The organism is Halorubrum distributum JCM 10118, assembly GCF_000337335.1.
In the GTDB taxonomy this organism is placed as follows: domain Archaea; phylum Halobacteriota; class Halobacteria; order Halobacteriales; family Haloferacaceae; genus Halorubrum; species Halorubrum distributum.
Map to the genome: position 1 here is coordinate 111,255 of NZ_AOJN01000047.1, position 51,381 is coordinate 162,635.

The 51,381-nt window shown below is 70.4% G+C and carries 53 protein-coding genes (1 of these 53 cut by a window edge); 24 read left to right on the forward strand and 29 right to left on the reverse strand.

The window, feature by feature from the left end; translation table 11 throughout:
- The 4 genes from C466_RS07885 to C466_RS07900 all read right to left on the reverse strand — a co-directional run.
- Positions 1-290: the 5' end (the start) of an endonuclease V gene (locus C466_RS07885; protein ID WP_004596494.1), read on the reverse strand. 580 nt of this gene lie to the left of the window's left edge; the window shows 290 of its 870 coding nt (coding positions 1-290); the start codon lies at positions 288-290; its stop codon lies off the left edge, out of view.
- Positions 290-1,276 carry a rhomboid family intramembrane serine protease gene (locus tag C466_RS07890; protein ID WP_004596493.1) on the reverse strand — a complete coding sequence of 329 codons (987 nt, stop codon included), beginning with the start codon at positions 1,274-1,276 and terminating at the stop codon, positions 290-292. The genes C466_RS07885 and C466_RS07890 overlap by 1 nt, the downstream gene beginning before the upstream one ends.
- Positions 1,277-1,698: 422 nt before the next feature.
- Positions 1,699-2,406 (reverse strand): type I 3-dehydroquinate dehydratase, encoded by a 708-nt coding sequence (locus tag C466_RS07895; protein ID WP_004596491.1) that lies wholly within the window; start codon positions 2,404-2,406, stop codon positions 1,699-1,701.
- Between the two features lie 98 nt (positions 2,407-2,504).
- Positions 2,505-3,479, reverse strand: coding sequence for a transcription initiation factor IIB (locus tag C466_RS07900; RefSeq protein WP_004596489.1), 975 nt, complete (start codon positions 3,477-3,479; stop codon positions 2,505-2,507).
- Positions 3,480-3,687: 208 nt separating this feature from the next.
- On the opposite strand from C466_RS07900, the gene C466_RS07905 reads away from it, so the two are divergent.
- The 3 genes from C466_RS07905 to C466_RS07915 all read left to right on the forward strand — a co-directional run bounded on the left by C466_RS07905 (position 3,688) and on the right by C466_RS07915 (position 5,490).
- Positions 3,688-4,485, forward strand: a complete 798-nt coding sequence (locus C466_RS07905; protein ID WP_004596487.1) for a cobalamin-binding protein — start codon at positions 3,688-3,690, stop codon at positions 4,483-4,485.
- Positions 4,482-5,069 carry a DUF84 family protein gene (locus C466_RS07910; RefSeq protein WP_004596486.1) on the forward strand — a complete coding sequence of 196 codons (588 nt, stop codon included), beginning with the start codon at positions 4,482-4,484 and terminating at the stop codon, positions 5,067-5,069. Before C466_RS07905 ends, C466_RS07910 begins: the two co-directional genes overlap by 4 nt.
- A 166-nt stretch (positions 5,070-5,235) precedes the next feature.
- Positions 5,236-5,490 (forward strand): DUF7123 family protein, encoded by a 255-nt coding sequence (locus tag C466_RS07915; RefSeq protein WP_004596485.1) that lies wholly within the window; start codon positions 5,236-5,238, stop codon positions 5,488-5,490.
- 26 nt (positions 5,491-5,516) lie between these two features.
- On the opposite strand, the gene C466_RS07920 is transcribed toward C466_RS07915, so the two are convergent.
- The 4 genes from C466_RS07920 to C466_RS07935 form a co-directional block, all read right to left on the reverse strand.
- Positions 5,517-6,125, reverse strand: a complete 609-nt coding sequence (locus tag C466_RS07920; protein ID WP_004596484.1) for a winged helix-turn-helix transcriptional regulator — start codon at positions 6,123-6,125, stop codon at positions 5,517-5,519.
- An 89-nt stretch (positions 6,126-6,214) separates the two neighbouring features.
- Complete coding sequence (locus C466_RS07925) at positions 6,215-7,351, reverse strand: SPFH domain-containing protein (protein ID WP_004596483.1); 1,137 nt, start codon at positions 7,349-7,351, stop codon at positions 6,215-6,217.
- 115 nt (positions 7,352-7,466) lie between these two features.
- A complete protein-coding gene (locus tag C466_RS07930; RefSeq protein ID WP_004596481.1) occupies positions 7,467-7,958 on the reverse strand; it encodes an SRPBCC family protein in 492 nt (163 codons plus the stop codon).
- 34 nt (positions 7,959-7,992) lie between these two features.
- Positions 7,993-9,996 (reverse strand): bacterio-opsin activator domain-containing protein, encoded by a 2,004-nt coding sequence (locus tag C466_RS07935; protein WP_004596479.1) that lies wholly within the window; start codon positions 9,994-9,996, stop codon positions 7,993-7,995.
- A 205-nt stretch (positions 9,997-10,201) separates the two neighbouring features.
- On the opposite strand from C466_RS07935, the gene C466_RS07940 reads away from it, so the two are divergent.
- Entirely contained in the window at positions 10,202-12,286 is a 2,085-nt protein-coding gene (locus C466_RS07940) for an AAA family ATPase (protein ID WP_004596478.1), read from the forward strand.
- A gap of 43 nt (positions 12,287-12,329) precedes the next feature.
- Here the strand turns inward: C466_RS07940 and C466_RS07945 are convergent, their stop codons facing one another.
- Together C466_RS07945 and C466_RS07950 are read right to left on the reverse strand one after the other, a co-directional pair.
- Entirely contained in the window at positions 12,330-12,554 is a 225-nt protein-coding gene (locus tag C466_RS07945; protein ID WP_004596476.1) for a hypothetical protein, read from the reverse strand.
- 65 nt (positions 12,555-12,619) lie between these two features.
- Entirely contained in the window at positions 12,620-13,396 is a 777-nt protein-coding gene (locus C466_RS07950; protein WP_080505974.1) for a bacteriorhodopsin, read from the reverse strand.
- A 178-nt stretch (positions 13,397-13,574) separates the two neighbouring features.
- On the opposite strand from C466_RS07950, the gene C466_RS07955 reads away from it, so the two are divergent.
- From C466_RS07955 to C466_RS07965, 3 genes are all read left to right on the forward strand, one after another.
- Complete coding sequence (locus C466_RS07955; RefSeq protein ID WP_004596472.1) at positions 13,575-13,955, forward strand: SlyX family protein; 381 nt, start codon at positions 13,575-13,577, stop codon at positions 13,953-13,955.
- Between the two features lie 656 nt (positions 13,956-14,611).
- Complete coding sequence (locus C466_RS07960) at positions 14,612-15,664, forward strand: Brp/Blh family beta-carotene 15,15'-dioxygenase (protein ID WP_004596470.1); 1,053 nt, start codon at positions 14,612-14,614, stop codon at positions 15,662-15,664.
- 102 nt (positions 15,665-15,766) lie between these two features.
- On the forward strand, positions 15,767-16,507 hold the full coding sequence (locus C466_RS07965) for a protein sorting system archaetidylserine synthase (protein ID WP_004596469.1): 741 nt from the start codon (positions 15,767-15,769) through the stop codon (positions 16,505-16,507).
- Between the two features lie 123 nt (positions 16,508-16,630).
- Here the strand turns inward: C466_RS07965 and psmB are convergent, their stop codons facing one another.
- Positions 16,631-17,362 (reverse strand): archaeal proteasome endopeptidase complex subunit beta, encoded by a 732-nt coding sequence (gene psmB, locus C466_RS07970; RefSeq protein WP_004596468.1) that lies wholly within the window; start codon positions 17,360-17,362, stop codon positions 16,631-16,633.
- 220 nt (positions 17,363-17,582) lie between these two features.
- On the reverse strand, positions 17,583-17,759 hold the full coding sequence (locus C466_RS16975) for a hypothetical protein (protein ID WP_004596467.1): 177 nt from the start codon (positions 17,757-17,759) through the stop codon (positions 17,583-17,585).
- Positions 17,760-18,073: 314 nt separating this feature from the next.
- On the opposite strand from C466_RS16975, the gene C466_RS07975 reads away from it, so the two are divergent.
- Positions 18,074-18,754, forward strand: coding sequence for a uracil-DNA glycosylase family protein (locus tag C466_RS07975; protein ID WP_004599710.1), 681 nt, complete (start codon positions 18,074-18,076; stop codon positions 18,752-18,754).
- 258 nt (positions 18,755-19,012) lie between these two features.
- Here the strand turns inward: C466_RS07975 and C466_RS07980 are convergent, their stop codons facing one another.
- The 4 genes from C466_RS07980 to C466_RS07995 all read right to left on the reverse strand — a co-directional run bounded on the left by C466_RS07980 (position 19,013) and on the right by C466_RS07995 (position 23,227).
- The gene (locus C466_RS07980; protein ID WP_004596462.1) at positions 19,013-20,278 is read right to left on the reverse strand and encodes an asparagine synthase C-terminal domain-containing protein; all 1,266 of its coding nucleotides are present in this window, start codon (positions 20,276-20,278) and stop codon (positions 19,013-19,015) included.
- A gap of 5 nt (positions 20,279-20,283) precedes the next feature.
- A complete protein-coding gene (locus C466_RS07985) occupies positions 20,284-20,967 on the reverse strand; it encodes a PHP domain-containing protein (protein WP_004596461.1) in 684 nt (227 codons plus the stop codon).
- A 437-nt stretch (positions 20,968-21,404) separates the two neighbouring features.
- On the reverse strand, positions 21,405-21,671 hold the full coding sequence (locus tag C466_RS07990) for a DUF7513 family protein (protein WP_004596460.1): 267 nt from the start codon (positions 21,669-21,671) through the stop codon (positions 21,405-21,407).
- Positions 21,668-23,227 carry a Na+/H+ antiporter NhaC family protein gene (locus C466_RS07995; RefSeq protein WP_004596459.1) on the reverse strand — a complete coding sequence of 520 codons (1,560 nt, stop codon included), beginning with the start codon at positions 23,225-23,227 and terminating at the stop codon, positions 21,668-21,670. Before C466_RS07995 ends, C466_RS07990 begins: the two co-directional genes overlap by 4 nt.
- Before the next feature lie 386 nt (positions 23,228-23,613).
- Here C466_RS07995 and C466_RS08000 point away from each other — a divergent pair, with 386 nt between their 5' ends.
- Genes C466_RS08000 through C466_RS08015 form a run of 4 tightly spaced genes read left to right on the forward strand, consistent with a single transcriptional unit; the run spans position 23,614 to position 26,328 of the window.
- The gene (locus C466_RS08000) at positions 23,614-24,081 is read left to right on the forward strand and encodes a 30S ribosomal protein S15 (protein ID WP_004596458.1); all 468 of its coding nucleotides are present in this window, start codon (positions 23,614-23,616) and stop codon (positions 24,079-24,081) included.
- A gap of 39 nt (positions 24,082-24,120) precedes the next feature.
- Positions 24,121-25,341, forward strand: coding sequence for a hypothetical protein (locus tag C466_RS08005; RefSeq protein WP_004596457.1), 1,221 nt, complete (start codon positions 24,121-24,123; stop codon positions 25,339-25,341).
- A gap of 1 nt (position 25,342) precedes the next feature.
- Positions 25,343-25,684, forward strand: a complete 342-nt coding sequence (locus tag C466_RS08010; RefSeq protein WP_004596456.1) for a KEOPS complex subunit Pcc1 — start codon at positions 25,343-25,345, stop codon at positions 25,682-25,684.
- Positions 25,681-26,328: a 30S ribosomal protein S3ae gene (locus tag C466_RS08015; RefSeq protein ID WP_004596455.1), complete on the forward strand. Its 648-nt coding sequence runs from the start codon at positions 25,681-25,683 to the stop codon at positions 26,326-26,328. The genes C466_RS08010 and C466_RS08015 overlap by 4 nt, the downstream gene beginning before the upstream one ends.
- A gap of 483 nt (positions 26,329-26,811) precedes the next feature.
- Here the strand turns inward: C466_RS08015 and C466_RS08020 are convergent, their stop codons facing one another.
- A complete protein-coding gene (locus C466_RS08020; RefSeq protein ID WP_004596454.1) occupies positions 26,812-27,399 on the reverse strand; it encodes a GNAT family N-acetyltransferase in 588 nt (195 codons plus the stop codon).
- A gap of 113 nt (positions 27,400-27,512) precedes the next feature.
- On the opposite strand from C466_RS08020, the gene C466_RS08025 reads away from it, so the two are divergent.
- Both C466_RS08025 and C466_RS08030 read left to right on the forward strand, forming a co-directional pair.
- Complete coding sequence (locus C466_RS08025) at positions 27,513-27,791, forward strand: DNA-directed RNA polymerase subunit L (RefSeq protein WP_004596453.1); 279 nt, start codon at positions 27,513-27,515, stop codon at positions 27,789-27,791.
- Between the two features lie 189 nt (positions 27,792-27,980).
- Entirely contained in the window at positions 27,981-29,009 is a 1,029-nt protein-coding gene (locus tag C466_RS08030; protein WP_004596452.1) for a glycosyltransferase family 4 protein, read from the forward strand.
- Positions 29,010-29,036: 27 nt separating this feature from the next.
- On the opposite strand, the gene C466_RS08035 is transcribed toward C466_RS08030, so the two are convergent.
- On the reverse strand, positions 29,037-29,360 hold the full coding sequence (locus tag C466_RS08035) for a DUF7510 family protein (protein ID WP_004596451.1): 324 nt from the start codon (positions 29,358-29,360) through the stop codon (positions 29,037-29,039).
- A gap of 137 nt (positions 29,361-29,497) precedes the next feature.
- Between C466_RS08035 and C466_RS08040 the strand changes: the two genes are divergently transcribed.
- The 4 genes from C466_RS08040 (at position 29,498) to C466_RS08055 (ending at position 33,871) form a co-directional block, all read left to right on the forward strand.
- A complete protein-coding gene (locus C466_RS08040; RefSeq protein WP_004596450.1) occupies positions 29,498-30,772 on the forward strand; it encodes a Single-stranded DNA binding protein in 1,275 nt (424 codons plus the stop codon).
- Positions 30,769-32,406 carry a hypothetical protein gene (locus tag C466_RS08045; RefSeq protein WP_004596449.1) on the forward strand — a complete coding sequence of 546 codons (1,638 nt, stop codon included), beginning with the start codon at positions 30,769-30,771 and terminating at the stop codon, positions 32,404-32,406. Before C466_RS08040 ends, C466_RS08045 begins: the two co-directional genes overlap by 4 nt.
- Positions 32,406-33,191 carry a metallophosphoesterase gene (locus C466_RS08050; RefSeq protein ID WP_004596448.1) on the forward strand — a complete coding sequence of 262 codons (786 nt, stop codon included), beginning with the start codon at positions 32,406-32,408 and terminating at the stop codon, positions 33,189-33,191. Before C466_RS08045 ends, C466_RS08050 begins: the two co-directional genes overlap by 1 nt.
- A 74-nt stretch (positions 33,192-33,265) precedes the next feature.
- Positions 33,266-33,871: a putative phosphothreonine lyase domain-containing protein gene (locus C466_RS08055; protein WP_004596447.1), complete on the forward strand. Its 606-nt coding sequence runs from the start codon at positions 33,266-33,268 to the stop codon at positions 33,869-33,871.
- A 25-nt stretch (positions 33,872-33,896) separates the two neighbouring features.
- Here the strand turns inward: C466_RS08055 and C466_RS08060 are convergent, their stop codons facing one another.
- The 4 genes from C466_RS08060 to C466_RS08075 all read right to left on the reverse strand — a co-directional run bounded on the left by C466_RS08060 (position 33,897) and on the right by C466_RS08075 (position 39,643).
- Positions 33,897-34,379, reverse strand: coding sequence for a hypothetical protein (locus C466_RS08060; protein ID WP_004596446.1), 483 nt, complete (start codon positions 34,377-34,379; stop codon positions 33,897-33,899).
- Positions 34,376-35,536, reverse strand: coding sequence for a thiolase family protein (locus C466_RS08065; protein ID WP_004596445.1), 1,161 nt, complete (start codon positions 35,534-35,536; stop codon positions 34,376-34,378). The genes C466_RS08060 and C466_RS08065 overlap by 4 nt, the downstream gene beginning before the upstream one ends.
- A 74-nt stretch (positions 35,537-35,610) precedes the next feature.
- Complete coding sequence (gene mutL / locus C466_RS08070; protein WP_004596444.1) at positions 35,611-37,914, reverse strand: DNA mismatch repair endonuclease MutL; 2,304 nt, start codon at positions 37,912-37,914, stop codon at positions 35,611-35,613.
- Positions 37,915-38,509: 595 nt separating this feature from the next.
- Complete coding sequence (locus tag C466_RS08075; RefSeq protein WP_004596443.1) at positions 38,510-39,643, reverse strand: ABC transporter ATP-binding protein; 1,134 nt, start codon at positions 39,641-39,643, stop codon at positions 38,510-38,512.
- Between the two features lie 204 nt (positions 39,644-39,847).
- Between C466_RS08075 and C466_RS08080 the strand changes: the two genes are divergently transcribed.
- Genes C466_RS08080 through C466_RS08090 form a run of 3 tightly spaced genes read left to right on the forward strand, consistent with a single transcriptional unit; the run spans position 39,848 to position 43,236 of the window.
- Positions 39,848-41,125: an extracellular solute-binding protein gene (locus C466_RS08080; RefSeq protein WP_238992079.1), complete on the forward strand. Its 1,278-nt coding sequence runs from the start codon at positions 39,848-39,850 to the stop codon at positions 41,123-41,125.
- A 15-nt stretch (positions 41,126-41,140) separates the two neighbouring features.
- Complete coding sequence (locus C466_RS08085; protein WP_004596441.1) at positions 41,141-42,136, forward strand: carbohydrate ABC transporter permease; 996 nt, start codon at positions 41,141-41,143, stop codon at positions 42,134-42,136.
- Complete coding sequence (locus C466_RS08090) at positions 42,133-43,236, forward strand: sugar ABC transporter permease (protein WP_004596440.1); 1,104 nt, start codon at positions 42,133-42,135, stop codon at positions 43,234-43,236. The genes C466_RS08085 and C466_RS08090 overlap by 4 nt, the downstream gene beginning before the upstream one ends.
- A 285-nt stretch (positions 43,237-43,521) precedes the next feature.
- On the opposite strand, the gene C466_RS08095 is transcribed toward C466_RS08090, so the two are convergent.
- Positions 43,522-44,553 (reverse strand): glutathione S-transferase family protein, encoded by a 1,032-nt coding sequence (locus tag C466_RS08095; protein ID WP_004596439.1) that lies wholly within the window; start codon positions 44,551-44,553, stop codon positions 43,522-43,524.
- Positions 44,554-44,646: 93 nt separating this feature from the next.
- A complete protein-coding gene (locus tag C466_RS08100) occupies positions 44,647-45,438 on the reverse strand; it encodes a PHP-associated domain-containing protein (protein WP_004596438.1) in 792 nt (263 codons plus the stop codon).
- Between the two features lie 134 nt (positions 45,439-45,572).
- Between C466_RS08100 and C466_RS08105 the strand changes: the two genes are divergently transcribed.
- On the forward strand, positions 45,573-45,872 hold the full coding sequence (locus tag C466_RS08105; RefSeq protein WP_004596437.1) for a DUF7565 family protein: 300 nt from the start codon (positions 45,573-45,575) through the stop codon (positions 45,870-45,872).
- A gap of 112 nt (positions 45,873-45,984) precedes the next feature.
- On the opposite strand, the gene rocF is transcribed toward C466_RS08105, so the two are convergent.
- Positions 45,985-46,890, reverse strand: a complete 906-nt coding sequence (gene rocF / locus C466_RS08110; RefSeq protein WP_004596436.1) for an arginase — start codon at positions 46,888-46,890, stop codon at positions 45,985-45,987.
- A 152-nt stretch (positions 46,891-47,042) separates the two neighbouring features.
- Here rocF and C466_RS08115 point away from each other — a divergent pair, with 152 nt between their 5' ends.
- Positions 47,043-47,261 (forward strand): hypothetical protein, encoded by a 219-nt coding sequence (locus C466_RS08115; RefSeq protein ID WP_004596435.1) that lies wholly within the window; start codon positions 47,043-47,045, stop codon positions 47,259-47,261.
- A gap of 107 nt (positions 47,262-47,368) precedes the next feature.
- Positions 47,369-47,902 (forward strand): Rrf2 family transcriptional regulator, encoded by a 534-nt coding sequence (locus tag C466_RS08120; RefSeq protein ID WP_004596434.1) that lies wholly within the window; start codon positions 47,369-47,371, stop codon positions 47,900-47,902.
- Positions 47,903-48,031: 129 nt separating this feature from the next.
- On the opposite strand, the gene C466_RS08125 is transcribed toward C466_RS08120, so the two are convergent.
- The 4 genes from C466_RS08125 to C466_RS16565 all read right to left on the reverse strand — a co-directional run bounded on the left by C466_RS08125 (position 48,032) and on the right by C466_RS16565 (position 51,309).
- Positions 48,032-49,213, reverse strand: coding sequence for an NAD(P)/FAD-dependent oxidoreductase (locus tag C466_RS08125; protein WP_004596433.1), 1,182 nt, complete (start codon positions 49,211-49,213; stop codon positions 48,032-48,034).
- A 103-nt stretch (positions 49,214-49,316) separates the two neighbouring features.
- Positions 49,317-50,135, reverse strand: a complete 819-nt coding sequence (locus tag C466_RS08130) for a nucleoside phosphorylase (protein ID WP_004596432.1) — start codon at positions 50,133-50,135, stop codon at positions 49,317-49,319.
- 84 nt (positions 50,136-50,219) lie between these two features.
- Entirely contained in the window at positions 50,220-50,678 is a 459-nt protein-coding gene (gene cdd, locus C466_RS08135) for a cytidine deaminase (protein WP_323749061.1), read from the reverse strand.
- Between the two features lie 28 nt (positions 50,679-50,706).
- Positions 50,707-51,309, reverse strand: coding sequence for an FYVE zinc finger domain-containing protein (locus C466_RS16565; protein WP_152418564.1), 603 nt, complete (start codon positions 51,307-51,309; stop codon positions 50,707-50,709).
- Positions 51,310-51,381 lie beyond the last annotated feature (72 nt).

Here is a 51,381-nt window from a genome sequence, read left to right on the forward strand (position 1 = left end):
TCGCGGTCGGTGAGGAACGCCTGGTCGACGCCGACGACGGTCGGACCGTCCGGATCGGGCGTCGTGTCGGCGCTGCCCTCGTCGCCGGTGCCCAACCGCTCCTGCGCGCCGTCGCGCGCCGGCGGGAGGCCGTCCGCGAGCGAGGTCGCCTCCTCGACCGCGACGGCGGCCGGGTCGAGCCCGTGGTCGTCCTCAAACGTCGCGGCCGCCGCGATGTCGCGCTGGAGACCCTCCATCTCCGCGCGGGACAGCGACGGGTCCGGCCGGAGGTCGGGCCGCGCGAGGCCCATCAGAACCGCCCGCCGGGGCCGCCGGGGCCGCCCGGTCCGCGCGGGCCGCGCGCGCCCCCCATCGAGACGCCGCCCGCCCCGCCCGCGGAGCGCGCGAGCCCCTCGTTGCGCTTACCGAACGCGAGGCCGATCGCGAAGCCGATCAGGTGCGCGAGGTGCGCGATGCCGCCGGCGCTGCCGGCGCCGCCGGCCTGGAGGCTCTGGACGACGAGGACCGCCGAGACGAGCGCGATCCCCCACGTGAGGTACTTGATCTTCATCGGGATGACGAAGAAGAGGAGGACCTGCATGTTCGGCCGCCAGACGGTGAGGACGCCGAGTATCGCGAAGCCCGCGCCGCTGGCGCCGAGGACGCCGGTCGGCGGCCCGCCGGTCGCGATCGCGAACAGGACGTGGCCGAGGCCGGCGAGGATCCCCGAGAGGAGGAAGAACCCGACGAACCGCTTCGACCCAACCGCCCGCTCGACGAGGGGGCCGAAGAACAGGATGACGATGCTGTTGCCGATGATGTGGTACAGCAGTCCGGGAGAGTGCGAGAACACGGACGTCACCCAGGTCCACACGTTGGCGAGCTCGTCCGACTGGAGCACGAACAGCGTGTTGTGAAGGGACTGCCCGCCGAAGTACAGCACCGCCAACTGCGCGACGAAGGTGACCCACATCGCCAACAGCAGGGCGTACGTCGCGTTGTTGCGGAAGTACCCCAGGATGCCGCCGGTGCCGGTTTCGCGGTCTATCCGGCGCTTGACTCGGTCGACGACGCCTGCGGACGCGCCGCTCCGGGCATCGGTGGTGCCGCTCCCCGACCCGCCCTCGACGCTCTCGTCGAACCCGCTGTCGAAGACGCCCCCGGGGTCGTCCCACTCGGCGAGGCCCGGGCAGTCGTGGTTCTCGGGCAGTCGGTGTTCGGCACAGAACGTCTGGCCGCACCGCTTACACTGGTACGGGAGGTTCTCGTACTCCCCACACACGTCGCACGTCGCCATTGACGTGTGTTACGGGGGCGGTCGTAAAGCGGTTTGGCTCTATACGTGGTTTCTTCTGCGACGGATGGCGGCCCTAGTAATGATTTATAAGTGGTAGTTGATGGCATCACGGTGACGGATTCCTACAAAGCCCCAGCCGCGAGGACTCGCGCGGCTCGCTGCGCTCCTCGGTCGCTCACTTCGTTCGCTTCCTCCGGTGCTTGCGTCGCCGTGCTTCGCCCTCGCGGTTGCCCCTTTGAGTCCCGCCCCGCACCGCAACCGCAGCCTCACGCCTCCCCAGCCTCGCCGCTCACGCCCTTCGGGCGTTCGCGGCGTCCCTCGCGCGTGCGACTCGCGCCCTGCGGGCGCTCGTCGGCACGCGCCACCGCACCGTATTTATTTATAAATAGTCGCCGCAGGCGTGGTTAATCACTTGTAAATAGTCACCCGTCCGCTCCGCCCTCTCTCAGCCCGTCGACGAGCTCTCTGAGCGTCGCGAGCGGATACTGGCCCGGCGCGGTCGCGTTCGCGGGGTCGACCGGCGCGTAGCCGATCTTCGAGCCGTACACGGGCGTGACGGCGCGGGTGTGCCGCCCCGGCTCGCCCATACACATCGTCGCGACGCGGTGGCCGGCGGCGGTCGCCTCGTAGGTCGCCTCGATCATCGCGAGCGCGTCGGCCGGCGCGGTCGCGGTCGTCGCCAGCTTCCCCACGTCGCCCTCGCTCGCGGCGTCGGCGAGCAGGTCCACGAGCGCGGCGGACTCGGGCGTCGACTCGAAGTCGTGGACGGACGCGACGACCTCGACTCCCGCCTCGCGGGCCGCCTCGCGCAGCGCGGTCGCGTGCGACTCCTCGGCCGGGTCCGGATGCGTCCCGCGCAGCGCCGCGAGCTCGATGTCGACCGCGGCCACCGCGTCGGTACCGATCGCCGTCGAGAGCGCGTCGTAGCGGCCGAGCCCCTCGGCCTCGCCGCCCTCCCACGACGCCCGGTTCGTGACGAGCAGCGGGAGCTCGCCGTCGTAGCCCGCCAGCTGGTCGAGCGGGTCGCTCGCGAGGTCCATCCGGAACTCCACGGCGTCGGCGTCCTCGCTGGCGCGCGGCTCCTCGGTGAGGTCGGCCGTGCTCGCGGCGAGAACGAACTCCTCGAACATACGCGAGGCTTCCGCGGGCGGGGACTTAGCTGGTCGGGTTGGAACCGCTTGCGGGGTCGGAACGAGTCAGCGAAACGAGTCGGCGAAAAGCGCGCGGGTTACGCGACGAGGCCGTCCTCGGCCTCGAGGAGCTCGTGGTACCGGTTGCGGATCGTGACCTCGGAGATGTCGGCGACCTCCGAGACCGCGGCCTGCGTCGTCTTCTCGTTGGTGAGGAGCGCGGCGGCGTAGACGGCGGCCGCGGCGAGGCCCACCGGCGACTTGCCGGAGTGAACGCCCTTCTCCTTCGCGTTGCGGAGGAGGCTCTTCGCGCGCATCTCGGACTCCTCGGAGAGCTCCAGGTCGGAGGCGAACCGGGGGACGTACTGCTCGGGGTCGGCCGGCTTCACTTCGAGCTTGAGCTCGCGGACGACGTAGCGGTACGTCCGCGCGATCTCTGCCTTCTCGACGCGCGACACGTCGGCGATCTCGTCGAGGCTGCGCGGGACGCCGGCCATCCGGGCGGCGGCGTACACGCAGGAGGTGGAGACGCCCTCGATGGAGCGACCGGGGAGCAGGTCCTCGTCGAGCGCGCGGCGGTAGATGACGGAGGCCGTCTCGCGGACGTTGTCCGGGAGCCCCTGCGCCGAGGCCATCCGGTCGATCTCGCCGAGCGCCTGCTTCAGGTTGCGCTCCTTCGAGTCGCGGGTGCGGAACCGCTCGTTCCACTTGCGGAGCCGCTGCATCTTCTGGCGCTGGCGGGCGCCGAGCGAGCGGCCGTACGCGTCCTTGTCGCGCCAGTCGATGTTCGTCGAGAGCCCCTTGTCGTGCATCGTGTTCGTGGTCGGGGCGCCGACGCGGCTCTTCTCGTCCTTCTCGCGGGAGTCGAACGCGCGCCACTCCGGCCCGCGGTCGACCGAGTCCGCCTCGACGACGAGCCCGCAGTCGCTACAGACCGTCTCGCCGTGCTCCTCGTCGTTGATAACGTGACCCCCGCACTCCGGGCAGCTGAGCGTCTCGTCGGTGCTCTCCGATTCCTCCTCGTTCGTCTCCGTTCGGGAGCGACTCCCCCGTGTGTGTAGTCGTTCACTCATAGCTCGGTTGCCCCGGGAAACTCAAACCGCCCGAAGCGATCTTGGTTTACCCTCGGCGGAACACAACTTAAAACGACCGGAACGTGTCGCTCGAAACCCGACGAAAGGACACGATCTATCACGTGTTTTCGCCGGTCTCCGGATCCCGTCCCACCGGCGCGCCGCCGGGACCGAAACCGTTGACACGGTCGCGGCCGGATCGGACGCCATGTCCGCGCCACGCGTCGTCTCCCTCGCGCCGAGCGCGACCGCGACGGTCGCCGCGCTCGGCGGGGCCGACCGCCTCGTCGGCGTCACCGCCCACTGCGACCTCGCCGACGAGCCGAACGCCGGGTCCGCGCACGGCGAGGAGTCCCCGACCGTCGTCGGCGGCTGGCTGAACCCCGACCTCGACCGAGTCGCCGAGCTGGACCCCGATGTCGTCCTCACGAGCGACGCGCTCCAGTCGGACCTCGCCGACGCCTGCCGGGAGCACGGCCTCGACGTCGCGCACCGCGAGCCCGCGACCCTCGACGACGCGGTCGACGGGTTCGCGGCCCGGGGGAGGGACGTCGGTCGCCCCGAGGCCGGCGAGCGGCTCGCCGCCGACGCGCGCGGCCGACTCGACCGGGTCGCCGACGCCGTCGCCGACCGCCCTCGACCGACTGTCTACTGCGAGGAGTGGTCCGACCCGCCGATGGCGGCCGGCAACTGGGTCCCCGACGCCGTCTGCGCCGCGGGCGGGCGCTACCCGTTCGTCGACGCCGGCGAGCGCTCCCGCGAGGTCGACCCCGCCGCGGTCGAGCGGGCCGACCCCGACCGCGTCGTCGTCCACGTCTGCGGCCACGGCGACCGGGTCGACCCCGCGACGGTCGGCGAGCGCGACTGGGTCGACGCGCCCGTTCACGTGATCGACGACTCCCTCCTCAACCAGCCGAGTCCCGCGCTCCTCGAGGGGGTCGAGCGGCTGGCGCGCCTGTTCCATCCCGACGCGTTTTCAGTCGCCGACGCCGACGACCGGACATGACGACCCTGCGAGTCGGCGTCGGCAGCGGGAACCCGGTGAAGCGGCGCGCGGTCGAACTGGCCCTCGGAGCGGCGGCGGACGACGACCTCCCGAGCGATCCGACCGGCGTCGCGGTCGAATCCGTCCCCGTCGACTCCGGCGTGAGCGAACAGCCGACGGGCCACGCGGAGACGATCGCGGGCGCCGAGAACCGGGCGGCGGCCGTCCTCGACGCGGAACCGAGAGGCGGCGCCGGCGCGCCGGACGACGGCGCGACGTACGACCTCGGCGTCGGCGTCGAGGGCGGCGTCGCGGGGTTCGACGGCGCCGACGGCCGCTACCTGATCATGTGGGCGGCGGTGACCGACGGCGACCGGGTCGGCCGCGCGGCCGGCCCGAGCCTCGCGCTGCCGGCCGACGTCGCCGCCCGCATCGACGACGGCGAGGAACTGGGTCCGGTGATGGACGTCCTCCTCGACACCGACGGGATCGCGGAGCGCGGCGGCGCGGCCGGCGCGCTCACGAACGGCCGCGTCGACCGCGCCGAGGCGCTCGCGGCCGGGGTGAGCGGTGCGCTCGGTCCGTTCGTCACCGATCTGTACTGACTCCGGCGCGGCGGCACCGGTGCGGCGCCGCCGTGGTTCGAAGGCCGTACCCAAACGCGGTCGTGGGATGGTACTCACGGCCCCGATGACGCGTAAAATCGCCAGACTGCGGCGTGTTAACCCGGTCTACCAACCGCCTTATGCGGCGTGGTGACGTGGTGAGCGTATGAGCACTGCCCACCCGGACGCGGTCGCGGCCGAATCGACCGGTCTCTCCGCGAAACAGGCGCGTATCCTCCGCTACCTCCGCGAGAACGCGGCCGACCGCACCTACTTCAAGTCGCGGCTGATCGCCGACGACCTCGGGCTCTCGGCGAAGGAGGTCGGCGCGAACATGAGCGCCGTCGCCGACGCGGCCACCGATGTCGACGTCGAGAAGTGGGGCTACTCGTCGGGGACGACGTGGATGGTCACGGCCTGACGGTCGCCGTCGCGCGCTGAGTCGAGTCAGGGATCGTACGCGACCAGCGACGCCGCCTCGTCGGCGAACGCGACGGCCTCGGCGTCGAAGGAGTCGGCGTAGCGGACGACGAGCGTGAGCAGCCGCTCCGGCTCGGTCAGCGCGTAGCCGTCGGTCCGGTCGAGGAGGCCGGCGGCTTCGAGGTCGGCGGCCGCGGCGCTTATCGTCGGCCGGGAGACGCCGAGCGCGCTCGCGAGGTCGGCGCCGGTCGCGTCGGGGTCACGCAGCAGCGCGAGGATCATCCCGCGCGGCGTCTCCCGGCGGAGGTAGCCGAGCGCCCGCTTGTCCGTCTCGTCGAACCGGCCGGCGGGGAAGAAGCGCCGGTAGTCGGCGTCTTTTACCGACTCGATCGCGCCCGCCTCCTCCAGCTTCCGGAGGTGGTACTGCGCCTCGCCGGTGCCGAGGCGGAGGTCGTCGCGGAGCTTCGAGAAGTGCGCGCCGGGGGTCGTCGGCACGTAGCCGCGGATCGCCTCCCGCGTCTCGTTCTCGTCGGTCCCGTCGTCTGCGCTCGCGGTCCCGACGAACGGCGCGGCGGCTCCGACCGCTGCGAACCGCCGGAGCGTCTCGCGCTTTTGACCGTCGAACCCCTCTGTCACGGCCGTATTAGTCGGCGCCTCGACAAAAACACTTCGCTCGCGGCCGAATCGTGTCGGAAAATGCGGCTACGGACGCGTTTCGCGCCGAGCTACTCCTCTTTCTCGACTTCCGCGGGCGCCTCCTCGTCGTCCATCTCCTGGATGACCTCGTCCGCGGACCTGATGCTCGCGCCGGCGTCGCCCGCTTTCACGGCCTCGGCCTCCTTCTCGAGCTCCTCGACGTTCATCTCCGCGGACTCCTCGATCTGGCCGAGGATCTCGTCGATGTCGTCGAGCCCGAGCATCTTCCGGGTGTCGTCGTCGAACTCCTTGCCGTCGAGCCCCTCCATCTCCTGGACGTCGGAGCCGGAGAGGGCCTTGCCGTAGCGCCCCACCAGGCTCGTGAGCTCCTGCGGGAGGACGAAGGTGGTCGACTCGCCTTTGCCGATCTCCTCGAGGGTCTCCATGCCGCGCTCGATGATGGCGCGCTCGCCCATCGACTCCGCAGAGCGCGCGCGGAGGACGGTCGAGATGGCGTCCCCCTGCGCCTCGAGGATCTGCGACTGCTTTTCCCCCTGCGCGCGGATGATGTTGGACTGCTTGTCACCCTCGGCCTGCTCGACCGCGGAGCGGCGTTCCCCCTGCGCTTCGAGGATCATCGCGCGGCGGCGGCGCTCTGCGGAGGTCTGCTGCTCCATCGCCTGCTGGACGTCCTTCGAGGGGTTGACCTCGCGGACCTCGACGCTCTCGACGCGGATCCCCCACTCGTCGGTGGGCTCGTCGAGCTCCTTGCGGATCTTCGCGTTGATCTCCTGCCGCTTGTTCAGCGTGTCGTCGAGCTCCATGTCGCCGAGGACGGCCCGGAGGGTGGTCTGCGCGAGGTTCGAGACGGCCTTCTTGTAGTCGTCGACCTCAAGGAACGCCTTCTTCGCGTCCATCACCTTGATGTAGACGACGGCGTCGGCGGTCACGGGGGAGTTGTCCCGCGTGATCGCCTCCTGGCGGGGGACGTCCAGCGTCTGGGTCCGCATGTCGAACGGGTACGTGCGGGAGACGAACGGCGGGATGAGGTTGATGCCCGGTTCGAGCAGCTTGCGGTACTCGCCGAAGACGGTGAGCGTCTTCTTCTCGTAGGCGTCGACGATCTCGAACGACTGCCAGAGCGTGACGACCACGAGCAGGAGCGCGAGCAGGCCGACGCTTACGAGCCCGAGACCGAGCCCGGCTTGGAGGGTGATCGGATCCATGCCTCCCGTTTAGGCCATCGCACGCTTAATAGTTCGCCCGCCCCCGAATCGGTGCGCCGTCTCCCGGTCGGCTCGTCGCGCTGGCGACCCCTGCGGACGGATCTGTCGAACGTCCTCACCCGCCCGCGTCGAGCTCCGCGGCGACGTTCTCCAGCGCCGCCCGGAGCTGCCGCTCGTTGAACCGACGGATCACGGGCGCGCCGACCCGCGTGAGCGCGTTCTCCGGCAGGTCGTACGTCGCGGCGTACGTCAGCTTCGTCCCGCCGTCGACGGGGTCGAGCCGGAGGTCGATGGTGCCGGTGAGCCGGCCGCGGAGCTCGAACGCGTGGCGCTCGGGCGGCTCGTGGACCGTCTGGACGATCTCCCCGTCGATCCCGATCCCGGCCATCCGGTAGGTGTACGAAAGTCGCTTCCCGCCGTTCGCCAGCGGCTCGACGTCTCTCACGTCCGTGAGCCCGGGCGTGATCGCCGCGTGGTTCGCGGGGTCGTCGAGGAACGCGAACACGGACTCCGGATCGGCCGCGACGACGACGGCGTCGCTCGCGGCGAACGGGTCCGCTCCCGCGACGGACGGTTCGTCGCCCGGCTCCGGCTCCTCGTCGCTCACGCGTCGCCCCCCGAGGTCGCGGCGCGCTTCCGGCTCATTCGCCTGATCGGGGGTCGACGTACGCCTCGACCAGCTTGCGCTCGGCCGCGCGGAGGTGCTGGTGGAACGTCTGCCGGGTGATCCCCATCTGCTCCGCGATCTCCGAGCCGTCGACCGGTCGCGGCCACTCGAAGTAGCCGTTCAGCTCGGCGGTCTTCAGGGCGGCGCGCTGGCGCTCGGTGAGCCGCTCGTCGACCGCGGCCGCGAACTCCGCGACGGTGCGGTCGCGGCTCTCCCGTTCGACGCGCGACCGGAGTTCGACGCCCTCGTACTCGCCGCGGAACACGTCGAGGATCGACCGGACGTCGTGCTCGGGCGGCGCCTCGATCGTCAGGGTCGCTCCCTCAGGCGTGGCGGTCGCCTCGGCGACGACGCCGCCGTGGTCGGCCAGCTGCGTGAGCGGCGGCGACTCGGTGGCGGTGACGGCGAAGCTGACGCCGTCGTTCGTCTCCGAGACGGTCCGCATCGATTCGACCAGCGGGAGGGCGGCGAGCTCGTCGAGGTCCGGGTCCTCGCCGTCGGCGTGGAAGTACAGCTCGCACGCGTCGTCGTCGAGCCGCGTCGTCCCGAGGTGGTCTACCTTCCCGCCGACCGCGTCGGCGATCCGGGCGAGCGGCCCCGTCGAGTCCCGTATCTCGACGACGAGCTCCACGACGCGGTCGGTCGTGAGCATCTCCGTCGTCTCGATGGAGTGGAGTCCGTTCGCGATCATCTTCCCGACCGACTCGCACACCCGTCGCTCGCGGCGGTCGAGCACGTCCGCGCCGCTGCCGTAGATCCCCAACAGGCCGTACTGGCGGTCGCCGTAGGTGAGCGGCACGACGAGGAGCCGCCGACCGCCCGCGGACTTCGGTTCGAGCGGGCCGTCGGACGCGTCCTCTATCGACCCGGTCCGGAGCTCCTCGCTCTCGATCGCCTCCTGTACCTCCTGCGGCGTCTCGCTGACGTCGAACGCCGCGCCCGGCTCGACCGCCACGCCCTTCGCGGCGCGGATCTCGAGCCGCCCGGTCGCCGACGACACCTCGCCGATCCAACCGCCTGCGTACCCCGGCTCGCCGGCGACGACCTCGCAGACGCGCTCGGGGATGACGTTCGGGTCCCGGTTCTCGACGAGGATGCGACTGATGTCGCTGAAGAGCCCGTTCACCCGACCGAGGACCCTGTCGAGCGAGCGCCGCTCAGTCGCGAGCTTCTCGGCGCGCTCCTCGGCGAGCCGCTCCGCCTCCTTTCGGTCGCTGATGTCGTTCTGGAAGCCGACGTAGTGGGCCAGGTCGCCGTCCTCGTCGTATATCGGCGCGACCGTCAGCTCGTTCCAGAAGGGCGTTCCGTCGCGCCGGTAGTTCCGTATCTCGACGGTCGCCTCCTCCTCGTTCGCGATCGCGTCCCCGATCTCCTCGACGGTCTCCGGGTCCGTCCCCGGTCCCTGGAGGAACCGCGGGTTGCGGCCGAGCGCCTCCTCGACCGGGTAGCCCGTGTGTTCCTCCCAGGCGTTGTTGACGTACACGAGGGGATAGTCCGGGAGGTCCGGGTCGCTGATGCTGATCCCGATCGGCGCGTCCTCGACGGCCCGCGTCACGTCCGTCGCCGACGGCTCGTGGTCAGAGATGTCCCGTCGCGGCTCCGAGGTCGGGACTCCCGAACAGACCGTCGAGACGTCGGAGACGAGCTTATCGATCGACGCCGACCCGTTCTTCTGGAGGAACCTGTCGACGCCGTTCTCGAAGGCGGCCTCCGGCACCCCCTCCTCGTCCGTCTCCGTGAACATCACGACGGGCACGCCGGCGTCGGACTCTTCGATTGCGGTCGCGAGGGCCACCCCGTCGTCGCCGTCCAGCGCGTACTCGCTGACGACGCAGTCGTACTCCCCGGTCGTTGCCTTTGCGACCGCGGACGCCGCGGTGTCCGTGCGGGTCACGTCGAACCCCGCGGCCCCGAGCGCCGTCTCGATCCGATCGCTCCCCTCCTCCGGGTGGACGAGGAGCGCTCGAGCGTTCGCCATGGGCATCCGTTCGCACCCATACGGGTTAACGGTTGCCTACGTTCCGAGGGTCCGAAGCCTCGGCGTCCGACCGGCCGACCGCGGGGGCCGTCGGGGCGCGACTGTCCAGTTAGGCCCGGGTACTTTGAGGTCGCTGGGCGTGAGATCGACGCATGGTGTCGACTATCGCCGCCGAGGAGCCATCCCGCGAGCGGGCCCACGAACCATGAGCGTGCGCGTCCCCGTCCGGGAGCCCCCCACGTCCGTTCCCGGCGACCGCGTGGGGCTCCCCGAGGCCGTCCTCGCCGACCTCGGGATCGGCCTCGGCGATTCGGTGACCGTCGAGGGCGCGCGGCGCGTCGCCGCCCCGGTCGTCGCGGTCGACGGCGGGGCCCGGGCCGTCTTCCTCCCCGAGCGGCTCCGGCGGACGGCCGGGGTCGAGCCGGGCGACGCCGCGACCGTGGCGGCGTCGTCCCTCCCGGTCGCCTCCTCGGTCACGCTGCGGCTCCGCCAGTCGGTCGACCTGGAGCGGAGCGAGGACGCGATCCGCCGCCGGCTCGATCGGCGCGCGGTCGCCGTCGGCGACGAGGTCGAGGTCACCCGCCTCGGCGGCGCGCTCACGCTCCGGTTCGACGTGCGGGACGTGGCCCCCACCTCGCCGGCGGTCGTCGGCGACGAGACCGAGATCACCGTCGCGGCCGACGACGGGGCGCCGGCGGTCGAGGCCGAGCGCCCCGGCGGGACCGGCGCCGGCGACGGCTTCGTCCCGACGGCGACGTTCGAGCGCCTCCGGGACGCGGTCGCGACCCGGTTCGACGCGGCCGAGACGTTCGAGTCCGCGGGCTCGTCGACGCTGGGGCTGCTCCTCCACGGCCCGCGCGGGTCGGGGAAGACGACGCTCGTCGAGGCCGTCGCGGCCGCGACCGACGCGTCGCTCGTCCGCACCTCCGCGGCCCGGCTCCGGGGCGAGCGCGCGAGCGACCAGTCGGACGGGCTCGACCGCGTCGTCGAGGCCGTCCCGGCCGGAGAGCCGACCGTGGTCCTCCTCGACGACCTCGAGGCGCTCGGGGCCGACGACGGCGGGGGCTCCGCGCTCGCCGACCGCCTCCGCTCGACCGTCGACGAGCTCCGCGATGGGGACCGAACGGTCGTGATAGGCGTGGCGACGGACCCGAACGCCGTGCCGTCGGCGCTGCGCCGCGGCGGGCGGTTCGACCGCGAGATGGTGGTCGAGCCCCTGACGACCGCCGAGCGACGCGACGCGCTCGAAGCCCTCTGCGAGGGCGCACCGCTCGCGATGGACGTCGACTTCGATGGCGTCGCCGCGCGGCTCAACGGCTACGTGTTCGCCGACCTAGCCGTCCTCGTGGACGCGGCCCTGGAGCGGGCGGTCCGCCGCGACGGCCGGACCGCGATCCGGATGGCCGACTTCGAGGCCGCGCTCGACGACGTCGAGCCCACCGGGCTCCGCGAGGTCACCGTCGAGTTCCCCGCGGTCGGCTGGGACGAGGTCGGCGGCCTCGACGACGCCAAGCGCGAGCTGGTGCGCGCGGTGTACTGGCCGCTGGAGTACGCCGACCGCTTCGCGGCGCTGGGGATCGACCCGCCCTCCGGCGTGCTCCTGTACGGGCCGCCCGGCACCGGGAAGACGCTGCTCGCCCGCGCGGCGGCGAGCCTCAGCGACGCGAACTTCATCCCGGTGAACGGGCCCGAGCTGCTCGACAAGTACGTCGGCGCGAGCGAGCAGGCCGTGCGCGACCTGTTCGCGACGGCGCGCGAGAACGCGCCGGCGGTGATCTTCTTCGACGAGGTCGACGCCATCTCGCCGAAGCGCCGGGGCGACGACACCGGCGCCGGCGAGCGCGTGGTGTCGCAGCTGCTGACCGAGCTCGACGGGCTGGAGCCGCTCACCGACGTGGTGGTGATCGCGGCGACGAACCGCCCGGACAACATCGACGAGGCGCTGTTGCGCCCCGGTCGCATCGAGAAGGCGGTCGAGACGCCGCTCCCGGACCGCGAGGCGCGCCGCGATATCCTGCGGATCCACGCGCAGGAGATGCCGGTGGCGTCGGGCGTCGACCTCGACTCCCTCGCCGACCGCACGGCCGGGTACAGCGGCGGCGACCTCGCGGCCTTGGTCCGCGAGGCCGGGCTGCTCGCCATCGAGGACGCCATCGTCGACGACGGGCCGCCCGCCGACCCGACCGTCGGGCGCGACCACTTCGAGCGCGCCTTGGCCGAGACGTCGCCGTCGACGAGCGACGGGCGCGCGGACGCCGAGCGAGCGGGACGCGACTCGCCGGCGGAGTGAGCGGCCGGCAGGGACCCGGACTCCCCGGCCGACGAACCTCGCCTTACTCCGGCTCTTCGTGGAGGTTCAGGACGAAGTAGACAACGCCGCCCATGGCGAGTAGCTCCAGGGCCGCCATCGTCCAGAACCGGACGTTCAGTCCGCCGCTCGGCTCCTGTAGCGTCGGGATCAGGAAGATACCGACGAGAGCGATCACGGCGCACGCGGCCAGCCCGACCACGGACCGGGTATTCATCACTGGCGGCTGTTCGGTGGGAGTGTCAGTCATGTCGAAAAATGAACGGTGGAAACGGTTGAACCGTGTTGTTCGGTCGCGTCGAGTCCGCCGGCCGATCAGTCCGCGGCGGAGGCCTCAGCGCCCGCGGAGGGCTCCGGGGCCTCGGTGTCGCCGAGGATCGCGCGGCTGCGGAGCAGGATGAAGCCGAAGCCGACCTTGGCGGTCACGTCGAGAACCATGAACAGGAGGGTCTCGATGCCGAGGCCGACGACGCCGGCTCCCTCAGTACCGATGATCCAGAGGATCGGGTACGCGGTCCAGAGGACGAGCACCAACGCGGTCAGCGTGTTGAACGTGCTCGCGACTTCGGGGCCGCGCTCCTTCGCCGCGGCGCGCAGGCTCGTGGCGAGGAAGTACAGCACGACGATCATGCAGATCGTGCTGAACAGCCACCAGGAGTACCGCGCGAGCGGCGTGTGCGAGAGCGCGCCGATGAGGCCGGTGACGATCATCAGCGCGTCGACGCCGACGAGCGTCCCGATGCTCACGCGGTCGACCTTCGCCAGCAGCGCGAGGTCGAGCAGCAGCAGCGGCGTGGTGAACAGCCAGTCCGCGTACCGCGCGTAGTAGATGTCGAGCACTTCTCCGGCGACCGTGACTTCCGTCAGGCCGATTCCGAAGAACATCGACAGGTACGCCGCCGACGCGATCCCCGGCACGAGGATCGTAATCGAGTAGTACTCACGGGCCTCCTTGTCGGTGACCCCCCATCCTTTGACGATGAAGTAGAAGGTCCCGATGAGCATTAGTAGCGTGCCTATACCCAACCAAAGCGTCTCGGGACGTCCGTCCCCGAGCAGGTCGTATCCCGCCTGTAGCGCTATCGGGTCCATACCCACCTCATGATATACCGTATACTCTATTCAGATCGATGCCAACCCAGTCAGGTATCGGCGTCCGCGGGCGGTCGACCGTCGGGGTCCCTCGGTGGTCGCTGCCCCCGTCGCGTTGCCCGTCGGGGGATACGTTGTCGGCCCGAAAGTAATCAACCTGGGGCCCCAGTGATGCTGTATGGCCGACGACGACACCGAAGCGGAGGCGGAGTCGACGACAGAAACCACCGCGGAGCGAGAGGACGAAACGGAGGCGGTCGACGACGTCACCATCGACGTCGAGGCGATCGACGAGTACGAGCAGCGCATCGAGGAGCTGTCCACCGCGGTCGAGGAGCGCGACGAGACGATCGAGGAGCTCCGGTCGGTCGTCGAAGAGCAGTCCGAACAGATAGACAAGCTGGAGAACCAGTTCCTCGATCTGTCCGCGCGGGTCGCGGACGGCCGGAATCTCGGGGTCTGCCCCGAGTGTAACGGCCCCACGGAAAAGAAGGAGCGGCTGTTCCGGTCGGACACGATCGAGTGCACGCGCTGCGGCGAAGTGATCCACACGTACTGAGCCCGTTCCGAACCCCTCGCTCTCCGCTCAGCGCGTCGCCGAACGGACACGCGGCTCCGTCGAACCCTCACAGGTGACGCGTTCTGAACTGGCGCTGGTCAGTGCAGACGTACCGGCGAGCGATAGCGGGAGTGAGTATCGCAGATCGGCGGCCGCGATGTGGTATTTAAATACCCACGGGCGACGGCGACGAGCTCTTATAAAAGGGGTGCGGTGGCGCGCCCGCGAGCGGCCGGAGCGAAGCGGAGACCGCGAGGCTGGGGAGGCGTGAGGTGCGGTTGCTGTGCGTTCCCGCGAGCGAAGCGAGCGGGAGCACGGAAGCCGCAGCCCGCACAGCGACCGAAGGGAGCGAGCAGGAACGTCTTCCGGTGGGGCGGGACTCAAAGGGGCAGCCGTCGAGGCGGGACTTTGGAGGCACTCGCCGCAGTAGCGTCTCACTTATAAACAGCCGACAGGGACACCGCAATTCCACTTATAAATGGCCTCACTCACAACGTACTACACTCACTCCCGAAACCGATCAGGAAACACTCTTCGGCGACCGACCGTTTCAGACGAAATTCATCCGAAAAGTGGGGGTTCCGACAGAGCCGAGAATATAAAAGACCGAATAATGGCGACGAGGCCCTAACCCTCTAACGCCCCTAACGACACCCATGTCGACGTCGACGGCGAGTCCGGTGCGGCGACTCCTCGGCGAACCGGAACGGACGGCCATCGGTGCGTCCCGCGCGGCGTTGCTCCTGCTCGCAGTGGGGTTCGGCGCCCTGTCCGCGGCCGGTACCGACGTGTCGCTCCGGACGCAGATGATCGCGTACCTCGTCGGGATGGTCGCGCTGAACCTCCCACACGGGGGGTACGAACACTTCTCGAACCTCCGCCGGCGGGGGCTCCCGTTCGGCGCGCGGTACGTCGGCTTATACCTCGGCTTCGTCGCCTCGTTCGTGGCGCTGTTCGTCGTCGCGCCCCTGCCGGCGCTCGCGCTCGCGTTCGGGACGGCGGTCGCGAAGGGCGGGCACGGCGACCTCCGCGTGATGGACGCGCTGGTCGGCACCGAGCACCTCACGACCAAGCCGCAGCGGGCGCTCGCCGCCCTGATCCGCGGCGGGGCCGTGATGATCGTCCCCGCCGTCTTCTGGACCGAGACCTACTACAGCTTCACCGGCATCATGCTGGGCGTCTTCGACGGCCGGCTGGCCGGCCCGGCCGCCTCGAACCCCGAGACGTTCACCACGGCGCTCGGCGCGGTCTTCGGGCTCGGCGTGGTCACGCACCTCGGCGGCGGCCTCGTCACCAGCCTCCGCTCGACCGGCGGCGTGAGCCGGTCGTGGCTCCTCGACGCCGCGGAGACGCTGCTGCTCGTCGCGTACTTCGCCTTGGTGCCCGTCGTCGTCGCCATCGGGCTCTACTTCCCGCTGTGGTACTCGCTGCGCCAGTCGGCGCGGAGCATGGTGGTCGAGCAGGAGCAGCCCGACCGGACGGAGGGGGTCTCGCTCGTCGTCGCGTGGGGCGTCCTCGTCGTCGGCGCGCTGGTGACGGCGACCGTCGCGGCCGCCCTGTGGACCGTCGCCCCGAACCCGCTGGCCGGCGGGTCGCTGCTCTCCGGCGCCGTCGCCTTCTACACCATCTTCGTCTGCGTCATCGCGATGCCGCACGTCGTGGTCGGGGAATGGCTCGACTTCGGACGCGGCATCTGGTACGTGCCCTGACGGCGGCCGATCGCGTCGGCGAGACCGCGCTCGCGACGCGAACCGCCCGCCCGCGTCGACGAGATAACAAGCCCTAAAACCCGGCTCGTCGACCGATACGGTATGCCTCTGCGGTTCGCTCGGCGCCTCGGGCTCGCGGACGCGGTCACCGTGGCCAACGCCGCCGTCGGCTTCCTCGCCGTCGTCGCCGCGACGGTCGACGTCGCGCTCGCGGCCCGCCTCGTGCTCCTCGCCGCGGTCGCGGACGGGCTCGACGGCGTCGTCGCCCGTCACCGGGGGTCGACGCCCGCCGGGCCGTACCTCGACTCGCTGGCAGACGTCGCCTCGTTCGGCGTGGCGCCCGCCTTCCTCGTGGCCGCCGTCGTCCGCGACGGGCGCTCGTTCGCGACGGACCCCGTCCTCGTCGGCGCCGGCGTCGGCGCGGGCGCCCTGTTCGTCGCCGCCGCGGTCGCCCGACTCGGGCTCTACACGGTCGACGAGGACGGCGCCCGCGAGACGGTGGGCGTCCCGACCACGCTGGCGGCGACGGTGCTCGCGGCCGCCGTCATCGCGGGCTACACCGCGCCCCTCCTCCTCGTTGGAGCGACGACCGCGTTCGCGCTGCTCATGGGCTCGACGGTCACGTACCCCGACCTCCACGCGCAGGACGCGCTCGTGATGGGCGTCGTTCAGGCCGCCGTGATCCTCACCCCCGCGGGCCACATGGCGACGGGCGCGCTCCCGGCGTGGATCGGCGAGGGGTTCGCGTTCGCGCTGCTGTTCCTCTCGTTCGGCTACCTCCTGCTCGGCCCGCGGTTCTACTGGGGCGACGGGATCCGCGCGCCGCCGGGTCTTCGGCGGTGAGTTCGGAGCGGAGCGGCGAGCGTTCGGAACGGACCGGCGAACGGACTCGTCGGTAGCGGGCGGACTATCGTCGAAAATCGCAGCGAAGAGCGGTCGGCGAGCTCGCCTCGTCGGCGGGCCGCCTTACAGCAGGTCGTCGAACTCCTTGTACCGGGTGATCTCGACGCCGTCGTCGGTGACGACCGCGACGTTGATCCCGTTGCCGGAGGCGAGGTCGCGCTCGACGGCGGACTGGATCGCCTTCGCGGCGATGGTCTTCGCCTCGTCGATGGTGACGTCGTCGTCGTACTCCTGTTCGAGGACACCGAGCGCGTACTGCGACCCGGAGCCGGTGACGGTGTACTCCTCCTCGGTCGTGCCGCCGAGGGCGTCGATGGAGTAGATGTGCGCGCCCTCGTCGTCGACGCCGCCCAGGATCGGCTGGACGACGAAGAACGCCCCGGAGCGGAGGAGGTTCCCCGTCAGGGTCGACAGCGCCTCCATCGACATGTCCTTGCCGCGGCGGGCCTCGTAGAGGCTCGTCTCGGCGCGGAGCGTCGAGATGAGGTTCTGGGCCGCCGAGACGGAGCCCGCGATGGTCAAGGCGCCGCGCGGGTGGATCTCCTCGACCTTCTGGACGTCCTTCGAGGAGACCATGCCGCCGAGGGAGGCGCGCATGTCGGTCGCCATCACGACGCCGTCGTCGGCCTTGATGCCGACGGTCGTGGTGCCGGTCTTCATCTCGCCGTCCTCCTCCGCCTTCGCGGCGCGGCGCTCGCTGTGTTCGAACTCGCCGAGCTCCGGTCCGAAGACGGGCTGGTCGCGGCCGAGGTCCGCTGCCGGGCCGTCTGAGAGGTCGCCAGTCGGTGTTCGCATTACACGCTCGTTGGCTCGGCGCGCTGATAAAGGCAACCCTTCGGGGGCCGCCGACCGGTTCCGACGGGCCTATCCGTCGCCGGGTTGCGACCGGTCGACGGCGACCGGACGGGCGCGTCCAAGACGGGTGACGAGGCGCCCGCGTCACCGACGGTACTGTCGCTCCGGGTCGGTTCGGCGTTCGGTCGGCTGGGCAAAACGAGTCGCTACGGCGGCGCGGTCACTCCTCGGCGGCGGTCTCGAACGCCTCGGTGGTGGTCTCGACGAGCCGGCCGACGGGGACGTTGATATCGAGGCGCTGACGCGCGAAGACGGCCATCGGGAACAGCGAGATCCCGACGGCGACGGTCGCTTGGTGCAGCCCGAAGAGGGCCGCGGTTCGGATGCGGTCGAACATTGGACTTCTGCTCCACCCGAACGCGGGGATATATAAATATCTTCCGTGCCTGCCGCCGAGTCGACCCCGTCGCAGTCTTGCGGTTTTCGGTCATAAATTAACGATCCTGAAACTTCCCCCGTCCCGCGCCGATCGACGCGTATCCCAGCCCGGTTTGACCCCGTTTATCTCCGTAACTTATGAGAATTCACGGCGGTTCGTGCGCCTCGCATCGGCGCTTCGCGCCCGGCACTGTCCCGCCGGCTCCGACCGCGCGTGGGTCGCACCGCGCCGGACCGAACGGGATTTAACCGAGTGAGCGCCTACCCGGTCGCGTGAAGAACGTCACGGACCGGATCCGGAACCCCTTCGGGATGCGTCCCGACTGCCCATCGTTCGTCCCCGGCTACGGCGACGCCAACGCCGACTTCCACGTCGTCGGCGACTACCCCGGCGTCCACGGCGGGACCGAGTCGGGCGTCCCCTTCACCGGAGAGGCGTGGTCGCCCGCGTTCCTGTCGGCGCTCGCGGCGGCCGGACTGATCGCGGGACTCGCCGACGGCGTCGCGCCCGACGGCGTCGCGATCGACGGCGACCCGACGGCGATCGACCCCGTCCGGACCGACCGGACGTTCTTCTCGTATCTCCACATGTGCGAGAGCGAGGGGGCGCCGGACGAGGGCGCCTACGACGACATGGAGCGGTTCTTCGACGCCGAGCTCCGCGCCATCGCGGCCCACGTGCTGCTCCCGGTGGGCGCGCGGGCGACCGAACACGTCCTCGAGACCTACACCGCGCGGGCCCGGAAGACCGAGATCGACATGGACGCGCTCCACGGCGAGGAGCTGCTCGGCGCCGGCTGGCTCGTCGTCCCGATCAAGGACCCCGCCGACTGGACCGACGGCGACGCCGACCGGCTCGTCGACTCGCTCGGGGAGCTGCGCTCGACCGACTTCCGGCGCGAGAGCGACCTCGGACGGTTCGTCGCCGGCAACGAGCCGTACCTGGTCCGCTGACGCAGCGACCGCCCGCGAGTCCGCGAACTCGTCGGTTTTCTCCCGGATAGACGTGAAATTTCTCCGGCAAAGCGGGTTCCCGATGCGGGGATTCGGCAGTAATCGCTCGCATCCGCGGACGATCGTTTTCTGCCCGGCCGCGATCGAGTCATATTTGTCGCTACTGCCCGGATTTTATACCTCTCCTGCCGATATTTCAGTAGACGCCCGCTCGAACGGGCGTCGGCCGCAGGACTGGTACTCCGCGCGGCGACTTGGTCAGCTCCGGCCCTCACCGGCCGGTTTTTCCTCGCTACACAGCGCCTCGATGTACTTCCCGACGTGGTCGTCCATCCGCCGCTTGTAGCCCGCCTGCCGCGCGAGTCGGTCGAGCTCGCGGGAGACGTACGTGCCGTACTGGACCGCCTTCTTGTCCGCGCCGTGAACCGATTCCGGCACGCGCCCGGCCGCGACCCGGCGGAGCGCGACCTTCCGCTCGTCGCTGTCGACGAGCAGGTCGTCGGGGAGCGCCAGCGCGGCGGCGACGACCCGGTCGTCGAGCAGCGGCGTCGCGGGCTCGACGCCGGCGGCGCGGAGCGCGAGGACGTCCCGCTCCAGTTGACCGGGTAGCGTGCGGACGGTCTCCGTCCGCGCCCCGCGGACGGTGTCGGCCTCGACGCGAGGGTCCGCCGCCGGGTCGACCACCTTGCTGTACCCGCCGAACAGCTCGTCGGCGCCCTGCCCGACCGCGAGCCGGTCGAACCCGTCCGCGGCGGCCGCTTCGGCCGTCAGGAACAGCGGCACCGCGATGGCGACGTCCATCGGGTTCCGGCGACCGGTCGCGGCCGCGACGGCGCGGACGGCGCGCCTGAGGTCCTCGTGCGTGATCTCGACGACCCGCAGGTCGCGCTCCATCGCGCTCGCTGCCTCGCGCGCGGCGGCGACGTCGTGACTCCCCTCGAAGCCGGCGACGTAACAGGGGGCCTCGGGGACGGCGGCCGCGACGAGCCCGGAGTCGACCCCGCCCGAGAAGGCGACCGCGAGGTCGCCGTCAGCGGTTCCCTCGGCACTCGCCGGAGAGAGTGAGGACGCGAGGTCGTCGAGCGCTGCGCTCACCGCGTCGTCGACCGCCGACAGCGCCGCCTCCCGGTCCGGTTCCGGACCGGGATCGGGGAGGCGCCAGACGCGTTCGGTCCCCGTTGCCGAGACGACGCTTCCGGCCGGGACCGGTTCGGGATCCTTGAGGTCGGTCCGGTCGAAGGCCCACGCGTCGGGGGCCGTCGACCGACGCTCAGTGTCGGGGTCGAGCGCCGTGGCCTCGGCGAACAGCGGCTGCCGGCCGAGGACGCCGCGGACGAGGGCCGCCCCCTCGCGGTTCGGAGCGTCGCGGTCCGGCGAGTCCCACTTCGGCAGGTCGGCCAGCAGGCCGGCGAAGCCGCGGCCGCCGGGGAGGGGGTCGTCGTCGCGGAGCGCGGCGCGGACTCGGTCCGGGGAGGCGCCGCGCAGGTCGGAGGACTGGTCCTCGGAGGAGGCGTCGGGCGCCATCGGGCTCACCGGAGGGCGTCGAGCGTGCGGAGCGCGCGGCGCTTGGCCCCCCCGCCGAACTGCTTGAGCGAGATCCGCCACGGGGTGCGCTTGCCGACGACGCTCGTCCGGCCGTCGGCGATGCCCGAGAGGATCGCGGCCGCGGAGCGCTCGTCGGCGCCCACCTCGGTCACCGCCTGTCCGACCATCTCGGAGATGTGGGCGTCGCTGCCGGCGGTCATCGGGAGGCCGTTGCGGACGGCGAACTTCTCGGCCTGGCGGTTCGAGCGCCCGGTGAACAGCCGGGAGTTGTACACTTCGAGGGCGTCGGCGCTCGCCAGCTGCTCGTCGCTGATGTGCGCGGCGACGCCGTGGCGGGACTTCTGGAAGGGGTGGGGGACGACCGCGATCCCGCCCTGATCGCGGATGCGGTCGAGCGTCTCGTCGAAGGGGAGGCCGCTCTCGATACGCTCCTCGATGCCGAACGCGAGGACGTGGCCGACCGCGGAGGTCACCTCCATGCCGACGACGCCGACGAGGCCGTAGTCGGGGGCCTTCTCGGCCGCCTCGATGCTGGCGTCGATCTCGTCGTGGTCGGTGACGGCGAGCGCGTCGAGCCCGACCGCGGCCGCCTGCTCCAAGAGGAGCTCGACCGGGTCGCGCCCGTCGTACGACAGCGCGGAGTGCGCGTGTAGCTCGACCGATAGCACACGCACTGCTTCGAGCGTGGTCATAAAAAGCGCCCCGGTCCGCGCGGGTCTCAGGAGATTCGCGGCGGCTGAACATCGCTGTGGCGACGTGGTATTTAAAAACAGACCGCGGTGGCGCGTGCCGACGAGCGCCCGCAGGGCGCGGGTCGCACGCGCGAGGGACGCCGCGAGCGCTTTTAAGCGCGAGCGGCGAGGCTGGGGAGGCGCGAGGTGCTGTGCGGGGTGGGGACTCGAAGGGGCAGCCGTGAGGCGGGCGCAGGGGACGTAAGGACCACAGAGAGGGAGCGAGTGAAACGAGCGACCGACCGAGGACCGCAACGAGCGTGCGCCCGCCTCACGACTGGGGCTTTGGCGGTGTTCGCCGCCGATCTACCGGCGGTTGTTTATAAATGAGCGGCTGAATCGACGAACTCGAAAAAAGACGCTTCGGGTACCGATCAGAACGCGCTCTCGCCCACCGTCTTCCGGTAGGTCGCTCGGCCGGTGTGCGCCGAGTCGTCCCACGACTCCACGTCGACGATGATCCGAGTGTTGATCGCGTCTTCCGGCGCGCCCTCGATCCGCAGCGTCGAGTCGCCGATCCGGGCGACGTGGCCGCCGTCCCCCTCGCCGGTCACCATCACTTCGAGGACGTCGCCGGCCGCGTAGTCCGGCCTCGACCCCCGGAACGACCAGCCGGCGAGGAACTTGTCGAAGACGCTCATGCGCGCGACACCTCCTCGGAGACGCGGTCGGGAATGTACTCCCGCCCGAAGCCGGTGACCGCGGCGAGGATGAATATCGCCACGAGGAACCAGCCGTGGAACACGTACGGGACGACCTCGATCGGGTTGACGACCATCTCGGGGCCGTACTCGGCGCCGAGCCCGTCGGGGCCGACCATCACCTGGTACCCCACGAGCACGCCGCCCGCCCACGGGAAGATGTAGCCGAGCGCGGAGGTGTTGGCGTCGAGAATGTTCGCGCGACGGTAGCCGTTGATGTTGAACTTCTCGCCGATGCGGGCGACGTACGGGGCGATCGCGATCTCCGCCGCGGTGTTGATCGTGATCATCCCGTTGATCGTCGCGGTGCCGAGCACCATCGTCAGCTCCGCCCGGCGGACCGTCGTCGCGACGCGGTCGAGGAGGAACGTCTGGATCGCCTCGAAGCCGCCGCCGCGGATCATGATCTGCGCCATCGACACGATCAGCAGCGTCAACACGATGAGCGGGAAGAAGCCGGTCGCGCCCGTGTAGAGGCTCCCGCCCACGCCCGTGGTCTCGCCGACCGCGACGAACGGCAGCGAGGTGAACGTCCCGGCCTCGCTCACGGTGAACACGAGGATGTCGCTCACCGACGAGAGCCCGAACAGGAGGTTGAACGCGACGGCGACGACGATCCCCCACGAGATCGCCTCGACGATGTGTCGGCCCGCGACCGCGGTCACGATCACGATGCCCATCGAGACCAGATGGACCAGCCCCGCCGCGGCCGCGTCGAGCTCGGCAGCGCCCTCGAGGCTCGTGCCCGGCAGCACCGACCCCATGACCAGATAGGCGACGAACGCGGGCACCGCCGCGAGGATCGCGTACTTGAACCGCGAGGCGACCACGCCGCCGATGTCGGCGTCTTGGGTCACCGCGCTCACGATCGTCGTGTCGCTGACGGGCGCGAGGTTGTCACCGAAGACGGCGCCCGAGAGGATCGCGGCGAACAGCAGCACCGGGTTCGCGCCGAGGAGCACTCCGGCCGGGAAAAAGAGGGTCACGAACGCGATAGTGGCGCCGTACCCCGTCCCGATTCCGGTCGCGAGCAGCCCACAGAGGATGAATGCGGCCGCCGGGAACGTCGCTCCGCCGACGTTCAACGCGTCGGCGGCGAAGATGAGCCCGTTGACGAACTGGCCGACCTGTAGCGTGTCGGCGAACATCCCGGCCCACAGCCACGCGACGATCGCCGTGGCGGCGACGCGCTGGGTCATCCCCTCGAAGATGGTGTCCGCGTACGCCTTCCAGCTCCCGCGAACGAAGAACATCCCGAGGATCGTCCCGATCAGTGCCCCGATCACGAGCCCGTCCGCGCCGCCGACTCCGAGGATTCCGCTCTGGAAGACGGCCCAGAGAATGAAAAACGCGATCGGGACCGTGCTCATCCACTTCCCCCCGCGGAACTCGATCCGCGGGCCGTCGCTGTTCTGCTCGCCGACGCCGAACTCGCTCCCGTCGGGCGGGTCCCCGCCGTCGGTCGCCGGCGGAGCCGCGTCTGTCGTGTCGGTCATCGATCGTTCACAACCCTCCCGATACCGACGACCCACCTAAAACCTCCCCTCCGCGGAGAGCTTGCGCGGAGCGACATCCGCACTCAAGCGGCACGAAGCGGAGGCGGAAGCGAGGACGCCTCCGCCGCTCCGACCCACAAGAACACGCTTAAGAACCCTGACGGCGACTCCGAACACGGGAACAGCACAGCTGCAGATCCGACTCGCCGGGGCCCTTTCGCCCGCGGCTTGGGAATGTAGCAGTGCGCCGACGCCTCCGGCGTCGCGGTCGGGCGGGCCGCTCGCGCGGCCCGTCCGGTCGGATCGCTCGCTCCGCGAGGGATTCGTAGCCGCGCCGCGCGGAGTCGCGGTCACGTTGCGGTTGTGCCGTTCCAACCAGACAGACAATGGCACGAATGCACACGCGCCGTCGCGGTTCGTCCGGTTCGGACAAGCCGGCGACGGACGAGACCCCGGAGTGGAGCGACGTCGACGCCGAGGACATCGAGTCCCGCGTCGTCGAACTGGCGGAGCAGGGCCACGACCCCAGCGTCATCGGCCTCAAGCTGCGCGACGAGGGCGTCAAGGGCGTCCCGGTCCCCGACGTGAAGCTGGCGACCGACAAGAAGATCACCGAGATCCTCGAGGAACACGACGCCGACGCCGACATCCCGGAAGACCTCCGCAACCTCATGTCACAGGCGATCCGCCTGCGCGAGCACATGGAGGAGAACGGGCAGGACCACCAGAACAAGCGCGCGCTCCAGAACACGGAGTCGAAGATCCGCCGCCTCGCGAACTACTACCGCGGCGACGAGATCGACGAGGAGTTCACGTACACCTACGAGAACGCCGTCGAGTACCTCGAGGAGTAAGCGTCCGACGCGGCGACAGCGGCCCACGAGACCCCACCAATGACCGAAGCGACGTCCGCCACGCCCGCCCCCGACGCGCTCGCCGGCGTCCTCGCAGACGCGCCGTTCGTCCGGCTCGTCGCGACCGACGACGGCGACGCGCTGGCAGCCGCGGGGCTGCTCGCGCGAGCGCTCCGAGCGACGGGCACGCCGTTCCAGGCGCGCGTCGACCCCGATCCGGTCCCCGCCGACGTCGACGACGGCGTCGCGGTGGCCGTCGGCGTCGACCGCGGCCCGCACGCGATTCCCGGGACGGGACGGCCGGCCAGCACGGCGGCCTTCGCGGTCGCCCGCGCGCTCGGCGCCGAGCCCGACCCCGTGGTCGCGCTCGCCGGCGTCGTCGCGGCCGGGTCGATCCCGGGCGCCGACGGCTCCGGGGACGCGCTCGACGCCGCGGAGCGGGCCGACCGCGTCGAGCGGCGCCCCGGCGTCGCGCTCCCGGTCTCGGGTGGAAACGAGGCCGGCGAACTCCCGGACGCGCCCTCGCGGGCCGAAGCCCTCGCGGCCTCGACGCTCGCGTCGACGCGGTACTCCGGCGACCCCGAGGCGGCGCGCGACGCGCTCGCCCCCCTGGGACTGCCGGCGGACCCCGACTCGGACGATCACCGACGCCTCGCGTCGCTGGTCGCGGTCGACGCGGTCGACGGCGACGACGCGAGCGAGCGCGCGGCCTCGGCGGTCGAGCGCGCGCTCCGCCCGTACGCGACGGACGGCCCGTTCGAGACGGTCGGCGGCTACGCCGACGTGCTCGACGCGCTCGCCCGGGAGGCGCCCGGGACGGGCGTCGCGCTCGCGCTCGCGAGCGACCCCGACGCGTCGCTCCGGACGGCCGCGCTCGACGCGTGGCGCCGCCACGGCCTGGCGGCTCACCGCGCGCTCGACGCCGCGACGGTCGGCCGGTACGACGGCTGCGTCGTCGCCCGCGTCGACGCCTCGGGGGCGGTCCTGCCGACGGTCGCCCGGCTCGTCCGGGACTTCCGGTCGCCGGAGCCGGTCGCGGTCGCGCTCGACGAGAGCGCGGGCCGGCTGGCGGCCGCCGCGACCGGCGGTGGCCGCGCAGCGGGCGACGCGGCCGCCGGCCCGGTCGGACTCGGCGACGCCTGCCGGACCGCCGCCGGCGAGGTCGGCGGCGACGGCTGGGGGACGCCGATGCGAGGTCACGTTTCGGTCGACGACGGCGACATCACCGCGGCGCTGGCCGCGCTCAGGGAGGCGATCTGAGATGGTCGACGACGCCGCGCCGACCGCCGGCGACGCGAAACGGACCGCGACGGTCCGGACGACGCACGCCGACGCCGCGACGGTCGCGGCCGCGCTCGGGCCGGACGAGACCGACTCGATGCGCACGCGCGTCGACGGCGACGTCGTCGCCTGTACCGTCGCGCGACCGACCACCGGCGGGCTCCAGTCGACGCTGGACGACCACCTCGTGAACCTGCGCGTCGCCGACCGCGTGATCGACCGCGCTCGGTCGCATCTCGCCGCAGCCGCTGACTCCACCGACGCACTCGACTCCACAGACGAACCGCAGACGACCGACACCGACACACAACCCGACACATGAGCGAACGATCCGTATCCAAGAGCAGAGAACAGAAGCGCTGGTACACCGTGCTGGCGCCCGAACAGTTCGACCGACAGGAGCTCGGCGAGACCCTCGCCGAGGAGCCCCAGCAGGTCGTCGGCCGTACGATCACGACGACGCTCGACGAGCTGACGGGCGACTCCAACGCGAACAACACGAAGCTAACCTTCAAGATCACCGACGTCGGCAGCGACTCGGCGTACACCGAGTTCATCAAGTACGAGCTGACGCGGGACTACCTGCGCTCGCTCGTCCGCCGCGGCGCCTCGAAGGTCGAGGCGTCGATCACGGTCCTGACGACGGACGACTACCGGATCCGCGTCCAGCCCGTCGCGCTGACGACGAAGAAGGCGGACCGCTCGCAGGAGAAGGCGATCCGCCGCGTGATGATCGACAAGGTCCACGCCGCCGCCGAGGAGCGGACCTTCGAGGCGTTCGTCGACGCGATCGTCGACGGGAACCTCTCGTCGGCCATCTACGGCGACGCCAAGGAGATCTACCCGCTCCGCCGCGTCGAGGTCCAGAAGCTGACCCTCGAAGCGCGGCCGTCCGAGGTCGCCGCCGAGGAGGAGGTCGCCGTCGACGTCGACGCCGACGAAGTGGCCGTCGACGCCGACGAGTAACGACTCGTCCGAGCGACGCGCCCGTTTTGCGTTTTATCGACCGCGTAGCGGCCGCGCCGGCGCGCGGGCAGGTCGTCGTGAACGGGGGCGCCGTCGGTGGCTCTATTTATAAGTACAACTCCTGACCGCTGTGCGGTGGCGCGCGCCTCCGAGCGCCTTTCAAAGGCGCGAGGAGCGCGTGCGAGGGAGTCGGCGGCGACCGGCGAGAGCCGCCGACGAGGCTGGGGAGGCGTGAGACTGCGGTGCTGTGCGGTTCGGGGCGGGACTCGAAGGGGCAGTCGCGAGGCGGGCCCAGGCGACGCAAGGACCGCAAGGAACGAGCGGAGCGAGTGACTGAGGACCGCAGCGAGCGTGGGCCCGCCTCGCGGCTGGGGCTTTGGCGGTGTTCGTCGTCGATCTGCCAGCATCCATTTATAAGCGAGCGGCTGAGACGTTGGAGGCGTTCGCCGCCGAGCCGCGAACAACGACTTATAAACCGTCCACTCACTCCACCTCTCGCGTCAGCTGCTCCCGGTACGGCTCGAATCCCCGTTTCTCGTAGAACGCCGCCGCGCGCTCGTTGTCGACGTCCACGTCGAGGCGGAGTTCGCCGCAGTCCTGCTCGCGCGCGTCGGCCGCCGCGCGCTCCATCAGCCGGTCCGCCAACCCACTCCCGCGATACGACTCGTCCACGTAGATGTCGCCGACCACGAGCCGGTCCGGACGATCGAACACCTCCGGACACTCGTCGACGCTCGTCGAGACGAACGCGACGAGGTCGCGGTCCGGCTCGGGAACGCCGGCGGGCGCGGGCTCCTCGGGATCGAGGCGCTCGGGATCGGCGGTCTCGGAATCGACGCCGCCCGGACCGACCTCCGGGTCGACCGCGACGACCCACAGGCGGCGGTCCGCGTTCTCGCGGAGCAGGTCGAGCCGGAACGCCGCCTCCGCGGCGATCAGCTCCTCGCCGGGCCGGTCGGCGAGCGCGTGGCTCTCCACAGCGGCCGCGAGGTCGCGGTGGTAGGGAAGCCACAGCTCGGCGGCGTAGCGGCGGAGGGCGTCCTCGTCGGTCGGTAACCGTCGGATCTCCATACGGCGGCCACCGGAGCGGGCGACATACGCTTTCGGGTCGCGTGCGATCCGTCCGCATCCGTCGATATTCGGGAGACGAAAGCTTGAAACGCCGCTCGCCCGACCTCTCGGGTATGGAACTGCGGGTCATCGAGAAGACCGACACGGAACTCCACATCGAGATCGCGGGCGAGGACCACACGTTCATGAACGTGCTGAAGGGCGCCCTGCTGGAGTCGGACGACGTCGCGGCCGCGACCTACGACATGAACCCCGAGCAGTCCGGGGGCCAGACCGAGCCCGTCCTCACCGTCAAGGCCGAGGAGGGCGACCCGCTCGACGTGCTCGCGGACGCCGCCGGCTCCATCACCGAGCGCACCGACGCGCTGCGCGACGCGGTCCGCGCCGCCTGACCGCGGGCGCGGTCCGACCGCGGTCCGACTCCCTTCTCCGCCCGACTCTCTCCGATCCCCTCCACTCTCTCCTCCGCCCGACTCTCTCCGACCTCCTCCACCCCCTTCCGCCTCGCTCCGCCGGACGCCACGAGGGGCATACCTAAGTGCCGACTCCCGAAACGGGGGAGTATGCCGCCGAGCGTACTCATGCTGGGATGGGGGTTCCCGCCGAACATCACCGGCGGGCTGGACGTCCACGTAGGGGAACTGTTCACCGGGCTCCGCGACGACCTCGGCGTCGACGTGACGCTGGTGTTGCCCGCGGAGTTCGCTCCCGACGACGAGCCGGGGCTCGAACCCGTCGAGACCGGCGAGGGCGACGTCGCGGCGCGCGTCGGTGAGCTCTCCGACCGCTTCGCCGAACTCGCGCCCGACCACGACGTGATCCACACGCACGACTGGTTCGGCTACGGACCCGGGCGCGCCGCCGCCCGCGAGTCCGACGCGACGTGGGTCTCCTCGTTCCACTCGCTGGCGAGCGACCGGAACATCGACCCGCCGAGCCGCGAGGTCGAGACCGAGCGCCGGCTCGCGAACGCCGCCGACACGAACATCGCGGTCAGCGAGATCGTCCGCGAGGACATCCGGGAGCTGTACGACGCCGACTCGCGGGTCGTGTACAACGGCTTCTCGACGCCGAAGTTCTCCGGGAAGGACGTGCGCGCGGACCTGGACATCGACGGCGAGATGCTGTTCTTCGTCGGCCGCCACACCGACCAGAAGGGGATCTCCCACCTCCTGTACGCGACCAAGAAGCTGCGCGGCCGCGACGTGACGCTCGTCGTCGGCGGGTCGGGCCACCAGACCGACCAGCTGAAGCGGTTCGCGGAGCTGCTCGGCATCGACGACCGCGTCGAGTTCGCCGGCTACGTCCCCGAGGCCGAGCTGGGCGACTACTACGCCGCCTCCGACGCGTTCGTCTCGCCCTCCTACGCGGAGCCGTTCGGGATCACGATCACGGAGGCGCTCGAGGCGGGGACGCAGGTGGTCGCGACCCGTTCCGGCGTCGCCGAGGTGCTCCCCGACGGCTGCCTCGTCGAGGTCGAGACGGACTCCGAGTCAATCGTCGACGGCCTCATCGAGGCGCTCGACCGCGAGGAGCCGCCGCAGTACGAGCGCCGCGAGTGGGGCGACGTCGCCGAGGACACGCTCGCCGTGTACGAAGACGTCGCGTAGCTCCCGCAGCCGTTCTCTCTCCCCCGTTCAGTCCCCGGCGCCCCGGAACACGTCGAACTCCGTCACCGGCTCCGGGTGCGTGATCCGGAAGCCGTCCGCGGTCTCCATCACGCCGCGCGTGCTGCCGGTCGCGCCGCCGTACGGACTCTCCTCGCCGCCCGCGCCGGCGCCCTGGTACGGCGAGGTGTACGGCGAGCCGGAGACCGGGTCGTCGAACCCCTCGGGCGGGAGGTAGATCCGCTCGCCGCCTTCCGACCGCACGACGACGGCGACGTCCCGCGTGCCCGTCACGTCGATGACCGTGCGGTCCTCGGCGATCCGCGCGTCGACATCGATGTCGGTGTCGTCCATGTGGGCCCCTGCGACCGGGAGCGGTTTAGCTGTGCCGGCGGCGCGGCGGGAGTTGCGCCGCGGGCCGACGGGAATCTCGCCGCTGGCCCCCCGTCGGTGGTGAATCCTTTTGTGCGGCGGCGCCGAACCTCGCTTCGATGGACGTCAACAGCCATGCCGAGGAGCTCGCCTCCGACCTCGGCGTCGACAAAGAGGAGGTCAAAGCCGACCTGGAGAACCTACTGGAGTACAGCGTCCCGATCGACGAGGCCAAACAGAGCGTCCGCCGGAAGCACGGCGGCGGTGGCGGCGGGTCGTCCCCCACGCCCGACGCGGTCGACGTCGGCGAGATCACGACCGACCACGACGGCGTGACGGTCACCGTCCGCGTGCTGACGCAGGGGACGCGCACGATCCGCTACCAGGGCGACGACCTGACGATCCGCGAGGGGGAGATCGCCGACGAGACGGGCGTCATCTCCTACACCGCCTGGCAGGACTTCGGCTTCGAGCCGGGCGACTCGCTGACGATCGGCAACGCCGGCGTCCGCGAGTGGGAGGGGGCGCCGGAGCTCAACCTCAACGACTCGACGACGGTCGCCATCGCCGACGAGGAGGTCGAGGTCGACCGCGAGGTCGGCGGCGACCGGAGCCTCGTCGACATCGCGGCCGGCGACCGCGGCCGCAACGTGGAGGTCCGCGTGCTGGAGGTCGACGAGAAGACCATCTCCGGGCGCGACGGCGAGACGGAGATCCTCGAAGGGGTCGTCGGCGACGAGACGGCGAAGCTCCCCTTCACCGACTGGCAGCCCCGCTCCGAGATCGAGGCCGGCGCCGACCTCCGGATCGAGGACGTGTACGTCCGGGAGTTCCGCGGCGTCCCCTCGATCAACCTCACCGAGTTCTCGACGGTGACGCCGCTCCCCGACCCCGTCGAGGTCGCGGAGGACGCCCCCCGCCTCTCGGTCGCCGACGCGGTCGGCTCCGGCGGGATGTTCGACGTCGAGGTCGTCGGGAACGTGCTGGAGGTCCGCGACGGCTCCGGGCTCATCGAGCGCTGTCCGGAGTGCGGCCGCGTCGTCCAGAACGGCCAGTGCCGGAGCCACGGCGACGTGGACGGCGAGGACGACCTCCGCGTGAAGGCCATCCTCGACGACGGCACCGACACGGTGACGGTCGTCCTCGACGACGAGCTCACCGCCGAGGTGTACGGCGGCGGCCTCGACGACGCCCTCGCCGCCGCGAAGGACGCGATGGACAAGCAGGTCGTCGCCGACGACATCGCCGACACGCTCGTCGGGCGCGCCTACCGCGTCCGGGGGAACCTCTCGGTCGACGACTACGGCGCCACCCTCGACGCCGTCGAGTTCGAGCTCGCGGACGACGACCCGGCCGACCACGCCCGCGCCGCGCTCGCGGAGGTGGGCGAATGAGCGACGACGGGCCGGGCGCCCGGGAGGTCGCCTACCGGGTGTTCGCCGCCGAGTTCGACGACGCCTCCCTCTCCTACTCCGAGAGCGACGAGGAGCGCGCCCCGAACTACGTCGTCACGCCGACCGGCGCGCGCGTGAACCGCCTGTTCACCGCCGGCGTGCTCACCGAGGTCGAGCGCGTCAACGACGAGACGCGCCGCGGCCGCGTCGTCGATCCCTCGGGCGCCTTCGTCACCTACGCCGGGCAGTACCAGCCGGAGGCGCAGACCTTCCTCGAACGCGCCGAACCGCCGGCGTTCGTCGCGCTCACCGGGAAGGCGCGCACCTTCGAGCCCGAGGACTCCGACCGCGTGTTCACCTCCGTCCGCCCGGAGAGCCTCAACGAGGTCGACGCCGACACCCGCGACCGGTGGGTCGTCTCCGCCGCGGAGGCGACGCTCGACCGGCTCGCGGTGTTCGCGAAGGCGCTCGACGCCGACCTGCGCGGCGACGACCTCCGCGCGGCGCTGGAGGCCGGGGGCGCGCCGGCCCCGCTGGCCGCCGGGATCCCGAAGGCGCTCGACCACTACGGGACGACCGCGGCGTACGCCGAGGCGGTCCGCCGGCTCGCGGTCGACGCCCTCGAGATGATCGCGGGCGACCGCGACGAGGTCCGCGCCCTCGAGATCGCCCCCGACGAGGGCGACGCGACCGCGATCGGGCCGCTCCCCGAAACCGACGTGACGATCGCCGAGCCGTCCGCGACGGCCGAAAGCAAGGAGGTCGCGGGCGAGGACGCCGGCTCCGAGCCGGAACCGTCCCCCGAGGAGACCGATGCCGAACCGACCGCGGAGTCGGCGTCGACCGCGGAGTCGGAATCGACCACGGAGTCGGAACCGACCACGGGCTCCGACTCGACCACGGGCTCCGACCCGTCGACAACCGATACCGACTCGTCGCTCGACGACTCGACCGAGTCGGAGTCGACTCCGACCGCCGACTCAGACCCGCTCGGTGACGATGCGAGCGACTCCACCGGGACGACCGACGAGGGCGACGCCGCGACCGACGAGGGCGACGCCGCGACCGACGAGGGCGGACTCGGTGACTTCGACGCCGGCGACGGGGAAGACGCACCCGCGGAGTTCGACGCCGACGGCGACGCGGACGCGAGCCCGGACCTCGATCCGGACGCGGACGCCGACGACATGTACCAGCTCGACGACGAGGAGCGGGAGGAGATCGAGTCCGAGTTCGGCACCGACTTCTCGACCGGGACCGAGGTCGACGAGCCCGGCGAGGCCGACATCGACGTGCCCGACCCGGAGGAGCTCGCCGAGGGGGCCGAGGACCCCGCTGCGGCCGCGGAGGAGGCGTCCGCGCCCGGTGCTGAAAGCGACGAGGCCGACTCCATGACCGCCGACGATGGGGAGACCGATACCGACACCGACGCCGAGGACGTCGACCTCGAGGCCGCGGCGGTCGCGGCGATGGACGACCTCGACGACGGCGACGGCGCGCCCCGCGAGGCGGTCGTCGAGCGCGTCGCGGACGAGCACGGCGTCGAGCCGGGCGCGGTCGAGGACGCCATCCAGGACGCGCTGATGAGCGGGCAGTGTTACGAGCCCGGCGACGGACTGCTCAAGCCGATCTGATGGCGCGGGGCGAGCCGGTCACCGTCGAGCCGGTCGTCGGCGAGCCGGCCGCCGTGGCCGACCTCGGCGCCGAGCGCGCGCTGCTCGTCGCGGACGTCCACGCCGGCGTCGAGGTCGGCCTGCGCTACGAGCGCGGCGTCGAACTGGACTCCCGGGCCGACGCGCGGCGCGAACGCCTCTGCCGGCTGATTGCCGAGACCGACGCCGACCGGCTCGTCGTCCTCGGCGACCTCGCGCACCGGATCGGCGCCCCCGACGGCGACGAGCGCGAGGAGCTGGAGACGCTGATCCGCGCCGTCACCGACCGCGTCCCGATGACGCTCGTCGAGGGGAACCACGACGCGGGCGTCGCGGAGACGTTCGCGGATGACCTCGACGTGATTCCCCCCGGCGGCGGCGTGCTCGACGGCGACGTCGGCGTCGTCCACGGCCACACGTGGCCGGACCCGAGCCTCCTCGACGCCGACGTGGTGTGTACCGGCCACGAACACCCGCAGGTCCGGCTGGAGGACGCGGTCGGCGGCTCGCGCGTCGAGCGCGCGTGGCTCCGCGGCGAACTCGACCCCGCGGCGTTCACCGAGGACGGCGCGGACGCCGTCGGGGACGCCCGCGACGCCGACCCGCCAGAACTCGTCGTCTTCCCCGCATTCAACGAGCGCTCCGGTGGGACGTGGGTGAACGTCGAGGGACAGTCGTTCCTCGCGCCGTACCTGCCGGCCGCGCTGCCGCACGCGGACGCGTACCTCCTCGACGGGACGCGGCTCGGCGACTACCGGCGGGTCTGAGCCCCGCGGGGCGGTCGTCCCGTCGCTCCCTCCGACGGCGGGAGCGTTTTGCCCCGCGGCGCACAACCCGTTCCATGGTCACCGACCGCTCCCCGAGCGAGATCGACGACGAGGGGTGGCACTGGCTCCGGGTCAAGCACGTGACCGGATTTCCGCGACAGGCCCGCGACGGCTACTTCCCGGACCACGACGTCACGCGGCCGGCCGCGACGAGCGAGGCGGACCTGCCGGAGGTCGACCCCGAGGCGGACCTGCCGAGGATCGACCAGGGGCGAGAGGTGTCGCTCCCGGCCGATCCCGAGACCGTCCGCGACGTCGACCGCCTCGCGCTGGAGACGACCTACCTGAGCGGGAAGTGGCTCGTCGAGCGCCTCGCGGCGGCGGTCGACGACTTCTGGCGGGCGGTCGTCGAGGACGTCGAAGCCGGCCGGTTCTGGGATGCGAAGGTCACGACCCGCGCCGGCCGCGAGGCGTTCGGCGAGACGGACCACGCGGTGTTGGTGTTCACGCCGAACTACTTCGACCGCGCGGACGTCGACCGGGTGCGACGGCGACTCAGGGAGGTCCACGGGGTGACCGAGGCGATCCGGTATCGGCCCGACGTGTACACGCTCGACGGGGTCCACGAGGAGCGGCTCGGCGCGCTCGGTGACTCCGGCGCGGCGCGGTTCCGAGCCTGATGTTCGAATCGCGGGAGAAGTCCAGCTACTCGACCGGGCGGAACCGGAACCCGTCCCAGTCCTGGCTCTCGGGCTCGCGGATGCCGGCGCCCGGCTCGCGCAGCTCGTCGGCGTAGACCGGCTCGACGCAGTCGCCGATGTCGACGGCGAACTGCTCGCCGTCGGCGCCCGCGCCGCCGCCGCCCTCCCCGTCGCGCTCCGCGATCTGCCCGAGCGCGCGGACCGGCGGGCCGTCGTACCCGTCGCCCATCTCGAACTCGACGATGGCGAGGGTGTTCGGCTCGCGGACGCCCGGGGGCGTCGCGGTCGAGGTCGTCCACGTCACCACGCGCGCCTCGTACTCGCGGAGGTCGACCGTCCCGACGCGCTCGGCGCCGTTCGGGCTCACGGTGTGGGGCGGGTAGGTGACCGTCCCGTCCGCGTACTCCGCCGCCTCGAACGTCGGTTCGTCGCCGCTGGACGCCTCGCCGTCGCTTCCGGTCGCGTCGTCGTGCTCGTGGTCGCTCATTGGCTTCCCTCCAAGATGGTGGTGGTCACGCAGTTCCCGAACCCGCCGACGTTGCAGGCGAGTCCCGTGTCGGCCTCGACCTGTCGCGGCCCGGCGTCGCCCGTGACCTGCTTGAATATCTCGTACACCTGCGCGACGCCGCTCGCCCCGAGCGGGTGGCCCTTCGACTTGAGGCCGCCGGAGGTGTTGATCGGGAGCTCGCCGTCGCGGTCGGTGACGCCCTCCTCGACCGCCTTCCACCCCTCGCCCTTCTCGAAGAAGCCGAGGTCCTCGCTCTGGAGGAACTCGAGGATGGTGAACATGTCGTGGAGCTCCGCCACGTCGACGTCGTCCGGGCCGATGCCGGCCATCTCGTAGGCGATATCGGAGGAGTCGACGACCCCGCCCATCGTCGTCGGGTCCGCGCGCTCGTGGACGACGTGGGTGTCGGTCGCGCCGCCGATCCCCGAGATGACGGCGTAGCTGCCGTCGGGCGCGTACTCCTCGGCGACGGACTCCGGGCAGAACACGAGCGCGGCGGAGCCGTCCGTGATCGGACAGAAGTCGTACAGCCGGAGCGGGTCGGCGACGATCGGCGAGTCGAGGACGGTGTCCAGGTCCACTTCTTTTTGGAACTGCGCGTGGGGGTTGTCCACGCCGTTCTTGTGGTTCTTCACCGCGACCTTCCCGAGGCTCTCGCGGGGCGCGTCGTACTCGTCGAGGTACAGCCGCGCTGTGAGCCCCGCGAACGAGGGGAGCGTCACGCCCTGCTTGTACTCGACCGGGTGCGTGAGCGACGCGATCACGTCGGTCGCCTCCGACGTCGTCCGGTGGGTCATCTTCTCGCCGCCGACGAGCATCGTGAGGTCGCTCGCGCCGGAGGCGATCGACTGCCACGCCGCGTACACGCCCGCCCCGCCCGACGAGGAGGTCTGGTCGATACGGGCCGTGTAGGCCGGCTGGGCCGCGAGGTCGTGGGCGAGCGCGTTCGGGACGCCGGTCTGGCCCTCGAACTCGCCGCTGGCCATGTTCGAGACGTACAGGTGATCGAGGTCGTCGCCGTCGACGCCGGCGTCGTCGAGCGCGGCCGCGCCCGCCTCCGCCAGCAGCTCCCGCACCCAGGCGTCGCGCTGCCCGAATTGGGTCATCGACGCGCCGACGATCGCTACGCGTTCCATACGCGTGGGTCCACCGGAGTCGCCTAAAACGTACCTCTCTGCGGTCGACGGAGAGGGAGGCCTTCCCCGCCGACTCACTCCGCTCGCCGGCCCCCGTGACCGGGGTAGTCGCGCTCGAACCGCGATCCGATCTCGTCGCGGTCGAGCCGAATGACGACCGGGCGCCCGTGCGGGCAGGCGTAGGGGTTCTCGCAGGCGTCGAGCCGGTCGAGGAGGTCGACGACCCGCCCCTCGGTCAGCGAGGTGTTCCCGGTGACGGAGGGGTAACACGCGAGGTCGGCGAGCAGCTCGTCGACGACGTCCGCGACCGGCTCGTCGCCCGCGGCGGCGTCGTCGACCAGCGCGGAGAGCACGTCGCGCAGGAGGTCGGGGTCGAGCGCGGCGTCGAAGACCGCGGGGACCGCCGTCACCGCGACCTCGCGGTCGCCCGCGCGCTCGGCCCGGAACCCGATCTCAGACAGGTCGTCGACGAACTCCTCGAACAGCGCCGCCTCGCGCGCGGTCAGCTCGATGCGGACCGGCTTCGCGAGCGCCTGCGCGTCCGCGCCGTCCGCGAACGCCGCCTTCAGCCGCTCGTAGTTCACCCGCTCGTCGGCCGCGTGCTGGTCGATCAGCACGAGTCCGTCGGGCGCCTCCGCGACCACGTACGTCTCGTGGAGCTGTCCGAGCACCCGCAGCGAGGGCAGCGAGTCGAACCCGCGCTCGCTCTCCGTCCCGTCGCCGTCGAGGGTTCGCTGCCGGGTCGCGGGGCGCGTTCGGGCGGTCGGGCGCGTGGCGTCCTCGCTCGCGACCGACGCGTCCTCCTCGACGGACCCGTCGCCGCGGTCCGGTCCTTCGTCGACTGCGGGCGTTCGGGGTGGCGTGTCCGCGTCCGAGGCGTCGGCGTCGCGGTCGACCGCGTCGGCCACCGTCTCCGCGGCCTCGTCGGCTCCGCTCGGGGCCTCGTCGCCCCCCGTCGGCGGCTCGACGTCTCGTCCCGCGGCGTCGTCCTGCCAGCTCCGCGGCGAGGGGCGGGCGTCGTCGGCCGCGTCGCCGAGTCCCCGCTCCGTCTGTCCGGCGGTCGATCCGTTCGCAGTTCCGTCCTCGCCGCCCACGTCGTCGACCGCCCACGCCGCGTCGTCCGAGGGGTCCAGTTCGGTCGGCGCCGCGGGGTCGTCGGTGTCGGGGTCGGTCTGGGCCGCGTTAGTGTCGGCCTCGGCGTCTGCGCTCGCGTGCTCGCGCCCCTCGCGCGCGGCGCGCTCGTGGCCGGTGTTCGCGCCCCCGACGGCCTCGACGTCGGGGGTCTCGGGGTCGACCGCGGTCTCGTCGGGCGCCGACTGGCCGCGGGGCGCCGTCGAGCGGATCAGGCCGTGGTCGAGCAGGGCCGACTCGACCGCGTCCTCGACGGCCGAGCGGACCGCCGGCTCCTCGTCGAAGCGGACCTCCAGCTTGCGCGGGTGGACGTTCACGTCGACGTCGCCGGCCGGGACCTCGACGAAGAGGACGGCGAACGGGTAGCGGTCGGGCGCCAGCTGGCCGCCGTAGGCGTCGAGCGTCGCCTCGCGGAGCGCGCTCGCGGTGACGTACCGGCCGTTGACGTACGTCGAGAGGTAGTCGCGGGTCGAGCGCGCCGTCTCGGGGTGCGAGACGAGCCCGGAGACCCGCCTGACGGGGGCGTCGGTCTCTTCGCCTCCCGGTCCATCTTCGGGCGTCCACTCGACGTCGATCATCGACTCGGCCACCTCGCGGCCGTAGACGGCGAGGACGGCCGAGCGGAGGTCGCCGTTCCCCTCGGTGGCGAACGTCTCGCGGCCGTCGTGTTCCAGCGAGACCGCGACGTCCGGGTTCGCCAGCGCGTAGCTCGTCACCACGGTGTTCACGTGGTCAAACTCGGTGGCGGTCCGCTTGAGGAACTTCTCGCGAGCGGGCGTGTTATAAAAGAGGTCGTCGACCTCGACGGTCGTGCCCGCCGGACAGCCGGCGGGGCGGACCTCGCCGACCTCGCCGCCCTCGACGGTGATCTCCGCGCCCGCCTCGGCGTCCGGGGGGCGCGAGCGCACGGTGAGTCGGGAGACGGCGCCGACGGTGTACAGCGCCTCGCCGCGGAAGCCGAGCGTGGCGACGCCGCGGTCGAGGTCCTCGATGTCGCCGATCTTCGAGGTGGCGTGCTCCGCGACGGCCGCCTCCAGCTGGTCTTCGGGGATCCCGACGCCGTCGTCGCGGACGCGGATCCCCTCGGTGCCGCCCGACTCGACCGACACCGCCACGCGGCTCGCGCCCGCGTCGAGGCTGTTCTCGACCAGCTCCTTCACGACGCTCGCGGGCCGCTCGACGACCTCGCCGGCCGCGATCCGCTGGACGGTCCGCTCGTCCAACCGCTCGATGTCTGGCGGCTCCATTCGTACGCTCCGTCTGACGAGCGCGCACTTCAAGCCGTTGTCGACCGCGGCGACGCGAGACGGACTAGCCCAACGAATACGCCATTTATAAACCAAACTGCGGTGGCGCGTGCCTCCGAGCGCCCAGCGGGCGCGAGGAGCACGCGCGAGGGAGTCGGGCGCGCCGAGGGCGACCGAAGGGAGCCCGATGGACGCGCCCGACGAGGCTGGGGAGGTGAGAGGTGCGGTGCTGTGAGGGGTGGGGCTCAAAGGGGCAGCCGCGAGGACGAAGCACGGCGACGCAAGCACCGCAGCGAAGGAGCGCCAGCGACTGAGCGAGGAGCGCAGCGAGCCGCGCGAGTCCTCGCGGCTGGGGCTTTGGAGTAGTTTGCCGCCGTTCAGCGGTCAGTCATTTATAAGCGAGCGGCTGGGGCTTTGGCGGCGTCAGCCGCCGATCCGCCAGCAACCATTTATAAGTGAGCGACTGGGATTTGGGGGCGTTCTCCGCGGTAACAGCGGTTTCCGATCGAGTAGCAGCGTTCGCACTCTCCGAATCAGAGAGAAAGTACGAACGATCGGTTCACAGATGAAGATCCAATCCGAAAATCGGCTCTTCTTAAGCGACTGCGGCCGCGATCTCCTCGTCGGTGAGGAACACGTCCTCGCCGGTCTCCACGTCGAACAGGTGGAGGTCCGTCTCCTCGAAGACGACGCCGACCTCGTCGCCCGCCTCGGGCTGGACGTTCGCGGGCGCCCGCGCGAGGAAGTCGTCGTTCACGTCGAGGTGGACGTAGTTGTCGGAGCCGATCGGCTCGACGACTTCGACGGTCGCGGTCAGCGTCTCCTCGCCGGTCGGATCCTCGACGATCCCGATGTTCTCGGGGCGGATCCCGAGCGTGTACGGACCGCTTTCGAGGTCGTGGCCCGCGACGTAGTCGCGGGTGAGTGTGAACGCGAGCCCCGAGGACTCGTCGCGGATCGTCGCCGAGGTCCCGTCCGTCTCCACGTCGACGTCGAGGAAGTTCATCGACGGCGAGCCGATGAAGCCGGCGACGAACTTGTTCACGGGGTTCTGGTACACCTCGGTGGGCGCCCCGACCTGCTGGAGCTCGCCGTCGTTCAGGATGGCGAGGCGGTCGCCCATCGTCATCGCCTCCTCCTGGTCGTGGGTGACGTACATCGCGGTCACGCCGAACTCCTTCTGGAGCTTCTGGATCTCCGCGCGCATCTCCGTGCGGAGCTTCGCGTCGAGGTTCGAGAGCGGCTCGTCGAAGAGGAACACCTCGGGCTCGCGCGCGATGGCGCGGCCGAGCGCGACGCGCTGCTTCTGCCCGCCGGAGAGCTCGTCGGGCTTGTCGTCGAGGAGGTCCGCGATGCCCATCATCTCCGCCATCTCGCGGACGCGCTCGTGGCGCTCCTCGGTCGTCATGTCGGTGCTCATCTTGAGCCCGAACGCCATGTTCTCGCGGACCGTCTTGTGCGGGTATAAGGCGTAGTTCTGGAACACCATCGCGACGGGACGCTCCTTCGCGTGGATGTCGGTGACGTCCTCGTCGTCGAAGCTGACGGTGCCGGACGTCGGCTCTTCGAGCCCCGCGACCATCCGGAGCGTGGTCGTCTTCCCGCAGCCCGACGGCCCGACCACGGTCACGAACTCGCCGTCGTCGATCTCCAAGTCGAGGTCGTCGACGGCGACGATCGTTCCTCGGTCGAACTCCTTCCGGAGCGTGTCGAGCGTGACGCGTGCCATTTCCCTGAAGACCGGTCCGCTGGCATATGAGTTCTTTGCTGTTTTTCTGATATATGGTGAACAATCTCTTCTCAAATATTGGCCATTCCCGGCGATCGAGTCGATCGTCGATCGTCACAGTCGACAGGGATCGATCCGGATCGATCGGGACGTACCCCAAACACTAAATGTATGAAAATATAATTCATCATTTGTTCTGGACACATGAACGAGAAACGTAGAACGCTGCTCAAGGCGATGGGGGGAACGACTGCGCTCGCGGGCCTCGCGGGCTGTATCAGCACCGGCGGCGACGGCGGCGACGGCTCCGACGGCGGGGACGGATCGGACGGCAGCGACGGCTCCGACGGCGGCACCACCGGCTCCGCGCGGCTGTGGACCGACCTCACCGACGCCGAAGACGAGGCCATTACCGACTACATCGATCAGTACGAGTCGGAGACGGGCAACACGATCAATAAAGAGGCGCCCGGCGGCGAGCTGGACCAGCAGCTCGAAACCGCGATTCCGGCCGGCGACGGTCCCGACTCGTGGATCTGGGCGCACGACTGGGTCGGTCGGTTCGCGGTCCGCGAGGACCCGCCGTTCCTCTACGACGCGAGCGACGACGTCGATGTCTCGCTCGACAGCTACACCGAGACCGCACAGCGGGCGGCCCAGTTCGACGGTGGGCTCTACGGCCTGCCGTTCGCCTCGGAGACCGCCGCGCTGTACTACAACGCCGACATGGTCGACGAGCCGCCGGAGACCTTAGAGGAGATGGTTGCGCTCATGGAGGAGCACCACGATCCCGAAAACGGTCAGTACGGGCTCTCCTTCCCTGGCGTTGACCCGTATCAGGCGAGCGGGTTCATTCAGGCGTATGGCGGCGACCTTTTCGACGAGGGCACCCTCGAAGTCGGCGTCGACAGCGACGCATGTAAGCAGGGTATGGACGCACTCGAAACGCTCTACGAGTACATGCCCGCCGATCCGGGCTACGAGTCACAGATCGTCGCGTTCTCGGACGGGCTCGCACCGTTCGCGATCAACGGTCCGTGGGCGCTCAGCAATCTTCAGGATGACGTCGACAACCTCGGCGTCACAACGCTGCCGACCGTCGACGGGAACCACCCGCGCTCGTACTCCGGCATCCAGCTGTTCTACTTCTCGTCGATGCTGGCCGACGCCGACCAGTCCACGGTCGACGCCGCGACCGGTCTCGCCGAGTGGTACACCACGAACGAGGAGATAATCCAGACCAACGCCGCAGAGCAGGGGTACATCCCGGTCTTGACCGACGTCGTCGGCAACGGCGACCTCTCGTCCGAGGTCCAGGCGTTCGCCCAGCAGGTCGAACACGGCGTCCCGATGCCGAGTCACCCGGACATGAACAGCGTCTGGACGCCCGTGACGGAGGCGCTGGAGCGCGTATTCAACGGCGAACAGGACAGCGACGCCGCACTCGACCAGGCCGCCTCCGAGATCCGGGAGGCGCTGTAGGCCCCGCTCGGAGCGATGGCCTCTTCGCAACCCGGAACCGGCGTGAGCGGACTGGCGCGCCTCCGGTCGGCGCTGCCGTTCTCCAGTCGCGACTGGGGGCTGCTCCTCGTCGCGCCCGGCATGATCCTCTTTTCGAGCTTCATGCTGTACCCCATCTTCTACCTCTTCTATATCTCGCTCACCGACGCCACGTTCGCCGGGTCGGTGATCGGCGGCGGCGCCGAGCTGATCGGGCTGGCGAACTACGCCCAACTGATCAGCGACCCGCAGTTCCGCACGTCGATGGGAGTGACGTGGCTGTTCGTCGCCGTCTCGCTCGTCGTCAAGGTGTTCCTCGCCGTGGGGATCGCCCTCCTGCTGAACCACGTTCGGGTCGCCGGCAAGCGCTACATGCGCGCGGCGGTGATCGTCCCGCTGGGGTTCCCCGGCATCTTCACGATCACCGTCTGGCGCGGGATGTTCAGCGACGCGCGCTACGGCGTGTTCAACACCATCCTTGGCCGGTACAACGAGTTCATGTCGTCGCTGTCGGCCCCGCAGGCCCTGCTGTTCGACGTGCCGATCGGGTTCCTTAGCGGCCGCTGGGAGGCGTTCTTCGCGTACGTCACCACGGAGGTGTGGCTGGCGTACCCGTTCATGGTGATCATCATCGTGAGCGCGCTTCAGGACGTGCCCAAGTCGCTCCACGAGGCGGCAATGGTCGACGGGGCGGGCGCGCTCCAGCGGTTCCGCACCGTGACGCTGCCCGCGATCAAGGGGCCGGTGCTGTTCGCGTCGATCCTCACGGCCGCGACGTCGTTCCAGCAGTTCCTGATCCCGTGGGTGTTCAACCAGGGAGGGCCGTCGAGACAGAACGAGCTGATCATCGTGTACGGCTACCGCGAGGCGATCACGTTCAACCAGTTCGGCCTGTCGGCCGCAATCTTGATCGTCGGGATCGGGTTCGTCGGGCTGTTCATGTACGCCGCCGTGCGCTACGGCGGCCTCGCCGAGGGGGTGGGTGACGAATGAGCTCCCGAGACTCCGCGGCCGGGCTGGCCGCGTCCGCGACCGCGCTGGTCGCCTCCGTGGTCGGCATGGTCCGCGCGAAGCTCGTCGCGCTCGTCACCGCGCCCAAGCGGTTCGCCGTGATGGTCCAGCGGGCGATATACGACGTCCGCACGGGGAAACGCAGCACGTGGGACGTTGCGAAAAGCGTCCTGATGACGCTGTTCGGCCTCGCGATGGTGCTCGTGCTGCTGTTCCCGCTGTTCTGGATCACGACTGCGTCGCTCGCGGAGGGGTCACGGCTGTTCAACACGAGCGGCATCTTCCCGGACCCGTCGACGTACAACCTCGGCGCGTATCGGTGGGTGATATTCGAGTCCGACTTCTTCTTCGTCGACGGCGACTGGGGGTACCCCCAGCTGGTCCTCGGCGGCGGGGATGGGCTCGTCAGCTTCCGGTGGGCCGGCACGGAGACCGGTCCCGGGGCCGTGTTCAACAGCCTCTACATCGTCAGCGTGACGCTCGCGGCCGGGTTCGGGATGATCGTCCCGGCGGCGTACGCGTTCTCGCGCCGGCAGTTCGTCGGCCGCAAGCGCATCCTCTACGGCTACGTCCTCTTCACCCAGATCGGCGCCGGCCTATCGATCGCGACGCTCGTGGCGCTGTACTCGCTGTTCAGCACCTACGGGCTCACGAACAACCTGTTCGTCCTCGGGCTGTTCTACGCCGCGGGGGCGATCCCGTTCAACACGTGGCTGCTGAAGACGTACATGGACAACATCCCCGTCTCCTACGAGGAGGCGGCGATGGTCGACGGCGCGAGCTTCCTCGACACGATCCGGGAGGTGATCCTCCCGCTGACGAAGCCGGGGCTCGCCGTCGTGCTCATCTTCGTCTGGCTCGCCGGCTGGAACGAGTTCATCATCGCGCAGACGCTGCTCCGCCCCGAGAACTACCCGCTGTCGGTGGAGCTGTACAACATCGCGACCGAGGGCCGGTTCTCGACGCCGTGGACGCGGTTCGCGGCGTTCGCGAACCTGTTCGCGCTGCCGGTCGCGATCGTCTACTTCGCGGCCCAGCGCTCCGTCGAGGACGGGCTCTCGTTCGGCGGGATGGAAGGATAACGGACCGAGCGCGGTCCGCCTTCGGCCGATCTACGGTTCTCGTCTCTCGTTTTCGCGGTTCTCGTTTTCGCGCAGTCTTTCCCCCTGATCGATCCGGCCCGCGGTCGATCGTCGACACCGCCCCGCTCCGCACGGCACCTCACGCCTCCCCAGCCTCGCGGTTCGCGCTCTCCGAGCGCTCACCGCTCCCTCGCGCGTGCGACTCGCGCCCAGTGGGCGCTCGTCGGCACGCGCCACCGCGAAACCGTTCCGAAAAGAGCCGCAGTCGGCCCGAACCGCCTCCGCTCAGTCGTCGGCGGTCGGCGTCGGCGCCTCGCCACCGAGTCGCTCGCGGTCGTGGTCGGCCTCGAAGTCGAGGTCGGGGCCGCGCGCGATGATGCCCGAGGGGGTCACGTCCGGGTGCGTGGTGTAGTAGTGCTCCTTGATGTGGGCTATGTTCACCGTCTCCGCGACGCCCGGCGTCTGGTAGAGGTCGCGCAGGTACGGCCAGAGGTTGTCGTACTGGTGGACGAACTGCCGGTTGCACATGAAGTGGGTGTGGTACACCTGATCGAAGCGGACCAGCGTGGTGAACATGCAGATGTCCGCCTCCGTCAGGGAGTCGCCGACGAGGTAGCGCTGGTCAGCGAGCCGCTCGTCGTAGGCGTCGAGCGCGCCGAACAGATCGTCGATCGCCTCCTCGTATGCGCTCTGCGAGGTGGCGAAGCCGGCGCGGTAGACGCCGTTGTTGATCGGCTCGTAGATGTCGGTAATGACCTCGTCGACGTCCGCGACGGTCGCGTCGTCGTCAGCATCCGGGAGCAGCGAGACGCCGTTCCCGAGGTCGGCGAACGCGGTCGAGAGCATCCGGAGGATCTCGCGCGACTCGTTGTTGACGATCGTCTCCTCCTCGGTGTCCCACAGCACGGGGACGGTCACCCGGCAGGTGGCGTCGGGGTCGGCCGCCACGTACAGCTCGCGGAGGTAGTCGCTGTCGTGGAGGTGGTCGGGCGTGCAGCCGTCCTTCTCCGGGGTGAACTGCCAGCCGTCCTCGTCGCGGTAGGGGTCGACGACCGAGACGCCGATCGCGTCCTCGAGGCCGAGCAGCGACCGCGCGAGCAGCGTGCGGTGGGCCCACGGGCAGGCGTACGAGACGTACAGGTGGTACCGGCCGGCCTCCGGCTGGAAGCGCTCGTCGGGCTCCGCGTCGACGTGGCCGGGCACGTCGCTGCCCGCGATCCAGTTCCGGAAGGTCGTCTCGCCGCGCTGGAACGCGCCCTCCTCGTCGGTCGTCTCGTAGGTATCCGTCCGCCACTCGCCGTTCACGAGCTGATTCATGTCTCTCACGTGGGCCTCCGTCCGTATAACGTGGGCGGGGACACGCGTGTCACCCGTCGACCGGGGAGCGAACCGCCGGATTCCGATCCCCGCCTACTCGTAGACGCTCACGTCGTCGAACCGCCCCTCGTAGGCGACGTTCGACGGGAGCGTCGGCTCGTTGCCCGAGAGGAACATCCGGTCGAGCTTCGCCCACGTGTTCTCGTAAGCGAGGTGCGCGAACTCCACGAGCCCGCGGAGCTGGTGGCCGGCGCCGCCGCGGTGGATCACCGTCCGGGGACGCCGTTCGCGGAACGCCCGCGCAACCGCCTCGGCGTCGTCGAGGTCGCCCTCGAAGGCGGTCCACGCCTCGCCGACCGTGCCCGTGAGGTGGGCGTACGACGAGCCGAACCCGGCGCAGCCGGTCTCTTCCGCGGTCCGGCGCGCCCGGGAGTTCTGATGAGGGAGCAGCTTCGTGTTGTACGTCTCGATCGCGTCGAGCCGTGCGGCGTGCGCGTCGACCTCGGGGCGCGTGAGCGAGATGGTGGCGAAGCCGGGATGCGGGACGAGGACCGCCGCGTCCTGCCGCTCGAACTCGGCCATTGCGCCCTCGAAGGTGATGTAGTCTGGGACCGGGTCGGAGAGCCCGAGCACGAGGAGGTGGCGCCGGTTCCCCCAGTCGCCGGTGAACACCTCGCGGGCGGGGACGACGGTCAGCTCGTCGTCGGTGTACCGCGCCGCGCGCTCGCGGATCGTCGGGAGGCGCGTGAAGTGGGGCGCGTACACGAGCGCGTCGATCCCGCGATCTTTCGCGCGGGCGACGACCTCGTCGTCGAGCACCTTGACGTGGGCGTCGACGCGCGTTTGCGGTCGGGTCACGGTCGGACGGTCGTCGCGGCGGCGCAAAGACGTATCGTTCGACGACGACGGTGCCGCGACCGCGGGCGGGGACGGTCACGGCGGCGAACACCGGCCGCCGCCGGGAGGAGCTCTCGACGGCTTGGGAAACCGTTAATCCCCCTCGGGCGAGAGTTCGGGGTATGGCCCCTCGCTGGACGTGCGGCATCGGCGACTGCGACGCCGCCTTCGACGACGTGGAGGCGGCGATCGTCCACCAGACGAACGAGCATCAGCGCCACGAGTGCAAGGTCTGCGGCACCATCGTCCCGGACGGCTACTTCGCGATCCGCCACGCGTTCGACGAGCACACCCGGGCGGAGTTCGTCCGCGCGTACGACGCCGACTCGGCGGCGGTCCGCCGCCGCGAGGAGATCAAAGGCGAGATCGAGTCGGCGGCCGACCTCCAACGGGTCGTCGAGGAGCTCGACCGGGGCGTCTGACATAGCTCCCGAGCCTGACCTCCCGAGCCTGACCTCCTGAGCCCAACCTTCTGAGCCACCTCCCGAGCCCGACCTCCCGAACGCGACCTCTCCTCGACTCCCCGACCGCGATTCACAAGACCCGCTTCCCGAACGCGCTCGCCGCCAGCTCCGTCGCCAGCTCGGCCGTCTCGTTGTGCTGGTCCAGCGTCGGGTTCACCTCGACGATCTCCATCGAGCGGAGCGCGTCCGTCTCGTCGACGATCTCCATCGCGCTGTGCGCCTCGCGGTAGGTGACGCCGCCGCGGACCGGCGTCCCGACGCCGGGCGCGGCGTTCGGGTCGAGGAAGTCCAGGTCGAGGCTGACGTGGATCCCGTCGACGCCGTCCGCGGCGACTTCGAGCGCCTCCTCCGTGACCTCCGTGATCCCCCGCTCGTCGATGTCGGACATCGTGTACGCGGCGAAGCCGCGCTCTCGGATTAGCTCCGCCTCCGCCCCGTCGACCGACCGGAGCCCGACGAGGGCGACGTTCTCCGGCGAGAGCCCCGCCGCGTTCGCCCACTCGGTGTCCGCGAACTCGTCGATCCCGAGCGCGGCAGCCAGCGGCATCCCGTGGACGTTGCCGGACGGCGTCGTCGCGGGGGTGTTGAGGTCGGCGTGCGCGTCGAACCAGACGGCGCCGATCTCCGCGTCGCGTGCCGATCCGGAGAGGCTCCCGATGGCGATGGAGTGGTCGCCGCCGAGCGCCAGCGGCACCTCGCCGGCGTCGAGCGTCGCGGCGACCTCGTCGCCGAGCCGCCGGCAGACGTCGGCCGTCTCGCGGAGGAACTTCGCTTTCCCCTCGCTGGGCGCGTCCGCGTCGGGGTCGCGCTCCTCCGCCCGGGGGACGAGGAGGTCGCCCGCGTCGACGGTCTCGACGCCCGCGCCGGCGAGCTGGTCGGCGAGCCCGCCGTACCGGATCGCCGACGGTCCCATGTCGACCCCGCGTCGGTTCGCCCCGTAGTCGGTCGGCGCGCCGATGATCCTGACCGTGTTCATACCGGCAACGCGGCGCGCCGGCGCTTCAATGGTGGGGATCGACGCGCCCGCCGCGGGTCGACGCGCCCGCGCCGCGCTCGAACGCCGTTGGTCCCCCGCTCTCGCCTCGCCGGATCGGACATCGTTTTGCGCCCGGCCCGCCACGGGGGACCATGGACAGCTCCGATCCCTACTCGGTCGACCCCGCCGACATCGAGCCGATCGGCGCGACCATCGCGGTCGCGTTCACCGGCGCGGCGATCGGCCTGGTCGGCGCCGCGGTCTCGTTCGTCGCCGTCGACCTCGGGGTCGCGCTGGTCGGCGTCGGCGTCGTGGTGGCGCTGTCGAGCCCGCTCGCGTACGTCCGGATGAAGCGGCTGCGCGGCGAGTAGACCGGCGCGCGCAGCGCCGCCGGAGCGCGCTCGTCGACCGGATCCCACACGATCATTTATAAGTGAATTCCATCGCATTTAAGCGGGGGCGCTCTGTATTTGGCACCATGTCATCGATCGAGCTCACGTCGAGCCAGAAGAGCATCCTCACGGCCCTCATCAACCTCTACGGGGAACAGGAGGACGCCGTGAAAGGCGAGGCGATCGCCGAGGAAGTCGACCGCAACCCCGGGACGATCCGCAACCAGATGCAGAGCCTCAAGGCCCTCCAGCTGGTCGAGGGGGTACCCGGTCCGAAGGGCGGCTACAAGCCCACCTCGAACGCCTACGAGGCGCTCGACATCCAGCGCATGGACGAGCCGGCCGACGTCCCGATCTACCACGAGGGCGGGCAGGTAGAGGGGATCAACGTCGACGGGATCGATCTCTCCAGCGTCCACCACCCCGAGCTGTGCCGCGCCGAGATCCACGTTCAGGGCTCGGTCCGCGACTTCCACGAGGGCGACAGCGTCACCGTCGGGCCGACGCCGCTTTCGAAGCTCGTCATCGACGGCACCGTCGACGGGAAAGACGACACCGCCAACATTCTCATCCTGCGGATCGACGACATGCGGGCGCCCGACGAGCCGGCCGAGCACTGACTGCGAGAGGGGGATTCTCCGACCGCTTCGAGAGCTTTTCTGCCGGAGATAACGGACCGGTTCGTCACTGAGAAGAGTCGGAACTCCGGAGCCGCGAACAGCGTCGTCCTCGCCGTGGGTCGCCCGCGCTCACATGTCGCCGAACGCGCTGACGCCGCGGCTCGCGGAGGAGACCTTGGCGATCCAGCGCGTGGCGATGGCCTTCTTCAGCAGCTTCGCGGGCTTGCCGCCGAACGTCTTGATCGGCATGCCCATCACGTCGTGGGCGACCGCCTCCTCGCCGACGGAGATGACCGTTCCCTTGTCCTCGTGGGTCCACGAGCGGAGCGGCGCGCCGCGGGCGGCGCGCGCGAGGTTCGCGCCCGCGACCTCGGCGGCCTGCCAGGCGGCCTGCGCGGTCGGCGGCGCGACGTCGTCGTCACCCTGCTCGACGAGCGCGGTGTCGCCGATGGCGAACACGCGGTCGTCGCTGGTAGCGAAGTCGGAGCCGGCGTGGACGCGGTTCGAGCGGTCGTCCTTCTCGACCTCGACGTTCTTGAGCTCGGGCTGACCCGTGATGCCGCCGGTCCAGATCAGCACGTCGTAGCCGAGCTCCTCGGGCTCTTCGTCCTCGCCGCCGCCGAGGTAGACGGCGTCCTCGTCGGCCTCCGAGATGAAGTCGCCGGTGAGGATCTCGACGTCGGCGTCCTCCAGCCGCTGGCGGAGCGCCCCCTGGATCTGCGGGTCGTTACCGGGGAACACCTCGTCGAGCCCCTCGACCAGCTTGATGTCGAGCGGCGCGCGGTGTTTGTCGCGGTACTCGGCGATCTCGCCGGCCGTCTGGATGCCGGAGAGACCGGCGCCGCCGACGATCACCTGCGCGGGGTCCGAGCGGGTCGCGTCCGCGGCCGCCTCGCGCACGTCCTCGTGGATCGCCTTCGCGTCGTCGAGCCCCTTCAGCTGGTGGGCGTGCTCCTTCAGCCCCTCGATGCCGAAGAAGGCGGTCGTGGAGCCGATGCCGAGGAGGAGGTAGTCGTAGTCGACGGTCGTCCCGTCGTCGGTCTCGACGACGCGCTCGTCGGTGTCGACGTCGACGACCCGGCCCTGGACGAAGTCGGACTCGGGCGACTTGATCTCGTCGACGGGGATCGTGATCTTGTCCTCGACGGCGGGGTTGCGGATCGCGCGGTGGACCTCGTGTAAGACGAGGTGGTAGTCGTGCTCCGAGATCCACGTGAGCTCGGCCTCGCCCTCGCCGACCTCGTCTTCGAACGCCTTCACCGCCCCTGCGCCGGCGTACCCGGAACCGACGACGACGACCTGTGTACTCATGCCAGTACCTCCACGGTGCGCAGATAAAGTCGCTTTGGAACGCTCGCAGGCGAGAATCGCCGACGCGGCGGGCGCGGTCCGCCGCGACGGGACCGCGCGGCCGCTACAGCGAGAGCCCGGCGTGCCAGCGGTCGGCGCCCGCCTCCCGCTTGACCTCGTCCATCCGCGCGAGCAGCTTCACCGCGAGGCTCGCGGTCTCGGCCGCCCGCGACTCGCCCTCCGTCCGGAACTCGCCGGTCACGCGGTTGGCGTACACCGAGCAGACCGCGCCCGCGCGGAGCCCGTACACGCTCGCGATCGTGAGGATCGACGACGCCTCCATCTCGATGTTCTTCACGTTCGCGTCCTGAAGTTCCCGGACGAGCTCGTCGGAGCCCGCGGCCTCGAACCCCTCGAAGCCGGGGCGGCCCTGGCCCGCGTAGAATGAGTCGGCGCTCATCGTGACCCCGGTGTGGTAGTCGTGGCCCAGCCGCTCGGCGGCGGCGACCAGCGCGGAGACCACCTCGCCGTCCGCGGCCGCGGGGTAGTCCTCGCGGACGTACTCGTCGCTCGTCCCCTCCTGGCGGACGGCACCGGTCGTGATCACCAGGTCGCCCACCTCCATCTCCGGCTGGATCGCGCCGCAGGAGCCGACCCGGATGAACGTGTCGACGCCCACGCGCGCGAGTTCCTCGACGGCGATGGCGGCCGAGGGAGAGCCGATCCCGGTCGACGTCACCGAGATCGGTGCGCCGTCGTACGTGCCGGTCGCGGTGCGGTACTCGCGGTGGCGCGCGACCTCCTCGTGGTCGTCCCACAGCGCCGTGATCTTGTCGACCCGCTCGGGGTTGCCCGGGAGGAGGACCGCGTCCGCGACGTCCTCGGGCGCGGCCTCGACGTGGTACCCCGCCTCGTCGTTGGGGTCCTCGCTGTCGTCGGTCATGTCTCCGCCCTTCGGCGAGCCGTTTAAAAGTAGTTCCGTCTCGGTCGCTCGGGGACGCCGCGCCGCCTCCGGACCGCCGTGCCGTCAGTCCTCCCTGGCGTCGTCGAGGGTCCCCTCGTTGATGGTGTTCGGGAGGAGTTCGCCGAGCGTGTACTCCGTCACGGCGTCGCCGCCCTCGTCGCAGGCGACGACGAGGTCGTCGGCCGCGAACTCCGCGAGCGTCTGCCGGCACATCCCGCAGGGGGTGACGCCGTCTCGGACGCCCGACGAGACCGCGATCCGGTCGAACTCGCGGTGGCCGTTCTTCACCGCCTCCGCGAGCGCGACCTCCTCGGCGTGGAGGCTGTTGGAGTAGTTCGCGTTCTCGATGTTACAGCCGGTGTAGACGGTGCCGTCGGCGGTCCGGAGCGCGGCGCCGACGCGGTACTCGGAGTACGGGACGTGGGCGGCCTCCAAGGCCTCGCGCGCCGCGGCGATCAGCTCGTCCATACGGTTGGGTGACGCGGCGCGCCGATAACTGTACTGTGTTGCGGATACGCAGATCGAGATCTGGAGAGTTATTTAAATGAAGTTAGAGTACAAATATATACCCTAAATAAGCTATCAGGACAACTGTGAGAATCGCGATTGTCATCTTCAAAATTCTACCCGTATCCTCCGGGTTACCAGGGTCTTCATCACTGGGGCTGATCGATTGGATGTCCTCCTCATAATCTGGGTCCGAAAGACTGCCGTCCGGATTCACATCTGGACTCGAAAAACGCTCTGCCCGTTTCTGTTCTAATTCGTCAGTTCGTGTTTTTCGTTCCTGCTGCTTTTTTCCCGTCCGCTCTTGATAATGCTCCGCGACAGTCGTTGTTGACTCGGTCTCGTCCCGCTCCCGCTCTTCACAATCACGCCGGTGGCCAGCAACGTGCTCTCCACAGTACGGCTCTCCGCAGTGTGGACACCCTGCGATTTCGTGTTCACGAAGTCGTTTGCCGCAGTCCGAGCACTCTGCGGTCGGAACATCTGACTGGTTTTTGTTCTGCCTTCCCCCTTCCGAAGAGCTTGACGACGATTCCACATTCGAAAGGCGAAATTCCTCTTTAAACCACGGTTTGACGCTATCTTCGTCCTGTTTTAGCTCCCGTGCAGCCTCTTCAGCTTTTAATTGTACGCTCTTGTGTAGCACATTGTTGATTTCAGAGAGTGGCTTTGACGGCGTGTTTGAGAGCTTCTCGTCCTGGTTTGCGATAGAGTTCTA

Coding starts and splice junctions, on each gene's coding strand:
- C466_RS07990 (WP_004596460.1), bottom strand. CDS start 21,671: ATGAGCGTCTTCGACAAGTTCCTCGCCGGCTGGTCGTTCCGGGGGTCG.
- C466_RS07965 (WP_004596469.1), top strand. CDS start 15,767: ATGCCTCTGCGGTTCGCTCGGCGCCTCGGGCTCGCGGACGCGGTCACC.
- C466_RS08030 (WP_004596452.1), top strand. CDS start 27,981: ATGCTGGGATGGGGGTTCCCGCCGAACATCACCGGCGGGCTGGACGTC.
- C466_RS07955 (WP_004596472.1), top strand. CDS start 13,575: ATGGCCGACGACGACACCGAAGCGGAGGCGGAGTCGACGACAGAAACC.
- psmB (WP_004596468.1), bottom strand. CDS start 17,362: ATGCGAACACCGACTGGCGACCTCTCAGACGGCCCGGCAGCGGACCTC.
- C466_RS08105 (WP_004596437.1), top strand. CDS start 45,573: ATGGCCCCTCGCTGGACGTGCGGCATCGGCGACTGCGACGCCGCCTTC.
- mutL (WP_004596444.1), bottom strand. CDS start 37,914: ATGGAGCCGCCAGACATCGAGCGGTTGGACGAGCGGACCGTCCAGCGG.
- C466_RS08090 (WP_004596440.1), top strand. CDS start 42,133: ATGAGCTCCCGAGACTCCGCGGCCGGGCTGGCCGCGTCCGCGACCGCG.
- C466_RS08130 (WP_004596432.1), bottom strand. CDS start 50,135: ATGACCGACGACAGCGAGGACCCCAACGACGAGGCGGGGTACCACGTC.
- C466_RS07910 (WP_004596486.1), top strand. CDS start 4,482: ATGACGACCCTGCGAGTCGGCGTCGGCAGCGGGAACCCGGTGAAGCGG.
- C466_RS08005 (WP_004596457.1), top strand. CDS start 24,121: ATGACCGAAGCGACGTCCGCCACGCCCGCCCCCGACGCGCTCGCCGGC.
- C466_RS08060 (WP_004596446.1), bottom strand. CDS start 34,379: ATGAGCGACCACGAGCACGACGACGCGACCGGAAGCGACGGCGAGGCG.
- C466_RS08055 (WP_004596447.1), top strand. CDS start 33,266: ATGGTCACCGACCGCTCCCCGAGCGAGATCGACGACGAGGGGTGGCAC.
- C466_RS07925 (WP_004596483.1), bottom strand. CDS start 7,351: ATGGATCCGATCACCCTCCAAGCCGGGCTCGGTCTCGGGCTCGTAAGC.
- C466_RS08035 (WP_004596451.1), bottom strand. CDS start 29,360: ATGGACGACACCGACATCGATGTCGACGCGCGGATCGCCGAGGACCGC.
- C466_RS07940 (WP_004596478.1), top strand. CDS start 10,202: ATGAGCGTGCGCGTCCCCGTCCGGGAGCCCCCCACGTCCGTTCCCGGC.
- C466_RS08120 (WP_004596434.1), top strand. CDS start 47,369: ATGTCATCGATCGAGCTCACGTCGAGCCAGAAGAGCATCCTCACGGCC.
- C466_RS08010 (WP_004596456.1), top strand. CDS start 25,343: ATGGTCGACGACGCCGCGCCGACCGCCGGCGACGCGAAACGGACCGCG.
- C466_RS07895 (WP_004596491.1), bottom strand. CDS start 2,406: ATGTTCGAGGAGTTCGTTCTCGCCGCGAGCACGGCCGACCTCACCGAG.
- C466_RS08095 (WP_004596439.1), bottom strand. CDS start 44,553: ATGAATCAGCTCGTGAACGGCGAGTGGCGGACGGATACCTACGAGACG.
- C466_RS07980 (WP_004596462.1), bottom strand. CDS start 20,278: ATGGCGCCCGACGCCTCCTCCGAGGACCAGTCCTCCGACCTGCGCGGC.
- C466_RS08085 (WP_004596441.1), top strand. CDS start 41,141: ATGGCCTCTTCGCAACCCGGAACCGGCGTGAGCGGACTGGCGCGCCTC.
- rocF (WP_004596436.1), bottom strand. CDS start 46,890: ATGAACACGGTCAGGATCATCGGCGCGCCGACCGACTACGGGGCGAAC.
- C466_RS07900 (WP_004596489.1), bottom strand. CDS start 3,479: ATGAGTGAACGACTACACACACGGGGGAGTCGCTCCCGAACGGAGACG.
- C466_RS08020 (WP_004596454.1), bottom strand. CDS start 27,399: ATGGAGATCCGACGGTTACCGACCGACGAGGACGCCCTCCGCCGCTAC.
- C466_RS08115 (WP_004596435.1), top strand. CDS start 47,043: ATGGACAGCTCCGATCCCTACTCGGTCGACCCCGCCGACATCGAGCCG.
- C466_RS08050 (WP_004596448.1), top strand. CDS start 32,406: ATGGCGCGGGGCGAGCCGGTCACCGTCGAGCCGGTCGTCGGCGAGCCG.
- C466_RS08040 (WP_004596450.1), top strand. CDS start 29,498: ATGGACGTCAACAGCCATGCCGAGGAGCTCGCCTCCGACCTCGGCGTC.
- C466_RS07945 (WP_004596476.1), bottom strand. CDS start 12,554: ATGACTGACACTCCCACCGAACAGCCGCCAGTGATGAATACCCGGTCC.
- C466_RS16975 (WP_004596467.1), bottom strand. CDS start 17,759: ATGTTCGACCGCATCCGAACCGCGGCCCTCTTCGGGCTGCACCAAGCG.
- C466_RS08015 (WP_004596455.1), top strand. CDS start 25,681: ATGAGCGAACGATCCGTATCCAAGAGCAGAGAACAGAAGCGCTGGTAC.
- C466_RS07915 (WP_004596485.1), top strand. CDS start 5,236: ATGAGCACTGCCCACCCGGACGCGGTCGCGGCCGAATCGACCGGTCTC.
- C466_RS08025 (WP_004596453.1), top strand. CDS start 27,513: ATGGAACTGCGGGTCATCGAGAAGACCGACACGGAACTCCACATCGAG.
- C466_RS07960 (WP_004596470.1), top strand. CDS start 14,612: ATGTCGACGTCGACGGCGAGTCCGGTGCGGCGACTCCTCGGCGAACCG.
- C466_RS08075 (WP_004596443.1), bottom strand. CDS start 39,643: ATGGCACGCGTCACGCTCGACACGCTCCGGAAGGAGTTCGACCGAGGA.
- C466_RS07995 (WP_004596459.1), bottom strand. CDS start 23,227: ATGACCGACACGACAGACGCGGCTCCGCCGGCGACCGACGGCGGGGAC.
- C466_RS08045 (WP_004596449.1), top strand. CDS start 30,769: ATGAGCGACGACGGGCCGGGCGCCCGGGAGGTCGCCTACCGGGTGTTC.
- C466_RS08125 (WP_004596433.1), bottom strand. CDS start 49,213: ATGAGTACACAGGTCGTCGTCGTCGGTTCCGGGTACGCCGGCGCAGGG.
- C466_RS08080 (WP_238992079.1), top strand. CDS start 39,848: ATGAACGAGAAACGTAGAACGCTGCTCAAGGCGATGGGGGGAACGACT.
- C466_RS07905 (WP_004596487.1), top strand. CDS start 3,688: ATGTCCGCGCCACGCGTCGTCTCCCTCGCGCCGAGCGCGACCGCGACG.
- C466_RS08000 (WP_004596458.1), top strand. CDS start 23,614: ATGGCACGAATGCACACGCGCCGTCGCGGTTCGTCCGGTTCGGACAAG.
- C466_RS07950 (WP_080505974.1), bottom strand. CDS start 13,396: ATGGACCCGATAGCGCTACAGGCGGGATACGACCTGCTCGGGGACGGA.
- C466_RS07890 (WP_004596493.1), bottom strand. CDS start 1,276: ATGGCGACGTGCGACGTGTGTGGGGAGTACGAGAACCTCCCGTACCAG.
- C466_RS08065 (WP_004596445.1), bottom strand. CDS start 35,536: ATGGAACGCGTAGCGATCGTCGGCGCGTCGATGACCCAATTCGGGCAG.
- C466_RS07935 (WP_004596479.1), bottom strand. CDS start 9,996: ATGGCGAACGCTCGAGCGCTCCTCGTCCACCCGGAGGAGGGGAGCGAT.